Source organism: Bifidobacterium anseris, assembly GCF_002860345.1.
Classification (GTDB): domain Bacteria; phylum Actinomycetota; class Actinomycetes; order Actinomycetales; family Bifidobacteriaceae; genus Bifidobacterium; species Bifidobacterium anseris.
The window spans coordinates 173015-229321 of record NZ_NMYC01000005.1; the positions used below are offsets into that span (position 1 = coordinate 173015).

A 56307-nucleotide genomic window follows, 5' to 3' on the forward strand; every position below is an offset into this window, starting at 1 on the left:
AGCGTGCGCGAATACCCGATGTATCTGCTCACGGCGCTCACCTGCGTCACGCTCGTGCAGGTCGCGTATCTGTTCTCGATCCATTGGACGAACGCGGGCACGGCGACGGTGCTGCAGACGGTGAATCTGCTGATGGTGCTCGTCTACGTGTGCGTGCGCGGCAAACGCAAGCCGACGGTCAAGGAGATCGTCGGCGTGACGCTCGCCTTCGCTGGCGTGTGGCTGCTCGCGACCGGCGGCAAGGTCAGTTCGCTCGCGCTGCCGCTGCCGGGACTGCTGTGGGGACTCGCGGACGCGTTCTCGTGCGCGTGCCTCGCGATCATCCCGGTCATGCTCATCGCGAAGTACGGCAACTTCGTCGTCAACGGCATCACGTTCCTGCTGTCCGGACTGCTGCTCACGCCCTTCGTGCAGCCGTGGAAGGACGTGCCGCAGCTCGACGCGCGCGGGTGGGGACTGCTCGCGTTCACAATCGTCGTCGGCACCTTCGTTGCGTTCTGGCTGTACATGGCGGGCGTCGTGCGCATCGGCTCGATGCGTGCGACGATGCTCGGCACGATCGAGCCGGTCATGGCGACGATCACGGCCGTCATGTGGACCGGCGCCGTGTTCACCGGAACCGATCTGGTCGGCTTCGCGCTCATCATCGTGATGTCGTTCCTCGTGAGGTAGCGCGCGGCGAGATAACTGTTGGTGTGCGGCAGCTGTGCCCGCTGCATAATCGGCGTTCGGCGCCGTGTGCGCCGCCCTACAATCGGAATCGTTCAAGAGACGTACGGACGATGTACGGATGACGTACAGCGGCAGGAACGAGAAAGGATCGATCATGCTTTCTACGGCGCAGAATGTGGTCATGGGCGTGCTCAATGTGGTCGTACTGATCGCATTGCTCGTGTTCGGCGTGTTCGCCGTGTACAACAACAAGCCGAACTTCGAGCTGACCCCCGAGCATCTCTACGATCAGCAGCGCGGCCAGCAGTGGGGCCTGTGGGTATTCGTGTTCATCATCATCAGCTGGCTCGTGACGCTGCCCGGCGTCTTCTGGACGCTCAGCAACGGGTGGACGCAGGTGCTGTGGTGGATCGAGCTCGTGACGAATGTCGCGTCGCTCGTGTGCTGCTGTGCGGCGATCTTCTACTACCATCGCCTCAACACGCGTCCGCATGACTAAATGACTAATCAGTCGTGTGACGGCGGCTGGCGATAACGCGCGGTAACACGCGATAGCCGCAGACGACGATATACGAGAGGCGGCCGGAATCCATCGGGGTTCCGGCCGCCTCTTGGTTTGTTAATTGCGATTGTCGACTATGCTGCGCTGTCGGCTACGCGATCACTTCTGCGCTCACTCTTCGCGACGGCGCGCGCTCAGCGTGGCGACGCCGCCGACGAACGCGAGCGTGAACGCGGTGACGAGCACGGCACCGATATTGCCGCCGGTCGTGGCGAGCTTGTCGCTTGCGGCGTTCGCGACCTGCACCGACTGCGGCGTCTTGGAAACGCCGGTCGTCGTGCCGGTGGAGGTCGGCTTGGCGGAAGTGGTCGGCCTGGTCGACGTGGCCGGCGTCGTGCCGGGCTTCGACGGGGTTGTCGGATTAGTTGGCTTCGTCGGCTGCTGCTCGGCCTTGATCGCCGTTTCGAGCGCGATCTCGGCGAGGCGCAGGTCCTCCTGACGATCCTTGAGCGCCTGCTGGGCGTCGGCGAGCGCGGCTTTCGCGGCGTCGAGCTTGGCCTGGGCGTCGGCGGCCGCCTGCTTGGCGGCGTCGAGCTTGGCCTGCGCCTCCTGAACGGCCGGCGTATTGCCGACGTTCTTCTTTGCGGCGTCGAGCGCGGCCTCGGCGGCTTTGACGTCCGCGTCGGCAGCGTCCTTGGCCTTCTTGGCGTCGTCCACCGCGGCCTGCGCCACGTCGGTGTTCTTCTGGGCGTCGGCGACCGCTTCGCCGGCCTTGGCGACCGTGTCCTTGGCTGCGTTGAGCGCCTGATTACGCTTGGCGAGTTCGTCCTTGGCCGCCTGCAGATCGGCGACCGTCTGCTTGGCGTGTGTGAGTTGCGCGGCCGCCGCGTCAGCCGCCTGCTGCGCCGACGCCGCCTCGGCGGCCTTGGCGGTGGCGTCGGCCTGCGCCGCATCGCTTGCCTGCTTTGCCACATCGTAGGCTGTTTGAGCCTTGTCCAGATTCGCCTTGGCGTTCTGCATCGCGGCGTACTTGGCAGCCGCGTCGTCCTTGGCCTGCTTGGCGGCGTCGGCGTTGCGGTTCGCCTGATCGAGCGTCTGCTTGGCGGCGTCGGCCTTCTGCTGCGCGGCGGTGTAGGCGGCCTCGGCGGCATCATAGGTGGCTTGCGCCGTGTTCAGCGTCTCGGAGGCCTGCGCGTACTTGGCCGCCTGCTCGTTCGCCGTCCGTTGCGCGTCCTCCTTGGCCTGCTGCGCATTCGCATGCTTGGCGGTCGCGTCGTCGTAGGCCTGTTCGGCGTCCGACTGCGCACTCTGCGCCGCCTTGAGATTGGCGGCTGCCTGCGCGCTGGCCTTGTCCGCCGCATCGCTCGCCTTGTTCGCGGCCTCCACGGCTTCCTGTGCGCTCGCGAGCGCATCCTGCGCGTCCTTGAGCTTCTGCTGCGCGTTGCGGATCGAATCGACGTATTCCTGCAACTCCTGCTGGTAGACATCCGCGTCGGTGGGTGTCGTGTCGTCGACGCCGTCATAGCTGATGTCGTAGCTGCTGTTCTCCATGGCGGAGGTGTTGCGCCTGTACTGGCTCATGCCTAGGCCGGTGGAAGTCGCCTGAGGGTCGGAGCAGTTGAGGTAGTGACCGATAGTGGGGTAGAGATCAGGGTACGTTATGCTGACCTGATACGGGGTCATCGATTCGAGATCCGGATACTTACCGCTGGCAACGGCCTCCTTATAGACGGCCTTCTCCTGCGTCCACCAACCGGTGAAGGGATCGGGGAGTCCCATTGCCAGATTCTCGGCCAGCCAGAGGTTGGTCGTCAGCACCTGATTGTGCTCGAACTGCGCAGTCGCCACGTTCGCCTGCACCATCGCGGCAGCCATGGCGGCGTCTGAGATCTTCAGCGGTGCAAGGCCCTCGCTGGCGCGCAGCTGGTTGAGTTCCTGGATGAGCGCCACTGCGCGGAGCATGTTGTCGAGACTCGTGGCGTCCTTGGCATCCCCGATGTGCGTGTACTGCAGCCACGATCCTCCATCGGGCGGTGCGATCTCGTCTGGTTCGCTCGGATTCTTGGTGCTCAACGCCGAATCCGTCAGAACCTGCTGCGCGAGTTCCGCATTGCGATGCTCGAACCAGCCCAGCGCGCCCTTCTGCTCGAGCTCGGTCGCGCTCGTTGCGGCCTTGTCGGCCGCCGCCTGCGTGTCCTTCACCCGTTGTTCGGCGTCGGCGACCTTCTGCTCGGCGTCGCTCTTCGCGGTTGCCGCGGCCGCGAGCGCCTCCGCCGTCGTCGTCTTGTCGCGTTCGGCGGCGGCGAGCGCCGCGTTCGCCTTGTCGAGCGCCTGCTTGGCGGCGTCCGCGTCATTGCGTGCGTTCAGCAGGCCGTCGCTGGCGTTCTGATAGGTGTGGGTCGCGTCGTTGAGCGCCGCGTTGGCCTGATCGGCCTGCAAGCTCGCCTGCTGCGCCTGCTTGAACGCGTCCATGTTGGTGGCGTCCACTTGCTGCTGCAGGCCGTCCACCTTCATCTGCTGCTCGTCCACGGCGTCCTGCGCCTTCGATTCCTCGGCCTTGGCCGCAGTCTGCGCATCCTGTGCCTGCTTGAGAGCCTGCGCCTTCTGCGTCTGCGTGTCGACGGCGTTCTGCAGATGTTCGGAGGCTTCGTCAAGCTTCGTGTTGGCCTTGTTGAGCGCCTCCTGCGCCGCCGCCGTGTTCGGATCGTTGGCGATGGCGTCGTCGACGGCCTGCTGCGCGTCCTGCACGGCCGCGTTCGCCTGATCGACTTCGCCGTTCGCGTCAGTGACCGTGCCTTCGGCGTTCTTCTGCGCTTCCTGCGCCTGCGCCACGCCGTCCTTGGCGTCGTCGACGGCCGCCTGCGCCTGCTGCACGGCGTTCGTCGCCGTCTACTGCTGCGTCTGCGTGTCCGGCTGCTGCGGCTCCGCCGGCTCGTCGGCGATGGCGACCATCGGCGCGCCGAGCGTCGCGATCGCGGCCATCGTGGCGACCGCTCCGTTCACCGTCTTCATCGTCGGGAATGATTTGTTCTGCTGTTCGCGCCGCGCCTGCGCATGCTTTCCCTGTGTCATAATGACCCCCTTCAGTGGTCTGTAGTGACTGTTGCTGTTCTTCTCGGGCAGCATAATCCATCATAGACAGGAGAAAAATAACACACGCACGAATTGGAAAAATTACTTTCGTGCGACTATTATGCGCGCTTCTATCGTCAGTTCGCTGATTTGGGCGAGATCGAGCGCGTCGATATCGACGTTGAACAGCAGCGGCGTCATATGCGCGAAGGTGTGCACGTCGTCGGCTGCCATCGCAAAGGTACGCGAGACGGTGCGCATATCGAGGACGTTGAAGTGTTCACGGAACTGTTCGATTACGTGTTCGTTTGAATAATCGGCGTTGCGCAGCTGCTCGCGTGCGAGTTCGCGCAATTGTTCATCGTGATGCACGCCGGGGATCACTTTGATGACGATGGCGTCATCCTTCATGACGCGGTGGAATTCCGCGGCGTTTACCGGGGAGAAGACGTCGAGGATGCAGTCGATTGCGTCGTCGCGCACCGGAAGGTCGGCGAGGTTGCCGACGAACCATCGGACGGCCATCGTCGCGTCCTCGCGCGCCGCCTGCTGAATCGAGTCCTTTGAGATGTCGAAGGCGAGCACATCGGCGGCCGGATTCGCGCGCTGCACGGCGCGCGCGTAGAAGCCTTCGCCGCAACCGACATCCAGGATCGCGGCGCGCGGATTCAGATATCTGCCGACGGCGTCGAGCACGGCGTCGCGGATGTCGTCGTAATAGCCGGCCTCGAGGATGCGCGCACGGTTCTCGAACGACGCCTTGTTGTAGAACGGCGACTGTTTCGCGGCGGGCGCGAGATTGACGTAGCCCTGTTTCGCGATATCGAAGGTGTGACGATTCGGGCAGCGCAGGCTCGCGCCATCCAAGTGCAGCGTCTCATGGCAGATCGGGCAAGTGAAGTAGCGTTCGCTGTCACGGAAGCGCGCGATTTTCGCAGGATTCATGCCGCCATCCTAGCGGGAAGGGCGTGCATGCAGTGGCAGGGGCGCATATTGGCGGCATCCGTGGTAGATGTGATGCATATGGCGGTGGTGTTTGCACTCGCCGGCGGCGCCGTCGCGCATATCCGGGTGGTGGGTGCATAACTGGATTGTTCGGGCCAACTGTCGATATATGCGGCCGATCACTGGGATGCATGGATGTAGCGCCCCTGCATGTGGGGGATTCTGGTCGTTTTTGGTGGCCTATGCGTGGATGGGTGGTGTCGTTGTGCGTAATTGTGCGAATTGTGGAGCGTCCTGCGGCTCCCGTCCGATCAAGGCGCCGCATCACTCGTGATTTGGTGCGAAAAACCGAGTTGTGCGGGCGGGGACACCTCGGGGTATTGCAGGTTGGCGCGTTCGACGAGGCGCGCCATCTGGATGCGGCCCATGCACAGTCGGTCGCTTGCCGTCGACAGATGTGCCTTCGCCGTCGGATTCTCAAACTGCTCTCGGATTGTTGTCACAAGGCCGCTTCCGGGCAAAACGAAATGGCTGATTCCGTTGGGAATCAGCCATTTCTTGCTGGTGCGAGCGGCGGGACTTGAACCCGCACGAGCATGAGCTCACTGCCACCTGAAGACAGCGCGTCTACCATTCCGCCACGCTCGCAGACAAATAGCTAATCTACACCATGTGGAACATGCGTGCAACTCGGCGTGTTGCGTTGATTAGCCCTCGGTCAACGTGTCAAAACGGCCGTTGAGCCGGGCGAGCGTCGTCTGCCCCAGTTGCGTTTCGAGCGCGTGCTGTGCGGCATCGAGCTCGCCGTCGAGCAGCGTGTGGATGTTGCGGCCGACCGGGCACTGCGGATTGGGATTGTCGTGGAATCCGAACAGCTGGCGGTCGGGGCCCTCGATCGCCTGGTAGACGTCCAGTAACGTGATTGACATCAACGGCCGTGCGATGTGCGCGCCGCCGACGCCGGCGTCCACGGTGACGAGGCCGGCGTCCTTGAGCTTGCCGATGACCTCATGCTGAACGCCGACGGCAAGAGCGAGATCAGCTATGCCGATTACGCGATCGGCATCGTCGACGAAATCGTCACCGACCACCCGCACATCCGCGAGCGCATCTCCCTCGTGAGCAAGTAACGAACAAGTGGGCGGCGCTGCCTGGTTCTCCTCCATGCGTCCATATGCGCCGCCGCGCGCTGCTATCCGCGCGAACCGTTCGCGTAGAAGCGAGCGAGTGTCTCGTCGCGGAACTCGTCGAAGTAGCCGCCGTCGATCGACGCACGGATATCGTCGAGCAGATGCACGAAGAAGTACTCGTTGTGGATCGTCGCGAGCGTGAACCCATTCATTTCGTGCGAACGCAGCAGATGGTCGACGTAGGCGCGCGAATAATGCGTGCACGTGTAGCAGCCGCAGCCTTCCTCGAGTGGACCGAAATCATGCTTGTACTGCGCGCGTTTGATGTTGTAGCGGCCGTCGCGTGTGAAGATCGCGCCGTTTCTGCCGCAGCGCGCCGGCGCGACGCAATCGAAGGTGTCGCCGCCGTTTTCGACGCAGGCGAAGATGTCGTCCACCGCGGCGATGCCGAGCACGTGACGCGGGCGGCTTTGCGGCATCTCATCGCAGATCCACGCGCAGATGTCGCCGATGATGCGCTTCTCCATCGCGCCGCCGATGCCGACGCCGTCGAAGTCGAGCGAGGCGATCTGCTGCGCCGCATGCCTGCGCAGATCCTCGTAGTTCGCGCCCTGCACGACGCCGTAGAGCGCCTGATACGGCTTGCCGACGCGCTGCGCCGTCAGCCGTTCGTGCTCGGCGACGCATCGCTGCGCCCAGCGGTAGGTGCGTTCGACCGAGTTCTCCTGATAGCGGCGCGTGTTCATCAGCGTTGTCAGCTCGTCGAACGCGAACATGATGTCCGCGCCGATCTTGTGCTGGATGTTCATCGATATCTCCGCCGAGAAACGATGCAACGAACCGTTGAGCGGCGATTTGAAGGTGACGCCGTCCTCGTCGACGAAGGCCATGCGTTCCTTGCCGGCTGCAATCACGTCGTCCGATTTCATGCCTTTCACGTCCATCGCGAGCGTCTTCTTGAAGCCCGCGCCGAGCGAAAGCACCTGGAAACCGCCCGAATCGGTGAAGGTGGGGCCGTTCCAGTTCATGAACTTCGCCAAGCCGCCCGCTTCGTCGAGCACGTCCTCGCCGGGGCGTTCGTACAGATGGAACGCGTTCGACAGCAGGCACTGCGCGCCGAGTTCGACCATCGATTCGGGCAGCACGGCCTTCATCGCGCCCTGTGTGGCGACCGGCACGAAGGCGGGCGTCCTGATGTCGCCGTGCGGCGTGTGCAGGATGCCGGTGCGCCCGTAGCGTGCGCCCCCTTTGCCTTTGCCGTCCGCGGCGTCGGGCAGCCGTGTGATCTGTTCGAAATGGAAGGCGCTGCGATCGCCGGGTTCGCCCGGTTCGGCGCCGCGCGGATGTTCGACAAGCTGCGGTGCCGGCGCGCTCGTAATCGTACTGTCTGCTGGAATGCTCGTGCTGGTCATGTGCGCAATTCTAGGGCCTGCGGTTGTCCGTCCGGGCCGATGTACGCTTGCCGCTGTTTCGTTCTGGGCGATGCCGCTATCCGCACTCCTTACGCACTCATCCGCTCATCGTCGAGCTGGGTGAGGCGGCTCAACCAACGCTGGACGGTTCCCGCTCGCAGCAGACTATCGAGGAGGCCTGCGCAGAAACGCTCCTGCCGCACCCCATAGAAGATCATCAGGAACACGGTGCGCGCGTCGCAATCCGCCGGATCCACACAATCAAGCGGTGCACTGAGGAAGCTCGCTTCCAGAAAACCCAGATAGTCGGCCGCGCCCAGCTCGGGATGCTCGTCGGCGAATTGCGCCACGGCATCCATGAAACGGTCGACGTCATCGTTGTAGGAGAACCAGAACATGTCGACGAACGTGCCGAAATCATCCGTCCGCTCAAGCGTCGGCAGATACTGCGTGATCGCGGCATACGAGACATTGTCGATTGCGCCGGCGTCGTCCACGGTGCGTTCTGCCGGCCGCTTCGTCGGATTCGTCAGCGTAGACGCCTCCTTCTCAGCTTCGCGATGGGCGTCCCGATACCACCACGGATGTTTTGTCGCGATATCGGCGAGGCCGTCCTTCGCACAACGGAACAACGCGCGCGCCTTCGCTCTGTCGATTGCGCAGCCGATGCCGTGCTTGTAGCAGCGCGCGAGCCGCAGCGCAGCAGCCGCCTTCGCATAGCGGACCTGCCCGTCCTCGCCGCCGCGCGCATACGCCTCCTCATACAACGCGAACGCGCGCCGCACGTCGCGTTTGCACGTCTGCCCTTCCAATCGCAGATCGCCGAGGAACGCGAGCGCCTCCGCGTCGCCGAGCGCGGCCGCGCGTTCAAAGCAGATGCGTGCACGCTCGGGAATCGGCGGCTGCTCGACGATTGGCGGCCGCCCTTTGATGTGCGCCGTGTAGCAGCTGTCGAAATAGTCGCCGTGATTGGGATCGTCATGGTAGATGCGGCCGAGCGCAAGCCATGCGCGCGCGTTGCCGCGGCCGGCCGCATGACGGAACAGGATTTCGGCGAGCTTCAGGCAGTCATGATGCTGTTTGCGTTCCCAGTCGCTGAGCGATTCGGTCGTGCCGAACCTATCCGCGTGCACGCGCATCGCTTCCTCGAGATAGAACATCGCGTGTCCCCATGCCTCGACGCCGTCAGGGTCGTAACGGGACGCTCGTTTGCAGTAGTCGTCGTCGTCATAGGTGGAGGAGTAGAACGGCGTGCCGGGAAGGTCGCGGTACTCCCGCACCCACTGTTCGTACGGCATGAGTGTCGTGTCCATCACGGTCCGGTAGCAGATCGGTACGGGTTCGATGGAGACGACGTCGTCAGGCCCGTCGTTCTGCGGATAGAAACCGGTGAGCCTGCGCTCGCAGACGTAGGGTGTGCCGGAGCGGTCTTTCGCGAACGAGGGGAGCGTGAGTTGTACGGTCGGCAGCACGGGGCCGATCACGAGATCGGTGAAGCTGTAATAGAGGTCGTCATATCGCAGGATTGGCATATGCGGGCGGACACGGCCGGAACCGATGTTCGGCATGCGGTCGTGTCGTAGGTAATACGGGCAGTTGAGGTCGTCGTTGCGCTCCATGGCAGCATCCTATCAATGCGCGCCGTGGAAGGGGTGTCCCGCCGCCGTTTTCCCTCCCAAGGAACTTGCCATCAAACATGGTTTCGACTCTCAACAAACATTCAGGAAACGTTAAGTAGTCGTGTTTTAACTATGTGGATAGAGATTCCTCTACCGGTGACGAACAGTGCCGCGCGCGCCGCGCCGACGCACTACGATGACCGGTGACGAACACAGACAGACAGTGCATCGAGTGACGAACGGAGAGAACAGATGAGTGACGAGAACCGTTACCCGTGGGAGACCGACGACTCCCATCCGGCGCAGCCCCAGCCGCAGGAACCGCAGACCATGTCCGCACAGCAGACGCCGTCCGACGAATCGGACGCGAACGAGACCGCCAATGCGAACACCGCGAACGCGAACGCGCAGCAGCCGGCTGCCGACCAGACGCCGACGCAGTCGCAGCAACCGGTGGCGCAGGGATACCGTCCGGCGCCGATGTACGGCGCGTATGCGCCGGCGACGCCGAACCAGCCGCAGCAGCCCAATCATCCGCAGAGGCAGCCGACGTCACCGTTCGCGCTGCCGTATCAGGACCAGAATGCGCCCGGTGCGCAGCAGCAGCAGCCGCAGATGGGCCGTTCGCCGTACGTCCCCTTCGGCGCTGCGAACAACGGCAGCAACAACGCCGCGAACAACGGCAATCCGGGCAATCCAGGCACCCCGACGCCGCCGAGCTCGCCTTTCGGCGGCAACGATCCGCACAATCCCTACGCTGACATCGACCGTGAGGAGACGAAGTCGCACGGCGTGCTCATCGGCGTTGTCGCGGCCGTCGTCACCGCGATCCTGTGCCTTGGCGTCGGCTGGACGGCGCTCACCTACGGCTGGGTGAAGGTGCCGACGTCGTCGTCGATGTCGTCGGTCTCCTCGTCGAACCAGGGCAGCTCCGAAGGCAGCGCCGTCGTCGAAGGCGGCGAGTCGCCGAACTGGACGGCCGTTTCGTCGAAGGTCTCGAACGCCGTCGTCTCGATCTCGACGACCGTAGAAGACGGTACGGCGAAGGGCTCTGGCGCGATCATCGACAAGCAGGGCCACATCGTCACGAACAACCACGTCGTCTCCGGCGCGAAAAACATCGTCGTGACGCTGAGCAACGGCGACCTGTACGAGGCCGACATCGTCGGCACCGATTCGACGACCGATCTGGCCGTCATCCAGCTCAAGAACCCGCCGTCTGACCTGACGACGGTCGAGTTCGCCGATTCCTCGAAGGTCGCCGTCGGCGAGCCGATCATGGCGATCGGCAACCCGCTCGGCTACGACGACACGGCGACGACCGGCATCGTCTCCGCGCTCAACCGACCGGTTTCGGTGATGGATGAGGACAACCAGACGATCGTGACGAACGCGATCCAAATCGATGCGGCCGTCAACCCGGGCAACTCGGGCGGCCCGACCTTCAACGCGGCCGGCCAGGTCATCGGCATCAACTCGTCGATTGCGTCGACGGCGAGCAGCGAGGAGAACGTAGGCTCGATCGGCATCGGCTTCGCGATCCCGTCGAACCTCGTCAAACGCGTCGCGAACGAAATCATCAAGAACGGCAAGGTCGAGCACGTCGCGCTCGGCGTGACGATCAAGAACACGACGGTGACGGCGGACGGCGTGACGCGCGCCGGCACCGAAGTGCAGTCGCTCGTCGCCGGCGGCCCCGCCGAGAAGGCCGGCATCGTCAAGGGTGACGTCATCGTCGCCTACGACGGCCTCGCCGTGACGAACAACTACTCGCTGCTCGGCTTCGTGCGTGCGGCGGCGATGGGGTCAACGGCCAAGCTGACCGTCGTGCGCGACGGCAAGGTCATGGACGTCAACGTCACGCTCGACAAGGCCGAGGCGGACGTCAACGGTTCGTCGAAGAGCGAGAGCAACCAGCAGCAGGAGGAACAGCAGCGCCGCCAGCAGCAGGAGCAGCAGGAGCAGCGCAACGACCGCGGCAACGGAGGCGTTTTCGACCCCTTCGGGCTGTGGTAAATCCTTTCGGCCGCGCGCTGAGCCGACTGAAGCGGTTCAGTCAACGGTGAGCGGCCGGCATGCCTTGCACACGTCGGACAGCGTGATTCGCGCTGTCCGACGTTTTTTGTTACAGTGAACGAGTTCGCATCGCGGCGCATTTGTGTCCGCGAGCCAATAATTGAAGATGAATCTAGCAATCTTTTTACGCCGTGTGTCGTAAGCGCGCCAAGCCGGGCGCCGTGTTCGATGGGCTAACAAGGCGTGAAGCTGACATTCCCGAACCCGCCGGTGGCGTCGATGCGCGCGCCGCATTCCGCCATGCGTGGGGAAGGGAAGACGATACCGACCGTAAGGAGATGCGATGAGGAAAATCATCGATCTTTGTAAGGAAGTCCCGCTGCTTCCACTCACGATCCTCGCGGCGATTCCGCTTGCGCTCATCCCGCAGTGGCGTCCCTGGGGCCACATCCATTCCGCGTTCGACCCCGGCGTCGGTGAATGGATCATCATCCTGTTCGTCGTCTGGACGATCTACACGAGCATCCGCGAGATGATCGACAGCATCAGGCACGGCCATGTGGGCGTCGACCTGCTTGCAATCGTCGCGCTCATCTCCACCGTCTGCGTGCAGCAGTACTGGGCGTCGTGGGCCGTCGTGCTCATGGTCGCCTCGGGCGAGGCGATCGAATCGTATGCCGAGAACAAGGCGAAGGGCAATCTCACAGCCCTGATCAAGGCTGCGCCGCAGCAGGCGCACGTCGTCACGCTGCCGGGAACCGATGGTGCCGAGGCGGACATGACCGACGAAGGCTTCCGCAAGGTGCAGCAGGCCGTCGAGGCCGCGCAGCGCGAAGGCAAGCCGCTCAACGCCGGTAACGGCCACTTCGAGACGGTGCCCGTCAATGATGTCAAGCTCAACTCGGTGCTGCTCGTGCTGCCCGGCGAGATCGTGCCGGTCGATGGCTTGCTGCTCAGCGGCACCGCCTCCGTCGACCTGAGCAACATCAACGGCGAGCCGGTGCCGCGCACGATCTTCGCCGGCGCGAAGGTGCTCTCCGGCTCCATCAACGGTTCGATGACGATGATGATTCGCACGACGTCGCTCGCCGCCGACTCCCAGTATCAGCAGATCCTCAAGCTCGTCTCCGCCGCCGAGGAGTCGCGCGCCGCCGTCGTGCGCACGGCGGATATGCTCGCCGTGCCGTTCACCATCATCTCCTTCGCGATCGCGATCGTCGCATGGATCGTCTCCGGCACCGGATTGCGTTTTGCGCAGGTGCTCGTGCTCGCGACGCCATGCCCGCTGCTCATCGCCGCGCCGGTCGCCTACGTCGCCGGCACCGCACGCCTGGCCAAGCAGAAGATCCTCGTCAAATCGCAGGACGTGCTCGAAAACCTCGGTCGCGTCACGCACGTTTTCTTCGACAAGACCGGAACGCTCACCGTCAAGCAGCCGCAGGTCGTGCGTGTCGAAAAGGCGAAGGGTGTGCCGGCCGACGTGTCCGAAGACGAGATCCTGATGATGGCGGGCGTCGTCGAAGGCTTCTCCGTGCACGTACTCGCCAAAGGCATCGTCGAAGCGGGCCGCGCCGCGATGGAACGACTCGGACGACTGCCGAGCTCGAGCGGCAAGACGGCCGCTGATAGCAACGTTGACGCCTCGCACCGCGCATTGCCGAACCCGAGCGACAACTATCCGGTCGTCGGCAACGTCTCCGAAATCCCCGGCAAAGGGGTGCGCGGCACCGTCGACGGCCACAAGGTCGAAGTCGGCCGTTACGCCTTCGTGACCGAACAGGACATCGTCAGCCAGGAAGTGCACAACGCCGCCGAAGAGGAACGCAACGAGAAGGCGATGGAAGCGGCCGACCGTGAAGCTGCCAAGCTGTGGCCCGACACGCTCGAGCCGGACGAAATGGCCACCTACATCGCCATCGACGGCCATCTCGCGGCCCGCATCGTGCTGCGCGACATCCCCCGCTACAACGCGAAACAGTCGATCCAGGAACTGCGCAAACTCGGCGTCAAGGAGGAGACGATGCTCACCGGCGACAAGAAGTCGTCGGCGATGATCATCGCGAATGAAGTCGGCATCACCGACGTGCGCTACGAATTGCTGCCGCAGGACAAGGTCAATGCGGTGCGCGAAGCCTCGGAACAGGAGAAGAGCGGCGCCGAAACGTGGTGGGAGCGCGCGACCGCGAAACTGCTCGGCGAGCCGATCCACCGCGACGTGACGATGATGGTCGGCGACGGCGTCAACGATTCGCCGGTGCTCGCCGTCGCCGACATCGGCATGGCGATGACCGACGGCACGTCAACGGCCGCCTCCGAATCGGCTGAAGTCGTCATCATGAACGACGATATCGGCGCCGTGCCGAAGGGCGTGCGCATCGCGCGGCAGACGAAGCAGCGCATGCTGCAGGCGGTGCTCGTCGGCATCGCGCTCGCGATCGTCGGCATGGTGTGCGCCGCGTTCAACCTGATCCCCGTCGTCGCCGGCGCGTTCCTGCAGGAGGCGATCGACGTCGTCTCGATCGTGTGGGCGCTGACGGCGCTGTTCGACCGCAAGTAGCAGAGGCGACGCCGCACATGCGCGGAGCCGTCTCGGTGGACGTCATCGTTCACCGAGACGGCTCCTTTTGTATATATCGACGATGTATCTGCATCGACTTTGTATATCTGTTTACGATTCGCCGTGCAGATCGGCGATGACGTCGTCGACGGCGGTCGCTAATTCACTCAGCAGATCGTTGCGGCCGCACGCGTTCGACAGAATCGTGAGCACATAACCCTGCGGATGCGTCTGCAGATCGTGCGCGCCGGCCGGTAGCACGATGCCGGCGTCGTTGAGCGCGTACAGATTGCCTTCGCCGTAGATCCAGCCGGCCTTCGTATACACTTCCTCCTGCTCGGCATGCGCCATCTGAATCGACGAATTGAGCGAGCCGCACATCTGCTGCGCGAGCCATGCGCGCGCGTTCTTCGACGCCGCCGGCGTGCCGTCTGCCTTCGTCGGCGGCGTATCCGAGAACAGATACTGGTAGGCGAGCACCCACACCCTTGCCAGATCGCTCGCCGTCAGGGAATCGTAATAGCCGTTGAGCGGCGCGTCGAAGGTGTAACCGGTCGTCCACGTCGTGAACGGCTGCGCGCCGTAGCGTTGATACAACGATTCGTAGGCGTCGTTGTCGGAGACGGTGAGCGTCGCCGTGATCAGATGGTTGAGATAGGCGGCGTCCGGGTCGACACTCGTCGAGACGGCGTCGAGGTCGAGCACGCCCGTCTGCGCGAGCGACAGGATGTACGGGGCTTTGATCGCCGACGCCGAATAGCGCGGCACGTTCGCGAAGGACGTGATGACGGCGCCTGTGCGCATGTCGACGACGGCGAAGGAGACTTCGAAACCCTGTTCATGATAGGCGCTGACGGCGTGCTGCAGCTGCGCGGATTCGGCGTCGCTGAGCGTGACGCCGGCAGCTGATACGGCGGCCGCACCGTCGGTCGCGCGCAGATTCGCGAACGCGGTGGCGACGACGCTGCTGAGATTCGGCGTGACGATCGTTTTTTCGATGCCGACGGCGGGCGTCTCCTCGGAGGCGGCAGACGGCGTCGGCATCGTCTGCGTGGCCGAGGCCGTGGGATGGGCGGCGTTCGCGAGCCCGTCGCCGAAGATGCCGACGGCGCCGGCGCCGAGCATGCCGGATACAGCGACGATCGTCGACGCGATTGCGATGCCCTTCCATTTGGCGATCGATTTGCGATGAGCGGCGATGGTGACGTCAAGCTGGGCGTCGGTCAGCGGCACGTCACGCCATTTGGGAATCGTGCCGCGTTTCGTCTTCTTCTGCATCCCAGCGCACCCGTTTCTCACGTATGCCCACGCTTGTTCCAAGGAAAACTATAGGGTGACCCTTCGGCATCGGCGGCACGACGTCGAGACGACGAAGGCGGACGGTTCGTCGCCGTCCGCCTTCATCTGTGCGCGCGTTGTATTCGCGTTACATCCGTTGTCACTCGCCGTGGGCGAGACGACGGAACTCGTCGGGATCGATGACCTTCTTGTGTTCGCGGCCTTCCCTCGCGCCCTCGGCACGTTCGAACGCGTCGACGCGCTTCCAGCCGGCGAAATCGATCGGGTTGACGCCGCGTTCGGCGAGCAGACGGTCGATCGATTCGGGATCGCGGTCCGGCGCCAGACGCGCGTTCTCCTTGTTCTTCGCGAGATCTTCGAGCATCGCCGTGACGATCATCAGTGCATCCGACTTCGTCGAACCGATCAGGCCGACCGGACCGCGCTTCGCCCATCCGGTCGCGTACAGGCGCTCGCGCACTTCGCCATCGACGGCGTCGACGGTGATGCGGCCGTCTCCGTTCGCGTTCGCCAGATGCGCGCCTTTCTCGTCATAGGCGATGCCTGGCACCGACTCCGGCTTGTAGCCGATCGCATGGTAGACGGCCTGCACCGGATAATCGGTGAACTCGCCGGTGCGCGTCATCGTGCCATCCGCCGACGTCTCGGTGCGCTCGACGCGGATGCCGCACACCTTGCCGTCCTCGCCGAGAATCTCGGTCGGCGCGGAGTTGAAGTGGATGTAGTACTTACGGTCGGCCGGATTGCCTTCAAAATCGACGTCGCCGTCGTCCTCCATGTCCTCGGCCATCTCACGGATCGCGAACAGCTCCTCGACCATCTGACGGGTCAGCTTGTCCTTGCCGGCCTCCTCGATCGTGTCATCGTCGAGTTCGAAATCGTCCTCGTCGATGATCAGCTGGACGCCAGGCAGCTTCTCCATCTCACGCAGCTCCTGAACGGAGAACTTCGCCTGCGCGACGCCACGGCGGATGAACAGGTGCAGCGTCTTCGCCTGATTGCGCAGAATGCCCTCGTACACGTTGTCGGGAATGTCGGTGCGCGCGCGCAGATCGTCGGCGTTGCGCATCAGCTCGCGCGCGACGTCCATCGCCACGTTGCCGCCGCCGATGACGGCGACCTCCTCGGCCTGCAGCGGCCATTCGCGCACGCCGGTCGGATAGCCGTCATACCATTCGACGAACTTCGCCGCGCCATAGACGCCGTCATAGTCGGCGCCCGGCAGATTCAGCGGCTTGTCCTTGATCGCGCCGGTCGCGAAGAGCACGGCGTCGTAACGCTCAAGCAGATCGTCGATCGTCACATCCTTGCCGAACTCCACATCGCAGTACAGATGGATGTTCGGATTGTCGAGCGTCTTCTCAAGCGCGGACGCGATGAACTTAATCGACGGATGGTCGGGGGCGACGCCATAGCGCACGAGGCCGAACGGCACCGGCAGCTTCTCGAACAGGTCGATGCGCGCGTTCGTGCCGAGGCCCAGCTCATCGCCGAGCTTGGCAAGCTGACGCAGGAAGATATCGGAGGAATACACACCGGCCGGGCCGGCGCCGATGACGGCAATACGAAGTTCAGAATCATTAGTCACGGCATACTAGCGTAGCCGATAAGCATGAACGGGGGAAGAGGCGCATATGGGACGTGTGGGGGAAGCGCGCGCCCTCGTCGCTACACTGTTGCCTATGAACGGGAAACTGCGGATGCACAACCATTACAACGGTTTGAAGACGGCGATACTGTTCGCCATCATGTGGGCGATCATCATGATCATCTGGTGGGCGACGGGCGCATATGTGGACACGCTCGTCTACTACGTCGCGATCGGCCTGGGCATGTCCTTCGTCTCCTACTGGTTCTCCGACAAGCTCGCGATCGCGTCGATGCACGCGCAGCCGGTCAGTGAACAGGAGGCGCCGCAGCTGTACGCGATCGTACGCGAACTGTCGCAGCGCGCGGGCAAGCCGATGCCTCGCATCTACATCGCGCCAACGGAGACGCCGAACGCGTTCGCGACCGGACGCAACGAACGGCACGCGGCCGTCTGCTGCACGCAAGGCATCATGCGCATCCTCGACTATCGGGAGATGCGCGGCGTGCTCGGCCACGAGCTCATGCACGTCTACAATCGCGACATCCGCACGTCGGCAATCGCCGGCGCAATGGCCACCGTCATCACCTACCTCGGCTACTCGCTGATGTACTTCGGCAATTCCACGCGCAACGACCGCGACTCCGACAACGGCGCCGGCGCGCTCGGCGCGTTCGGCGCACTGCTCAGCATGATCCTCGCGCCGATCGCGGCGTCGCTGATCCAGATGGCGATTTCACGCACACGCGAATACGACGCCGACGAGGACGGCAGCGTGCTGACCGGAGATCCGAATGCGCTCGCGAGCGCGCTGTACAAAATCCAATACGGCATCGCGCAGAACCCGATGCCGGCGACGGCGACCGACCAGTCGACGGCAGCGATGATGATCGAGTCGCCGTTCTCGGCGAAGGGTTTCTCGCGGCTGTTTTCGACGCATCCGCCGACCGAGGATCGCATCGCCCGCCTGCAGCAGATGGCGGTCGACATGGGTGCTCCGGGCATCGCCGACGGCGACCGCCTCGCGCAGGTCGCGCGCAACGGTCGGGCGTGAGTGGCCGGCGACTGTGGTAAGGTAGCTGATGCGGCTGTGTACGACGGCTGCATGCGGATGTAGTTCATCGGTAGAACGAAAGCTTCCCAAGCTTTAAAGGCGGGTTCGACTCCCGTCATCCGCTCTCTGAAATCGTTGGAAAATAGTCGTTTCTGAGGTCGACGGGATACAAATCCACTCTATTCTGCGCTCTACTGGCGGGCGGATGTGAGCCAACAATGAGCCGGCGCCGACCGCCTCGTTTGTGAACGTCGAAGGGGAGCTGTGCACCGATTGCGTTTGCAGACGATGTCTGTTGCGAACGCTTCGGATGCAAACGCCGCCCGTTACGTTCGCAGACGGTACCCGTTGCGATTGTTACGGGTGCGGATGGCGCGCATGGCGTTCGCAAAGGGCGGCGCAGGCGATCGTCAGGGGTGAGCTATGCGGCGGAAACGTTCGCGGTGGCAATATGACTTGTGCGGTGACGCTGTCAGGGGACGACGGCTCCGGCAGGGTCGTTAGGATGTACGGTGAAGGCATGTGCGCGCATTATCTGGGATTGTCGGATGAGGAAGTCGATCGGCTGGTCGGGCAGTTGAGCGGGGAGCGACCGGAGAGACCCGAGTCGAGTCCCGCGGAAGCCACGGCGCCGCAGTACGAACAGCGCGAGCTCGACTATCCGCAGTCGGAGCGGCAGTCGTCGGGGAGCCCGCGCGAGGAGCGGGGACGCCGATGGATCGACGTGTATCCGAAGACGGTGTCGCCGGTGATTGTGCCGACCTTCGACACGGCGGTCGGCGTCGACGAACTGACTCCCGGCACGCTCGAACGCGCGGATCTGGCATGGGGATACAGCACGCAGTGGAATCCGCAGCCGATCTTCAACACGCGCATCGAAAGCGCGGACAAGCCGATCTGGCGGACATCGATGGAACACGACCGCTGCATCATCGCCTGCCGTCGTTTCTACGAATCAAGCGGCACGGAGACGCGCGTCAGCGAGCGCACCGGACGCGTCATCAAACAGCAGTATGTGTTTGCGATTCCCGATATGCCGATCATGTTCATCGGCGGCATACGACGTGGCGACGAATATTCGATGATCACGACGCGCGCGAACGCGGTGATGGCGCCGGTGCATCCGCGGATGCCGCTCATTTTGCATCCGACCGAGCTGACGACGTGGCTCGGGCCACGGTACATGCGTCTCGCCGACCGTTCCGCTGTGCCGCTCGCCGCTCATAAAGTGGGGTAGCGGACGCTCCGACGCCGGTGTTCGCCGGGTGAGCAGCGCACGGTCAGGGAGTCCGTTATGCTGTTAGGCGTTTCATGTGAAACATTCACGGTCGATAACGGCGCAGACATGGTGCACAGGCGAGGTGGGCAGATGGCGAACACAATAGTCAATTCATCGAACGGACCGGCGACGGACGGCGAAGGACAGGGCCACGGTCTCGGTCTGTTCGCACTCGCCGCCGGCGCGTTCGTGTTCGGCGCGGCCGAGTTCGTCATGATGGGCATCCTGCCGCAGGTCGCGCAGGCGCTGCGGGTGAGCATCCCCTTCGCCGGCAACTTCATCTCGGCATACGCGATCGGCGTGTGCGTCGGCACGTTGCTGCTGATCTTCGGACGCAGGATCCCGCCGCGCTCGCTCATCATCCTGTTCATGGTCATCGCATTCGCCGGCAACGCGTTGAGCGCGGTCGCCGTCAACGCGCCGATGATGATCGTCGCGCGCTTCATCGCCGGCTTCCCGCATGGCGCCTTCTTCGGCACCGCGACGCTTATCGCGAAGCTGCTTGCGCGGCGCGGGAAGGAGGCGCAGGCTGTGGCCTCGATGGTCACCGGACAGACGGTGGCGAATATGCTCGGCGTGCCGGCGGGAACATTGCTCGCCGAACATCTGTCCTGGCATCTCGCGTTCGCGGCGCTCGCCGTCTGCGCCGTCGTCACCGGCGTCCTCGTGCGCGTATGGGTGCCGTTCATCGCGCCTGCAGCCGATGCGGGTCTGGCCGGGCAGTTCGCATTCCTGCGCAAACCCGGACCTTGGATGGTGCTCGTCGCCGTCTTCGTCGGCAATGTGGGCATCTTCTGCTGGTGGAGCTACGTGAGCCCGTGGCTGCAGCGCGTGGGCGGCTGGCCGAACGCGATGGTCTCCGCGTTGATGATGCTCGCCGGTTTCGGCATGGTCGTCGGCGGCTTGATCGGCGGTCGCATCTGCGACCATTGGAATCCGGGTGCCACGTCGGCGCTTGGTCAGTTTGTCGCCTGTATGGGTCTGCTTGCCGTTTTCCTGATTCCTGGCTCGCATGTGAGCACGGCCGTGCTCACCTTTGTGATTTCCTTCGGCCTGTTCTTCGTTTCGGCGCCGCAGCAGCTCATCATGGCCGAATGCGGCGGCCTGATTGGCGGCGCCGCCGTGCAGATCGCATTCAACTTCGGCAATGCCGTCGGCTCGATGGTCGGAGGTGCCGTGCTCGACGCGTCGCATATGAACTACCACTATCCGGCGTTAAGCGGCGTCCCTTTCGCCGCGCTCGCCGTCGTGCTGCTCGTATGCTACAGCCGCATGTGCTGCAGGCTCGGGGGCGGTCTCGTGTTGGATAGGTGAACGCCCCCGACTCGGACACCACGGCCGCGATTGTCCGTGACAAGCCGAACAGCTGCGGCAAGACCGTCATGACTCCCAACGGCGCCTCGTTGATCGCCGAGACCGTGGCGCCGGTCTGACGCCCGACGCCTCAGAACAGGTCGTCGCGTGATCCCGTGCGGGTCAGCACCAACTGGAGTTCATGGCGCTCGATGCGATAGATGAGCAGCCAATCACCTTCGATGTGTAGTTCGCGGTATCCCCGCCAGTTGCCGGCCAGGGGGTGATCACGGTACTTGGTGCTCAGCAACGGCTTGTCCTGGGCCATGAGCGCCTCAACGGCGCCCTGCAGTTTCTTTGGGTCATAGTGCTTCTTCAAAAGAGATTTGAAATCCCTTTTGAACTGTGTAGTGCGAAATACAGTGCTAAGCATGCATCAAATCTTTCATCAGATCTTCGGAACTGGTGAAAGACCTTCCTTCGTGCGCGTCCGCCTGTCGGCGCGCTGCGATGCTCTCCGCGGGTTCTCGGGTGATTTTGAATGGCATGCCGTTGTCGCGGATGGACTGGCGGAGGAACACATTAATCGCCGTGGAAAGATCCATGCCCATTGATTCGTACAGTGCTTTGGCTTCCTCCTTGACCTTCCGGTCGGTGCGGAAACTCACGGTTGTCGTATCGCTCATCGTCAATCCCCTTGCGTTGTTGATTCGTTATGTGGTAGCAAGCACTGCTATTGTATAACTATCGTTAATACGTTGTCTATGCGATAGCGGGTGTTGGTTACAGTTTACCGGCGAGCGTGCACATCTCGCGTTCGTTGGGCGCCATGCCCATAGGTATGCGCTACCGGTAGCGACTCCCTATGGGCGGACTACCATATGCCGCACGGATGAGGAACATCGAGACAGGTGGTCGATGATGCGCAGACTGTGGTGTCGGAGTGCAGCGGCGTTGGCTGCGATCGGATAGGACGTTCCTCGTATGGACGATGTGCGGCGGCGGCCGCGTTTCATCTGTTACGATGCCGGTACGGGTCCGGGCGCATGCGCCTTGATGGCCCATGCAATCGACATGACGAACACAAGGAAGTGATGTGCGATGCCGGATCAATCTTGGTTGGACCGATATGAGACCATTCGTCGTCAACTGGATGCTACCGTCGATTTCGCGCGGTATTTCACCGAATCCGCCATCGGTGAGGTGACGGTGGATGTGCTGCCGCTGGGGGATCTGCATCTGCCCACGGGGCAGATCGTCGCCTGCGATCCGATGACGGAATTGGAGGATGCGAAGCCGTATATCCAGACCGTGCCGCCCGGCGTCTATCCGGTGCAGACGTGCATCATCCCCAGTGAGGAGCATGGTGATCGCTACGCCTGCGTGCATGTGCGCATCAGTGATGCCAAGCCGCTTCGTTACGAATGCGGCATGACAGGCACCGAGAAGATCGATGAGCCGATCGAATCCGGCGATTTCTATGGATTCGGCGTCGACGCCGGCGTCGGTTGCGTGACCGATGCCCGTACTCGCGACGAGGCGGTTGCGTACACCCGGCAACTCGTGGACGCCGGCGATCTGGAGGAGTGGGAGACGCCGTTCGAGGAGGCGCTCGCCGAGAACGCGAAGACGCACCCGAAGTACCAGACCGAATACGGCGACTGGGTGAACTGGACGGTTCCTGACACCGACGACAACGTCATCGTGACGACGAGCGGTTGGGGCGATGGCTACTATGCGACCTATTTCGCCTATGCCGAGGATGGAACCATCTGCGGCCTCTATGTGCCGTACATCCTCATCGAAGAGGAAGAGCAGCTCGGAGAGGATGAGGCGTAAGGCCCGCGCGCTGTGCCGCCGCGAGATGGCATGACCTGATGCCGTCTCGCGGCGGCGGTCGTCACTCGGCCTCGATTGCGCGCATCTCCATCAGCAGCAGCGAACGTTTCATCTCCACACCGTAGGCGTAGCCGACGAGGTTGCCGTTGGCGCCGATGACGCGGTGGCACGGCACGATGAACGGAATCGGGTTGCGGTTGTTCGCTGATCCCACCGCGCGTACCGCCTTCGGGCGTCCCACGGCTTGTGCGATCTGCGCGTAGGTGCGCGTCTGTCCGTACGGGATCTGCTGCAGCGCGTGCCACACGGCGTGCTGGAACGGTGTGCCGAAAGTGAATGCGACCGGCACGGTGAACTCACGCAGTGCGCCGGCGAAGTATCGTTCGAGTTCGTCGAAGGTCCTGTCGGTGAGTTCGGTGCGCGCACCGTCGCCGTCGAGTTCGTGGTCGTCCCGGGTGACGATGTGCAGTCCGGTGACCGCGTCGTCCTGCCAATCGATCCTCACGGGGCCATAGGTGCCCATATACGTCGCGAATCCCTGCATGGCGTCCTCCTCCTTGATGATGCGTATGTTGCCCTGATTATAGGAGGCGGCCGGCTGGTGTGCGTCGGCACGACGTGAATGCTCACCGATTCTGCGTAATCAACGACCGCCGGTTCACGCGGAATGGAGCGCCTTGTCGGCTTCATCGACGATGCGCAGCGTGTTAAGGGTACGCGGATAGCCGATATACGGCAGGCACTGGAGCGTGACCTTGCGCAGGAAACCGGCATCGTTGCCCAGACCGATGTTCGCCTTCGCGTGCGCGGTGAGCTGCGGCTCGACGCCGCCCTGCGCGGACAGGTAGCAGAACGTGATCATCTCGCGCTGGGCGTTCGTCAGGCCGGTGCGCGTGTAATAGTCGCCGAAGCAGTTGTCGGCGAGCCAATAGTTGATCTTGCTGCGTTCGTAGCTTTTGTCCATGCCGGCGCCGAAGAGCTCCACCTGCTTCGCGTTGCCAGTTTCGAGACGATCGTCCATCGTCGTCGTGGTCTGGTCTGGCAGCGGCAGCTGCACGCCGCGCGCCTCGAGCACATCGTTCGTGATGCCGAGGAACGGTCGCACGCGTCCGAGACCGAGATAATCGACGGCCTGATAGACGACCTCCTTCACCTCAACCGGGGAAAGGCCGGCGTCGAGCGCGCGCGTCAGCTGGATGTGGAACTCATCGGTCCCCTGACAGCCGAGCAGCGTCGCGAGAATCGCGAGATAGCGGGTTTCGGCATTGAGCTTCGTATCCGGATCCTGCGCCACCTCCTCATCGGCGAAGTGCAGCAGACGGTCGACGAAATGCGGATCGGTGCGGATGAGCTCGTCGTTCGGATTAGTATCGGAATTGATGGTGGTATGCGTCATGATGACCTGATTTCTTGGAAATCAAAGGGGAATGTGGAATTAAGTAGGGAAAGGCTGCTCACGTTGGAGGTCGCGAGCCGCCTGATGGGGGCAGGGGTATGTCTGTGGAAGGCCGGCGATCAGGCGAGCTTGTTGTATTCGGCTTCGTCGACCGGCTCGAGCCATTCGTTGCTCTTGCCTTCGCCGGGCACGGCGATGGCGATGTGCGAGAACCAGCTGCCCGGTGCCGCGCCGTGCCAGTGCTTCATGTTCGCCGGGATGTGCACGACGGTGCCCGGAGTCATTGCGATCGGCTCCTGTCCCTCGATCTGCGCGTAGCCGCGACCGCCGACGCAGATGAGCATCTGACCGCCGCCCTGCGTGGCGTGGTGGATGTGCCAATGGTTGATGCAGCCGGGTTCGAAGGTGACATTGGCCATGCTGACCTGTTCGCCGGAGATCGGCGCAAGCCAGCTCTTGCCGGTGAAGTACTGCGCGTAGGCGTCGTTCGGCGCGCCCACCAGGAACATCAGTGACTGCGCATATGCGGTCGGCACGCCGACCGGAATCGGATAGTTGTTCATGATGATGCCTCCATGATCGGTCGTCGTTGTGCGCGGTCGGCGGTTTTCGCTGTGCCGTGCCCGCGCGCCGCCAGTTCATAGTATGGAACCGATTTTTATATGCAGCAGATAGTGAAACTGCATATCATGCATGTTCGTTGTGCATACGTTCGGCCATGCATGATGCCGTGTGCGATATGCGTGCCGCAGTCCTCACAGATTGCGGTCGAAGAACGCCTCGATCGCGTCGAAGGGGATGTACTTGAAGTTGTCGTACAGGTCGGTGTGGCTGGCGCCCGGAATGATCATCAATTCCTTGTTCGCCGGGTTCACGCCGTGCTCGAGCTTGTCGTACGCGGCCTTCGAGAAGTACAGCGAATGCGCCTTCTCGCCGTGGATGAGTAGCACCGGGTTTTCGATTTCGTCGATGTAGCTCAGCAGCGGCATGTTCATGAAGGGCAGCGCCGACGTCGCGTTCCAACCGTCGTTCGAGTTGACCGAGCGCGCATGGTAGCCGCGTGGCGTCTTGTAGTAGGCGGCGTAGTCCTTGAGGAACTGCGGTGCGTCCTCGGGCAGTGCCTCGGGTGCTGGCACGCCGCCGGCGCGCGCGTAGTCGTCCTTCGCATAGTCCTCAGTGCGCTGCTTGGCGAGCTGCGCGCGCTTGGCGTTGCGTTGGGTCGGCGAATCCTCGGCGTCGAAGTAGCCGTTCGCGGTGACGCGGCTCATGTTGTACATCGTCGATGCGACGGTGGCCTTGATGCGTGGATCGTTCGCGGCGGCGTTGAGTGCGAGGCCGCCCCAGCCGCAGATGCCGACGATGCCGATGCCGTCGGGGTCGACGTCGTGGCGCGTCGACAGATAATCGACGGCCGCCGAGAAATCCTCGGTGTTGATATCGGGGGAGGCGACGGCGCGCGGCGAGCCGCCCGATTCGCCGATGAACGACGGGTCGAACGCGATCGTCAGGAAGCCGCGTTCGGCAAGCGTTTGCGCGTACAGGCCGCTTGCCTGTTCCTTGACGGCGCCGAAAGGTCCGGCGACGGCGAGCGCCTTGAAGCGTCCGTTCTTCGGTGCATGCTTCGGCATGTACAGATCGGCGGCCAGTTCGATGCCGTAGCGATTGTGGAACGTGATCTTGCTGTGTTCGACCTTGTCGCTGTGCGGGAACACCTTGTCCCACGCCGGCGTCAGCTCAAGTGCTGTCATCGGCGATCTCCTTCACTGATTCTTTTCGATGTTTCGATTACGTGGGTGCCGTGTGGCGCGTCCTGTGCCGTCTCATCGGCTTGTGCTGTCTAGTGTCGGTCGCGCGATGTCATAACGCAAATAGTGATTTGCTATAATCATTATTCGTTGAACGAATAACTTTTGCGAAAGGACGCCGATGGAGATCCGGGCATTGCGCGCGTTCCTCGAAGTTTCGCGTGAAGAGAACATGACGCGCGCCGCGGCCAATCTGCACATGTCGCAGCCGTCGTTGTCGAAGCTCATCAAATCGCTCGAACATGAGCTTGGCACGCAACTGTTCGTGCGGCGCAGCTTCGGGCTGACGTTGACGAAGGAGGGGCGCGTGCTGCGCGAACGCGCGCGTGATCTCGTCGGCATGGCCGACCGCATCGAGGACGAGTTCGCGTCGCTCGGCAACGTCACCGGCGGCACGTTGTATTTCGGTCTCGCGGAGTCGTATCAGATCCAATATCTCGCGCGGCAGATCAAACAGCTGCGCGAACAGTGCGCCGACCTGCGCTATCACGTCGAAAGCGGCGTTTCCTCGCAGGTGCTCGAGCATCTCGACCAGGGCACGCTTGATTTCGCCGTTCTCGCGCACGATCCCGACCTGACGAAATACGAGGCGCTCGAATTTCCGAACGTCGACCGTTGGGGCGTCATCGTCCCCGCCGATCATCGACTCGCGTCGCGCACGTCCGTCTCAATCGATGATCTCGTCGGCGAACCGTTGTTCTGCTCACAGCAGGCGTGGAAACATGAGATCGCGCGCTGGGCGGGATCGCGCATGCCTGATCTGCGTCTCGAGGCGACCTTCGGCCTCGCCTACAACGCGGCCGTCTTTGCCCGCGAAGGGCTCGGTGTGCTGCTCGCCTTCGACCGCATCGTCGATACGAGTGCCGATTCGGGGCTCGTGTTCCGTCCGCTGCGTCCAGCGCTTGTCACAAAGCTGCACCTCGTCTGGAGGCGCAACCGTCCGCTCAGCCCGATCGCCGAGCGGTTCCTGCGGCAGCTACGCGGAGCGTAGCCCGCGCAGCCGGCCGCGGCGGATCAGCCGCGCGCGTTGTAGTCCGCGCACATCATGTTCGTCGCCTTGAGCAGCTTGTACAGATAGATGAACGGGCCGACGATGATTAGCGAGCCGAGGATGCACCACAGCCAGAAATCGGACATGCTCACTTCGCGCGGCATGCCGCGGCGCTGCAGTTCGTTGCCGATGCGATCCGAAAGGTTGCTGTACCACACGAGCCATGCGATGCCGAGCGACAGCCAGCCGAACAGGAAGTACATGAGCAGATAGTTCGTCGATTTGCGTCCGTCGTGCGACGTGGCGACCATGTTCGTCGATTCGGTCACGTCATACATGACGACGATGTCGTAGATGCCAAGTGTGATGAGGCCGAGCAGGATGTATTTGAGCAGGCTGCGGTTCGTCTTGAGTTTGTACGCGGGGGCCTGCTGCACGACGGTCACCGGGATCGGCTGCTGCGGCTGGTATTCGTTCGATGGGCCTGCGCCGCCCGCCGGAATCGACGGCGGGATGTTCGCCCCGCCGGCGTAGGGCTGTGCCGCCGGCGCGTATGCCGTATTCGATGGCTCCGCATAAGGCTGCGATGGTTGCTCAGGATAGCCCGGATATTGCTGTTGGGGTTGTGCCGGGGATGCGGTTCCCGCTGCGTCCGGATATGCCGGTTGTGGTGTCATGTTCGATGTATCCGGATAAGTCGGCGTCGACTGCGGCATCGGAGTCGCGCTGGCTTCGCCCGGGCGCGGTGGCAGCGCCGGCATCGGAATCTGTGGTTGCATGTTGTTGTCGGTCATGATGGGTCCTCTCCTCATGCTGCCCATGCGGCATTGCACGGGTCCGATTCGAGTGTAGACGTCCACGCCATCCGCGCACAAACGGAACGCGAAAGTGTGGACGGCCGTCAGCCCAGATGCAGCAGACACAGCATCGGCAGCGAGAAGCAGACGCAGAAGCCGCACAGCCCGGTCACAATCGTCACGGCCGGTCGGATGAGCGATCGCCATCCGCCCATTCGACCCTGCGGGCGCGAGCGTTTTTCGACGACGGCGGCGCCGATCCAGCAGCCGAGTCCGGCGATCGTGGCCGCGACAAGCAGCCACACGTTCGTCGTCGACCGGTCGAGCCATGCGCCGATCGCGTCATTCGGCGCGCCGTCGAAGGAGGACAGCAGCACCGGGGTGATGAGTGCATATCCGATGACGATGAGCGCGGCGACGGCGGCGAGTGCCGCGCGTGGCCGTATGTTCATCGAGCGTCCGTCGCCGTCATCATGCCGATTCGTTGTCGTCATCGCTCGTCTCCGTTTCCGTGCCGTGATCGTTCGTCATGCGTGTCCCATCCTACGCGGCGCGGAACGTGCGGGCGGCTACGATGCGTGATTCCGCACGCCGCTCACATGCCGAGCGACTCGGCCCAGTCGCGCAGCTCGGCCTCATTCGCGTCGACGTCGAAACGGCGTCCGTCGATCCACTGCGCGTCCGGCGCGGAATCATGCAGCTGTTCGCCGAGGGCTCCGCGCGTGCTCGACGACGACGTCGCGAAGGTCGTCATCGTCTTGCCGGCGAAATCATGCGATTCGAGCCATGTGCGCACCTCGCGCGGCGCCGTGTTGCCGGTTCCGGCGATGTATACGACCAGTTTGTTTGTCGTGTCAATTTCTTTTTCTGAAGCACAGCTGCATGCGATCGTGCTGTGACGGAGGCCCCCGCCTGATTGAGCCGCCGATTTAGTCCTTCTTTAGTCCTTCCCCTGCGCCGGTTTCGGCACGCCGCCCATCTCGCACAGTTCATCGATCGTGACGAAGGAGTACCCCTGCTTTTTCAGATCGTCGATGATGCCGGGCAGCGCCTCGATGTCCTGCGTGCGGTCGCCGCCGCCGTCGTGCATCAGCGCGATCGCGCCGTTGTACGCGTTCTTGAGCACCTCGTCGTGGATCGCCTTCTTGCCGGGGCGTTTCCAGTCGAGCGTGTCGATGCTCCACAGCACGTTCATGTCGACGATGTCGGCCGTGTCCTTCCACTGCTGCACGCCGAAGGCGCCGTAGGGCGCGCGCAGCACGCGCGTCTTCGTGTCGCTCGCCTCCTTGAGGTCGGCGAAGCCTGTGAGGATCTCCTTGCGCAGGTCGTCGCGCGACATGTCCGGCATGTACGGATGGCTGACGCTGTGCGACGCGACCTGATGACCCTCCTTGACCATACGCTGTTCGAGCTTCGGGTAGGCGAGCGCCTCCTCGCCGAGGTCGAAGAACGTGGCCTTCACTTTCTTCTGCCTGAGGATGTCGAGGATCGGCTCGGTGTACTGGCTCGGCCCGTCGTCGAAGGTGAGCGCAATGACCTTCTTCCCGGCCGGCTGCGGCGCGAAGGACTGCACGGTGAGTTTCTTCGCCGGCTTGATCTCCTTGTGGACGATCTCCTCCTTCGACCGTTTGCCGATCCAGACCTCCTGCTCGCCGTCCTCGCCCTGCTGCGTGACGACCTGGATCGGGCCGTTGTTGAGATTGATGTCGGTGCCGTATTTCGTCGTGCGCTGCTCGCTCGTATGCGCCTCGGTGACGTCCTTGCCGGGCGTGACCGTCATCGTCTCGGCGTCGGCGATCGTCGTCGTGCCGTAGTCGGCCGCCGGCACCGTTGTACCGTTGACGCTGACAGCGACCGGATCGCCGCCGTCCTTGTCGAGCACCTTCCCCTTGAGCGACAGCAGCCGTCCGCGCGTGCGTCCGAAGTCGTCATGGTCGTCGAGGAACCGCGCGATTGTCGTGTCCGCGCGCGCCGACACCGTCTCGCCGTCGACGTTCACGTCGACGGAGCGCCAATGGAATCGCCACATCCACCATGCGCCCGCACCGAGCGCGACGACGATGAGCGCGACGAGCACGGTGACGACGGCGGCCGCCACCGGACCCATCGTTCTGTGCGGCCGTTTCGGCGGCTTCGCGCTGCCCTGGAAATCGATCTCCTCGACGGCGGCGACGTCCTCCTCTTCGTCGCCGCCGTCGATGTCCAACGATTGCAGATCCTCGACGACCTCGTTCTCGGCGACGTCGTTCTCGTCGATGTACTTGTCCCTGTTGCGTTTGTTCTGCGACACCGTGATCGCCCTCCCGCCATCGGCCGCCTTATGCGCTGCCATTCAGCTTAGCATCGGGCGTTTCGCGGTCGGCTGTGGGCGTCGCGCGCGCCCGCACGCCATAAGATAGGAGACATGACTATCGCAACTCCCGAACGTTACGCGCAGATGCTTGACGCCGCGCGGCAGGGTGGCTACGCGTACCCTGCGATCAATGTCACCAGCTCGCAGACGCTCAATGCGGCGCTGCAGGGGCTCGCCGAGGCGGAATCGGACGGCATCATCCAGGTGTCGGTGGGCGGCGCCGCCTACTTCTCCGGTCAGCGTGTGCTCGACCGCGTCACCGGTTCGCTCGCCTTCGCCGCCTTCGCGCACGAGGTCGCGAAGAAGTATCCGAACATCACCGTCGCTCTGCACACCGACCACTGCGCCAAGCAATATCTCGACGAATGGGTGCGCCCGCTGCTCGACATCGAGATCGACGAGGTCGCGCACGGCCGCGAGCCGATATTCCAGTCGCACATGTGGGACGGCTCGACGGTGCCGCTCGCCGAGAACCTCGAGATCGCGCGCGAACTGCTCGACAAGTCGGTGCGCGCGCACACGGTGCTCGAGATCGAGATCGGCGCCGTCGGCGGCGAAGAGGACGGCCACAGCGCCGAAATCAACGAGAAGCTGTATTCGAGCGTCGAGGACGGCGTCGCCGTCGCGCGGGCGCTCGGGCTCGGTGAGCGCGGCCGCTACATGGCCGCCTTCACCTTCGGCAACGTGCACGGCGCGTACAAGCCGGGCATCGTCAAGCTGCGTCCGCAGCTGCTCGAGCAGATCCAGCACGGCGTGTGGGATCGTGCGAAGAGCGGTGAGCTCGACGTGACGCTCGACGCGAATATGCCCGAAGGCAAGCCCTTCGCGCTCGTGTTCCACGGCGGCTCCGGCTCGACGCCGCAGGAGATCGCCGAAGCCGTCTCGTACGGCATCGTCAAGATGAACATCGACACCGATACGCAGTACGCGTTCACGCGCGCGGTCGCCGACCACATGTTCCGCCACTACGACGAGGTGCTCAAAGTGGACGGCGAGGTCGGCAACAAGAAGATGTACGATCCGCGTTCGTGGGGCAAGGAAGCCGAGGATTCGATGGCTGTGCGCGTCGTCGAGGCGTGTCAGGAACTTGGCTCGGCCGGCCGCGCGCTCAAATAACGCGCACAGGTGGCGCACCGTCTCCGTAGGCCCTCTACGCGAGCTGAAGGGCTCGCGTAGAGGGCCTACGGTAATCTGTCCTCGGCGGATCCGGAGAACCAGCGGAGGTGGAGCATGCCAGGAATCGTCTTGATCGGCGCCCAGTGGGGCGACGAAGGAAAAGGCAAGGCGACTGATCTGATCGGAACGAGGGTCGATTATGTCGCGCGTTTCAACGGCGGCAACAACGCGGGCCACACCGTCGTCGTCGGCGACGAATCGTACGCGCTGCACCTGCTGCCGTCCGGCATCATCAGCCCGACGGCCACGCCGGTCATCGGCAACGGCGTCGTCGTCGATCCGGAAGTGCTGCTCGAGGAGATTGACGGATTGGAAAGCCGCGGCATCGACTGCTCGCGGCTGCTCGTCAGCGAATCGGCGAACGTCATCGCCCCGTATCATCGCATGATCGACAAGGTCACCGAACGCTTCGCCGGCAAGAAGAAGATTGGCACGACCGGCCGCGGCATCGGCCCGGCGTATGCGGACAAGATCAACCGCATCGGCATCCGCGTGGCCGATCTGTTCAACGAGGAGCATCTGCGCGACAAGGTCGAGAACGCGCTGCGTCAGAAGAACCAGATGCTTGTCAAACTGTACAACCGCCGTCCGGTGGACGTCGACGCGACCGTCGAGGAGTTGCTCAGGCTCGGCGAACGACTCAAGCCGTATGTGGCGAACACGTCGCTCGTACTCAACCAGGCGCTCGATGACGGCAAGACCGTGCTGTTTGAGGGTGGTCAGGCGACGATGCTCGACATCGACCACGGCACCTACCCCTTCGTCACGTCGTCGAATCCGACGGCGGGCGGTGCGTGCACCGGCACCGGCGTCGGCCCGACGAAGATTGACCGCGTCATCGGCGTCTCGAAGGCGTATGTGACGCGCGTCGGTGAAGGTCCGTTCCCGACCGAGCTGTTCGACGAATGGGGCGATTGGCTGCGCGCGCAGGGCCACGAATACGGCGTGACAACCGGCCGTCCGCGCCGCTGCGGTTGGTTCGACGCCGTCGTCAACCGCTATGCGACGCAGGTGAACGGCCTGACCGACATCGTGCTGACGAAGCTCGACGTGCTCACCGGCCTTGAGGAGATCCCGATCTGTGTCGCCTACGACGTGGACGGTGTGCGCTACGACGACATGCCGACCGATCAGGTCGCGTTCGCCGCCGCGAAGCCGATCTACGAGACGATGCCGGGCTGGACTGAGGACATCTCGCAGGTGCATCGCTTCGAGGATCTGCCGGCGAACTGCCAGGCCTATGTGAAGCGGCTCGAGGAACTGTCCAACTGCCGCATCTCGGTCATCGGCACCGGTCCGCAGCGCGACCACATCATCCAGATCCATTCGCTCATCGACTGAAGCGGCCGGTGACGCGGGGCCATCGGGCGCCGGGCCGTCCATAACGAGGACCGCCCGGCGCCCTTCCATGTTCCACGGGTTATCATGTCAGCACACGCCGAAACCCAGAGCTGTATTGAGGCGGTGATTTTCATATGAACACGCAACAGAGCACGCGACACAACCAATACGACCAGAACCAATACAACCAGACAGGGCAGCAGCCAACACAGCAACCGGCGACGGAAACCGCCGGAACGGAGGCCGACGACACCGGCGACCTTCGCAAGGAGCTCATGCAGCCCCATCCGACCGGAGCGGCCGCCGCGCGCAAGCCGCCGAGCGTCCCATTGGCGCCGATGAAACGCATGCAGGCGCGCTTCAATCCGCTTGCCGATGGCATGATCTATCTCGTCGTATTCCTCGGCGGCTGCGTCGGCACCGCGTTGCGGTACGGCCTGTGGCTCGTGCTGCCGTATCCGGGTTCCGATTCTCCGCTGTGGATGGCCTTCCATCCGGCCACCTTCATCGCGAACATGATCGCCTGCTTCGTCTTCGCGCTGCTCACCTCCTACATGTCGCAGGCGATCTGGATCCGCAAACGTGTGCGCCAGTTGGCGAGCCGCGGTATTGGCATGGGCATGTGCGGCGGTTTCTCGACGCTGTCCGCGATGATGGTCGAGGACATCACGGCCTTGCACAACAGCGGCTATCTGAGCTTCATCGTCTACACGGTCATCACGTTCCTCGTCGGCATCGTCGTCGCCTGGTTCGGCTCGTGGCTCGGCCTCAAGCTCACGTCGGTGCGTGCGGCGAGTCTCGCCGTGGCCGACGCGCTGCGGCATCGCGAACAGCCGAAGCCGGCGATCGGCGTGCGTGTGCCGGTCGAGGACGCGCCGCTCGACGCGATGCCGGTCGGCGACCCCAATCCGAAGACCGACGAGATCCCGATCGTCCATGCCGATCCGCTGACCGGGGAGGTGAAGTGATGGGGGAGTTCCTGCTCGTGTGCATCTGCGGCGGCCTCGGTGCCGTCTCCCGCTTCGTTCTCAACACGTCGATCCAGCGTTGGTGGGACCGCGTCTTCCCGCTGTCCACCTTCGTCATCAACATCACGGCGGCCTTCTTCGCCGGCATCGCCGCGGCGGCCTACTACTACCAGACCGTCAACTATTTCACTTATCTGCTGTTCGTCGCCGGCTTCCTCGGCGGATTCTCGACGTTCTCGACGGCGATCAACGAAATGGTCTCGCTTGCGAAAGGCAAGCGCATCGGCATGGCGCTCGGCTACTTCGCCGTCACCGTCCTCATCCCGTTCCTGATGGTCGTCCTCGGCTGGTGGGTCGGCGCGATGGGACATTGACGCGATGGGACATTGACGCGATGGGACACTGCCGCGATGAGACACTGCCGCGACGGCTCGCTGCATTGTTGTTGCATTGCATGCGCTGACACCAACGTTTGCATAGACACTCGCGTACGATTTGTACAGTCTTGACCCACGTATCGCGCGCCCGCGTCGCGCGCGTGATACCACGTTTTGTTTTCTTCATGTGAATCACCCCCTCTCATGGTTACCGCTGGGAAATACCTCGGTAATGTGCCTGCACCGGCTTCGGCGCTAAGTTCATGGGCATCACGAGAGAGAGGGGGTGCTCATGGCATCCACATATCGATCCGTTGCCCGATGCGGGCGTCGAGGGGCACGATGGCGGCATCTGCTGTGCGTCGTGGCGGTCATCGCTGCTGTCTTCCTGTGGTGCGGCCTGAACGCGCCGCAGGCCGTGGCGGCCGAGGTCGAAGCGACCGACCGCTGCGTGCCGACCGCCGAATACGGCTGCGTCAACGGCATCCTGCAGGGCTCCGACCAGAAGCCGATCGCCGGCGTCACGGTGACGCTCGGCGGTGCCGCGACCGGCGAGACGACGACGGCGGACGACGGCACGTGGGCGTTCAAGGTCGCCGACGACGGCAAGTACACGGTCACGATTCCGCAGGACGTCGCCAAGCAGTATGGATTCGCGGCCGACAGCGCGACCGTCGAAATCGTCAAATCATCATTCTCGAAACAGCGTGGCGTCGTCCGCTTCGACAAGGCTGCGGCGGCGAAACAGCCGTCCAAGTCGAGCGGCGCGGCGGCGGACGCGAAACAGCCGACGACGCAGACGCACGCCAAGACGGACGAATCCGCGGCGTCGTCGGTCACATGGGCGCGTTTCTGCCAGCAGTTGTACTCGGGCATCATCTTCGGCCTGCTGCTCGGCCTCATGGCCGTCGGCATGAACCTCGTCTACGGCACAACCGGCCTGAGCTCCTTCTCGCACGGCGAGCAGGTGACGCTCGGCGGATTGATGGCGTACGTCGGCACGCAGATGTTGCATATGCCGGTCGTGCTCTCCGCGATATTCGCCATCGTCATCGGCGGCCTCACCGGCCTGCTGCAGGACCAGTTCATCTGGGGGCCGCTGCGGCACAAGCGCGTCGGCACGATGCAGCAGATGATCGTCACGATCGGCCTGTCGATGGCGCTGCAGTACCTGTACCAGTTCTTCTTCGGCGGCGACATCAAGGGCATCGTCAAATCGGTGCCGGAAGGCATCCAGCTCGGTCCGATCACGACGAACGCGCCGGCGCTCATCTGCGCGGGCATCGCATTGGCGACGATCGTCGGCGTGACCGTCTTCCTCTACTGCACACGGCTCGGCCGCGCGACGCGCGCCGTCTCCGACAACGCGGCGCTCGCGGCCGCGTCCGGCATCAACGTCGACTCGGTCGTGCGCATCGTCTGGACGCTCTCCTGCGCGCTCGCTGCACTCTCCGGCGTGCTGCTCGGCATCTACCTCAACGGCATCGCGTGGAACACCGGCGTCACGTTGCTGATGCTGATGTTCGCCGCGGTCACGCTTGGCGGTCTCGGCACGGCGAACGGCGCGCTCGTCGGCGCGCTCGTCATCGGCGTCGTCGCCGACCTGAGCACGCTCGTCATCCCGAGTGACATGCGCTACGCGAGCGCACTCGCGATCCTCATCCTCGTCCTGCTCGTGCGACCGCAGGGCATCTTCGGCAAGCGCAATAGGATTGGGTGATTATTCATGGACACGATGACCATTATCGCGAACATCCTCGGTGAATTGTTCGCTCCCACGACGGCGGCCTATGCGCTTGCCGCGATCGGCCTGAACATCCATTTCGGCATGACGGGCCTGATGAACATGGGCCAGGCGGGCTTCATGCTGCTCGGCGCCTACGGCTTCGCGATCACGCAGATGCACGGCGCGAACCTGTTCACGTCGGTGCTGTTCGCGCTGCTGCTCGCGGCGATCTATGCGCTGCTGCTCGGCATCCCGACGCTCAAGCTCGGCCCTGATTATCTGGCGATGGTCACGCTCGCGGCCGCCGAGATCGTGCGCATCGTCGGCAGGTCCACGTCGATGACGAACGTCACCGGCGGCTCCGCCGGCATCGCCCCGCAGGACTTCACGACGCAGTTCGAGGATCTCTCGCCACTGCCGGACGGCACGTCGACCTTCCTCATCTGGACGTACAACAACAACATCGCGAACTCGTGGTGGCTGCGCATCGTCGCCTGGGTGCTCGTCGCGCTGTGCGCGTTCCTGTGCTGGCGGTGGTTCCGCTCGCCGTGGGGACGTGTGCTCAAAGGCATCCGCGAGGATGAGAACGCGATCCGCTCGCTGGGCAAGTCGGTCACGAAGTACAAGATGCAGGCGCTCATCGTCGGTGGTTTCTTCGGCGCGCTCGCCGGCATCGTCTTCATCCTGCCGCGTTCGCTCAACCCCGATTCGCTGGGCCGTACCGTCACGTTCTATACATGGACGATCCTGCTGCTCGGCGGCGCCGCGACCGTCATGGGCCCGATTCTCGGCTCGTGCGTGCTGTGGGTGCTGCTGACGGCCGTCAAGGAGACGATGCGCGTGTCGATTCCGCCGACCGTCGTCTCGTCGAACCAGATCGAGGCGCTCGGCTGGGTCATCGTCGGCATCGCGCTCATGCTGCTCGTGATCTTCCGGCCGCAAGGCATCCTCGGCAACAAGAAGGAGTTGGCGTTCCATGGCTGACAACAACAGGCCGCCGCTCGACGCGGTGCACAGGAAGGACGCGGACGCGACGTCGGCCGCGAGCGTCAAGGAACCGTTCTACGACATCGCCCGGTGGGGCACAAAGCCGCCCGAGGGCGAGGAGCTCATCTCAACCGCCTACGGCGACAAGGTCACGCGTGATCTGGCCTTCGTCGAGGCCAAGCCGGGCGTGCACAAGCCCGATCCGATCCTCGTCGCCGATAACGTCGTGCGCCGCTTCGGCGGCATGACGGCGGTGGACGTCGACCATTTCGAGATCGAACGGCACGGCATCACGGCGCTCATCGGCCCCAACGGCGCCGGCAAGACGACGTTCTTCAACCTGATGACCGGCTTCGATACGCCGAACACCGGCAGCTGGCGCTTCGACGGCCGGGACATGCAGCACGTCAATCCCGAGCAGGTGGCCCGCGGCGGCATGGTACGCACATTCCAGCTGACGAAGGTCATGAACCGTCTGTCGGTGCTCGACAACATGCTGCTCGGTGCGCCCGACCAGCCGGGGGAGGGTATGCTGCGCTCGCTGTTCCCGGGCATGTGGCGACGCAAGGAGCGCGAGAACCGGCAGAAGGCCGAGGCGCTGCTCGAACGCTTCCTGCTCATCAAGAAGAAGGATGATTTCGCCGGCTCGCTTTCCGGAGGCCAGCGCAAGCTCCTCGAGATGGCGCGCGCGTTGATGTGCGACCCGAAGCTTGTCATGCTCGACGAGCCGATGGCCGGCGTCAACCCGGCGCTCAAGCAGTCGCTGCTCGACCACATCATCAGTCTGCGCGAGGACGGCACGACGGTGCTGTTCGTCGAGCACGACATCAACATGGTGCGCCACATCGCCGATTGGGTGACCGTCATGGCGGAGGGCAGGATCGTCGCCGAGGGGCCGCCGAAGACCGTCATGGACGATCCGGCGGTCGTCGACGCCTATCTCGGCGCGCACGCCGACGTCGATCTCGGCGACGACTCGGTGCTCGAAGGTCTGGAGGAACGCTCATGAACATTGCGACATCGAAGGCCGCGTCGAAGAACGCCAAGCGTCGCGGCGGGAAGGTTGCACGTGAAACATCGGGCGGCGTCGACATCTACGGACTCGACGGCACGGCGGACGCCCCGCGCCCGATGAGCCGCGCCGAGATCCACGTCGGCGAACCCGAGGGCGAGCCGCTGCTCGACGCGGACAACCTCGTCGCCGGCTACCTGCCGGGCGTCAACATCCTCAACGGCGCCTCGCTCACATTGCACGACGGAGAGATCGTCGGCATCATCGGCCCCAACGGCGCCGGCAAATCGACGCTGCTCAAATCGTTGTTCGGGCTCGTACGCATCCACGAGGGCACGCTCTCGCTGCGTGGGCAGGACATCACGAATCTGCGCGCCGACAAACTCGTGTCGCGCGGCGTCGGCTTCGTGCCGCAGACCGAGAACGTGTTCCCGAGCCTGACGATCGCCGAGAACATGCATATGGGCGCGTATCAGGCGCCGAAGAAGTTCGACGAACGCTTCGAGTACGTCTGCTCGATCTTCCCCAAGCTCGGCGAGCGGCGCAACCAGCTCGCCGGACAGCTTTCCGGCGGCGAGCGGCAGATGGTTGCGATGGGACGCGCGCTGATGATGCAGCCGTCGGTGCTGCTGCTCGATGAGCCGAGCGCCGGCCTGTCGCCGATGATGCAGGACGAGACCTTCATCCGCGTGCGTCAGGTCAACAAGGCCGGCGTCTCCGTCGTCATCGTCGAGCAGAACGCGCGACGCTGCCTGCAGATCTGCGACCGCGGCTACGTGCTCGACCAGGGGCGCAACGCCTATTCTGGGCGCGGGCGCGACCTGATGAACGATCCGAAGGTCATCAGTCTGTATCTGGGCAACCTTGAAGAGGAGGTCGAGAAGGCCGGACAATGACCGCCGTTCGACGTGACCGCCGAGAGAATAATACTTGACACTCTGTCAATCAATATATTTCATAGATCACGAAATATGCAAGTAACACAATCGTCAACGAATACTAATAATTTAAGATAATATAAGAGAAAAACAATTAAACACTGATGATAAGAACAATGATGAGACAAGCACAACAGTGATGACGTCCGACGGCCTTGCTTAGGCGGCGGCCGTTCGTCCAATACGGTCGTTTGTCTGAGACAAGGAAGAGAAGTGATGCATATGCGACTGCACAATATGCGAAAGCCTGCGATGGTGATGACGGCGTTCGTCGCGGCGGCGACGCTCGCGCTGAGCGGCTGCGGCGGCTCGTCGGGCGCGACCGACTCGAGCGCGGCGGCCGACGAGGACGGCATGGTCGTCGGCGCGCTGCTGCCGCTCACTGGCACGCTCGCCTATCTGGCGCCGCCGGAAGTCGCCGCAATCAAGCTCGCCGTGAGCGACATCAACGCGGCCGGCGGCGTCCTCGGCAAGGACGTGACCGAAGTCGAGGCGGACACATCGGACGGCGAGCACGCCGACCAGAACACGTCGGCCGCGCAATCGGTGCTCGCGAAGCATCCGTCGGTCGTCATCGGACCGGCCGCATCGGGCGTCGTCAAGAACGTCTACAAAAGCATCGTCGCCGAGAAGATCCCGGTCATCTCGATGGCGTCCACGTCGATGACGCTCTCCGGCATGGACCCGTACTTCTTCCGCACCGTCGCGCCCGACGCGGTGCAGGGCGCCGTCATGGGCGACCTCATCGCCGGCGACGGCGTCAAGAAGCTCGCCATCGCATGCTTCAACGACGAATACGGCACCGGCATGCGCGACATCATCCTCGAGAAGCTCAAATCCGCCGGCGTCGACGTCGTCTACGGCGAAAAGGACGCGTTCGACCCCGCGGAGACGAACTACTCATCCATCGCATCGGCAATCAAGGACTCCGGCGCCGACGCGACGCTCATCATCTCGTACGACCAGGCGACGCCGCTCATCAAATCGCTCGCCTCGGCCGGCGTGGACACCCACAAGCTCTATCTCGTGGACGGCAACACCGTCGACTACTCGAAGACCTACGACGCCGGGCTGCTCAAGGGGTCGAAGGGCACAATCCCCGGCGCCCACGTCGACGACGCGTTCCTCGCGGCGCTCAAGGGCGCCGGCACCGAGGTCTCCGACACGACGTACGCGGCGGAGACGTACGACGCGGTGATCCTCTCGGCGCTCGCCGCGGAACAGGGCGGCAGTACAAGCGGGGAGACGATCCAGAAGAACCTCGCCTCGGTCTCCGGCGCGGACGGCGGCGAGAAGTGCGACAGCTTCAAGGCCTGCAAGGCGCTCATCAAGGACAAGAAGAAGATCCAGTACTCGGGCAAGACCGGCATCGGCGCGTTCAACAAGAATAACGATCCGAGCTCCGCGAACATCGGCATCTACGAATATGACGACAAGAACGTCAACGTGTTCCAGGCGATGCAGAGCGGCGACGTCCCGAGCGAGTGACGCGATCTGCGAATCCGGCTGATTGGCTGATCGGCCGGGCGACTCTCGGCAGTGGGCCATCCTCCATGGGTGGCCCACTGTTTGTTTGGTGCGTATTGCGTTGCGCGGCTGCTGCATGACGCGCGCGTCAGCGCGTCGTCGAACGTCGTTCGAGCGTCACCGGAACGATCGTCATGCGCGCCGTCTGCGTCGATTCAGTCTGTGTCGATTCAGTCTGTGTCGATTCAGTCTGCGGCGGCTGCGCGGCGTCATCGATCTGCTGCTCGACGTCGTCGGCGATCGCTTGCGCAATCGCCTCGAAATCCTGACGGACGGCGGTCAGCGGCAGCCCCGCGCAGTCGGCGACCGTCGTCCCGTCATAGGCGACGATCTGCAGATCCTCGGGCACGGCGATGCCGCGCAGCGTCGCCTCCTGCATCGCGAAGGCGGCGGCGAGGTCGGCGCCGACGAAGGCGTCCATCTGCGGGTGCGCGTCGAAGGCCTCGCGCACGGCGCTGCGCATGCCGTCGATGTCGAACACTTCGCCCGATTCGATGTACGTGTGCGCGATGTCGGCGTCGTCAAGCCGCTCCTCGAGCGTCTGCACATAGCGCACCGTCGGGAACGTCGTGCCGGTGTCGCCGAGATCGGTGAACTGCCGGCGCGGGCCGCCGATGATGACGACGTCGTGCGCGCCGCCGTCCGTCAGCACGTCGGCGACGAGCGCGCCGCCATGACGATGGTCGGAATCGACCTGCGCGATGCGCGCGCCGAGATTGCGGTCGAAGGCGACGATCGGTCGGTCGATCGACGACCAATAGTCGGCGTCGTGCGTCGTGTGCGCGGCGACGACGAGCGCGTCGAGGCTACGCTGGCGCAGCATGTCGACGTACTGCGCCTCGCCGTTCGCCGCGTCGACGGTCGAGCACAGCATCGTGCGCAGTCCGCGTGCGGACAGCTCGCGCTGCAGCTGCGACGTGAGCGTCGCGAAGAACGGATGGCGGATCGTCGGGACGATGACGCCAACGATGCCGGTGCGGCCATGGTAGAAGTGGCGGGCGAGCTCGTTGGGGACGTAGTTGAGTTCGCGCATCGCCTGCTCGACCTTCGCGCGCATGTCCTGCGACACGTATCCGGTGCCGTTGATGACGAGTGAGACGCTGCTCGCCGAAACCCCCGCGCGTTTCGCGACGTCGCGCATGCCGACCATCCGTGCCTCCTGTCTGTGCTGTGTGTGCTTGTGTGCCGTGTCGTCGTTGATGTCTGTGTTGTTTGATCGATGTTGCTGTTCGATTGTCGATGTCGTCGTTCGATCGATGGTGTCGAACCGGTTTGACGTTATCCATTGTAGATACGACGTGCCGATGGCGCGGCGACGTCGCGGCGTCGATCGTCGTCGCGACGTCGCCGCCGCGACTCTCGAACCGGTTCGACACGCCGATGGGAGCTCGTGTTGCGCGACCGCCTCGTCGGTGCCATAATCAACGGTATCGAACCGGTTCGATACGACACCATCGATCCGGCCCCGGGCTTCGGCCCGACCGATTGATCCCAACGGTGTGATTGACCGACCGTATGACTCGACGAGGAGGAACCCGTGAAGAACAAAGTACAGCTCATCACTTATGCGAATCGTCTCGGCGATGGCAACCTCGCCTCGCTGACTGACATCCTGCGCACGCGCTTCGACGGCGTCTACGAAGGCGTGCACATCCTGCCGTTCTTCACGCCCTTCGACGGCGCGGACGCTGGCTTCGACCCGATCGACCACACGACGGTGGACCCGCGCCTCGGTGACTGGGATGACGTCGCCGAACTCGCGAAGACGCACGACATCATGGTCGACGCGATCGTCAACCACATGAGTTGGCAGTCGCGCCAGTTTCAGGACGTGCTCAAGCGCGGTGAGGAATCCGAGTACTACCCGATGTTCCTGACGATGAGCTCGGTGTTCCCGGACGGCGCGACTGAGGAGGAACTCGCCGGCATCTACCGCCCGCGCCCGGGCCTGCCGTTCACCCACTACAACTTCGCCGGCAAGGCGCGCCTCGTCTGGGTCACGTTCACGCCGCAGCAGGTGGACATTGACACCGACTCCGACAAGGGCTGGGAATACCTGATGTCGATCTTCGACCAGATGGGCAAGTCGCACGTCAAGTACATCCGCCTCGACGCCGTCGGCTACGGCGCGAAGGAAGCCGGCACGAGCTGCTTCATGACGCCGAAGACCTTCGAGCTCATCTCGCGCCTGCGTGAGGAGGGCGCCAAGCGCGGCCTCGAGATCCTCATTGAGGTGCACTCCTATTACAAGAAGCAGGTGGAGATCGCCTCGAAGGTGGATCGCGTCTACGATTTCGCGCTGCCCCCGCTGCTGCTCCACTCGCTGTTCACCGGCAAGGTCGACGCGCTCGCGCACTGGACCGAGATCCGCCCTAACAACGCCGTCACCGTCCTCGACACGCATGACGGCATCGGCGTCATCGACATCGGCTCCGACCAGCTCGACCGTTCGCTCAAGGGACTCGTCCCCGACGAGGACGTCGACGCGATGGTCGAGACGATCACCGCGAACACGCACGGCGAATCGAAGGAGGCGACCGGCGCCGCCGCATCGAACCTCGACCTCTATCAGGTGAACTCCACGTACTACTCCGCGCTCGGCTGCAACGACCAGCACTACATCGCCGCGCGCGCCGTGCAGTTCTTCCTGCCGGGAGTGCCGCAGGTGTACTACGTCGGCGCGCTCGCCGGCGAGAACGACATGGCGCTGCTCAAGCGCACGAACGTCGGCCGCGACATCAACCGCCACTATTACACGACCGCCGAAATCGATGAGAATCTCGAACGTCCGGTCGTCAAGGCGCTTAACGCGCTTGCGCGCTTCCGCAACGAGCTGCCCGCATTCGACGGCGACTTCGATTACGCGACGGGCGATGATGGCACGACGGTGAGTTTTGCGTGGAACGATGGCGAGACGTCGGCGACGCTGACCTTCACGCCGTCGAAGGGCATCGGCGTCGACAACGCGCAGCCGGTGGCGACGCTCGCATGGAAGGACGCCACAGGCGACCACGTCAGCGATGACCTCATCGCGAACCCGCCGGTCGCGCATACAAACTGAACGCGGCGCGCGGACGAACAACGAAACGGAAAAAAGGCAGATCATGGTTGACGAACAAGGCACCGGCGGCAAGCCGACAGGCGGCTACATCCGACCGGGCATCGACGACCGGCCCGACTTGGACAAGGCGCTGAGCGCCGAAGACAAGGAGAACATCGCGCGCCTGACCGCGCCGATGCCGAAGAAACGTGCCGCCGAACCCAGCATCGACGACGAACAGACGCAGGGCGTCAAACTTGCCACCGATTCGCAGGTTCCCGGCTCCGGCATGGCCGCGCTCGCCGCGATCGACACGGCCGTGCCCGACGAGGACTCCGCATTCATGGACATGCGCGACCCGATGGTCTCGGCCGACGGCCACCGCCCGACGAAGACGGAAATCGTACGGCTCGGCGTCGGTTTCACCGTCTCCGCGATCGCATGTGCGATCCCGTGGGTCGCACTGAGCACTGTCATCCTGCCGCGCGTGTTCGAGCAGATCGACTCCGGCAGCAAGGTGTTCATGCTCGGCCTCGTCAACTCGATCGGCGCATTCGTCGCCCTCGTCGCGAACATCGTCTTCGGCACGCTCTCCGACCAGACGCGCTCACGCTTCGGCAAGCGCACGCCGTGGATCGTGCTCGGCGGCCTGATCACCGGCCTGAGCATCGGCGCGATCGCGTTCACCCGCTCGGAAGCGCTCATCGTGACGCTGTGGTGCCTCGCGCAGATGGGCTACAACATGATGCTCGCGCCGTACGTCGCCGTCATGTCCGACCGCGTTCCCGACAAGGTGCGCGGCACGATCTCCGGCTTCTACGGTGCCGGCATCGCCGTCGGCCAGACGCTCGGCTCGGTCGTCGGCGCCGCGTTCCTCACGCACGGCGCATCGGGCATCTTCCAAGCGTGGATGATGGGCCTCGCCATCTTCTCGCTCATCGGCATCTTCGTCGTCGTCGTATGGCCGCGCGAAAAGTCGAGCAAATACGAAGCCGACGGGGAAAAGATGAGCGCCAAGGTGATCCTGCGCAACTTCCGGCCGCCGCGCAACGCCCCCGACTTCTATTATGCGCTCGTCGGCCGCACATTGATGATGGGCGGCTACTGGATGATCACGACCTACCAGCTGTACATCGCGCAGGACTACATCTACGCCGGCGACCCGCACGCCACCGACAAGGCGGCCGCGATCATCGCGACGATGGGCGTCATCACGCTCGTCGTCTCGCTCATCGCCGCCGTCACAGCCGGACCGATCACCGATCGCATCGGTCGCCGTAAGCTGCCGGTCGCGCTCGCGAGCTGCCTGTTCGCCGTCGGCGCCGCAATGCCGCTCCTGTTCCGTTCGCCGATGGGCATGTATCTGTTCGCCGCGATCGCCGGTCTCGGCTACGGCGTCTACAACGCGATCGATCAGGCGCTCAACGTGGCCGTGCTGCCGAATCCGAAGGAGGCGGGCAAGGATTTGGGCATCCTCAACCTCGCGAACACGCTTTCGACGGTCATCGGCACGATGATGACATCGATCGTCGTCTCGATCGCGAAATCGGCGATGCACGCGTCGGGAACGCCGGCGGCCGCCTATGCGTGGGTGTTCGTCGTCGCGATCGTCATCGTGCTCATCGCGGCCGCGCTCATCATGCGCATCCGCAACGTCAAGTGACGCGTTCCTTTCATCATCACATTGCCAAGGCCGGCGACGTCCACGTCGCCGGCCTTTTTCCATATGCGTCGTGCTCATTGCGAGAAAAGGCGCACGTATTCGTCGGAGCTCATCGAGCGCACGGTGAACCGTTGGAATGCGGCGTGGTCGCGGGTGATGATGAAGTCGATGTGATGGACTTCGGCGGCCGCCCGGACGAGTCCGTCCTCGAAATCGGGCTCATCGGAACGGACCGCCAGCGCGCAGAGCTCCTGATTCACCGTCAGCACGACGAACAGGTCGAGGAAGGCCTCGATGTACTGGCGGGTGAGTGATTCGCCGATGGATTTACAGGCAATGTAATACAGATCCTTCAATGAACCCGGCGTCACGCAGATCGTGGCATGCCCGTGTGCGGCCATCTGCACGATCGTCGCCGCGGCCTCCGAATGGGGGCGCTCCGGCACCACATAATCGAGCAGGATGTTGGTGTCGAGCAGCAGGCGCGGCGCATTAGGCATGGCGGTTCCCCAACGTTTCGCGCACCTCGTCGTCGGACATCGCCACCAATGCGGTGCCGGAGGGCGTCTGCGCGCGCAGCGACTCCAGTTTCTTCAGCACGATCAGCTTGCGGGAGCGCCGCGACTCCGACGCATCGTACGCAGGAATCTCGCCGGTGTCGGCGATATGCGCCCACAGGTCGCGGATGACCTGATTCGGCGTCGTCCCGGCCTCGCAGATCCGCGCATTCGCGATCGCCTTCGTCGTGGCGTCCATGCTTGCGCTGACGGTCGACGTGGCCATCGTCGTTCCTTTCGGTCGTTCCTTGGGTATATGCACCAATCTATCTACTGTAGATAATTCTACTATCTATAGTGATGTGGCTCAGCGGTATCTGCATTCCCGCTCATGGCTGATCAAAGAAAAGAAAAGATAGGAGAGGGGAGCTGACGGGGCGGTCACTGCTGTGTGAGTGCATGTTATCCCATAGTAACCTTGTACCGTACTGACAGCAGCTATACAATAGATGCGTTCATTTAGTTATTGGTTATATGGAGGCTGTAATGAGTATGACTACGGTGAGTGTGCGCATGGAGGATTCGACAAAGGAGGAATTCTCTGCGATCTGTGATCAGATAGGCATGAACATGACGACGGCGTTCAATATTTTCGCCAAGGCGGTGGTGCGTGAGCATGGCATTCCGTTCCCGGTGAGTGCTGATCCGTTCTATGCTCCCGAGAACATGCGTCATCTGGAACGGTCGATTCGCCAGCTGGAGCAAGGCGACGTGTCCGAGCATGAACTTCGGGAGCCGTGACATGCTTAAGGTGTGGACTGATGAAGCTTGGGAAGATTATCTGTATTGGTAGCATGTCGACAAGAGAATGCTGAAGAAGGTCAATGCCCTCATCAAGGACATCGACCGCAACGGGATGGCGGATGGACTGGGTATGCCGGAACCGCTGCGGGGAAATCTGTCAGGATACTGGTCACGCCGTATCGACCCGAAAAATCGTCTGGTGTATCGCGTTGCGGGAAGCGGTCGGTCGTTGCGTCTTGAAATCGTGCAGTGCCGTACTCATTACGGCGATCGATGATGGACGTGGCGGATAAGATGACAGCTCGTGCCATCCTCATGATTCGTCTGCGCGCACGGCGGTAACGTGGCGTCCACCGCGTGGTCGCGGTTATCGTTGTGCGTATGAACGATCAGTCTCCACAGCAGAATGCGAACGACGCTGGGCGCCTCGCGCCGCGTCCGTTCCCGAACTCCAACTACATTCGTCCGGGCATCGACGATCGCCCGGACCTCGACAAAGCGCTCACCGACGAGGACAAGGCGGCCGTCGCGCGTCTCGCCGTGCGCCAGAAGCCGAAGACGCCGCCGGCGGCCGCCGATCAGCCGGAAGTGCAGGCCGCCGCGATGGGTGCGAGCTCGCCGGTCGGCGGCGCCGATGAGCCGGTGCCCGACCTCGAATCCGCATTCCTCGATATGCGCGATCCGATGGTGGATGCAAACGGCTACCGCCCGACGAAGACGCAGGTGCTGCGCATGAAGATCGGCTTCGCATGCACGGCGTTCTTCCTCGCGTTCGCGCTCGCCGCGCTCAACATCACGCTCGTGCCGCAGGAACTCGACGCCTTGGGCGGTCCGGTCGGCGGCGCAGTCGCGCTGTCGTGGGTGCTCGGCGTCGGCATTCTGTGCTCCTTCGTCGCGACGATCTTCTTCCTGCCGCTGTCCGACCACACGCGCACGCCCGTCGGCCGCCGCACGCCGTGGTTCGCCGGCGGCGCGCTCATCTGTGGCCTGTTCGCGTTCGCACTGGGCGCGTGCCATACGCCGGTCGCCGTCGGCATCATCTGGGCGCTGATGCAGATCGGCTTGGCGGCGATGCTGTGCGCGCTGCACGCGTCGATCGGCGAACGTGTGCCGGACAAGTTCCGTGATGCAGTCGGCACATGGCGCATGGTGGGACTTCTCATCGGCCTCGTGTTCGGCATCTGGTTCGGCGTGTTGATGGCCGACGAGCCGAGCGCCGGCATGGATCTGTGCGCCGTCGCGCTGCTCGCCGCCGGTGTGCTGGGTCTGCTCGTCGTCCCGCGCGAATCCTCGACCGTCTATTCGCGCGCGAAGCCGATGAAGACCTCCGATCTGCTCGTCACGCTACGCGTCGGCCATCCGACGGCCGCATGGCGCACGATCTGCCTGACGCGGCTGTTCGCGTCCGCCGGCGTCATGCTTGCGGTCGCCTACGTTTGGTTCGTCGTGCGGTATCGCGGTGGCGTCAACGCCGGCCTTGATCTGCGCTTGACGATGACGATGGTTGCGCTTATGGGTCTGCTCGCCTGCGCGATGGCACTGCTCGGCGAAGGCGTCACCGATCTGCTGCGCGCGTCCTTTGACAACGACCGGCTCGTGCTGATGATCGGCATCGCGCTGGCAATCGTCGCCGCCGTCGTGCCGCTCGTCAGCTACACGACCGCCGGCCTGTACGTGTTCGCCGGCATCGGTGGTTTCGCCATCCACATGATCGATGACGCACTGCAGTCGCTCGCCGTCGCTTCGGTGCCGCAGGTCGACCGCGCCGCCGAATATCTCGCCGTATTCAACACGAGTGCGACGCTCGGCCGTCTGCTCGGCGTCGTCGTCGGCGGATTCGTCTTCGCCTACGCGGGCGTCTTCTCGAGCGTCTTCCTGTGGGTGGCGCTCATGTTCGCGTTTGCCGGCGCGTGCGGCGCCGCCTCGATTGTGACGGCCGCGAAGCGCTGAGATAGGTTGAGATAGGTAAGGCGTTGGCGGGTAAGACGGTGTTCGCTGTGTTCATTGTGCTGGCATGGCGAACACCGCCGATCATTTTGCGGCATGGTGCTGATGCCCCTGCGAACAGAGCGGCGTCGAAACGTGGGTCGACTTGGCGCTTGCTGCGGCTGAAGTCACCGGGGAGGGCGCGTCGGCAGGGTGTAGGTGGCGGAAAATAGATTGCGATCATAGCTGATGGTGACTGTGCCGCCAATGCGTTCAATCTGCTGTTGATGCCGCGCAAGCCCGGAGGAACGCCCGTATTGGTGTGATGGTTCGGGCGTCGTGTTTTTGGGCGTATCGGTGATGCGGAATGCGGCGTTGCCGTTAGCGCTGTACAGCGAGATTATGTAGGGGTACTCGGGGTTCGGGTGCTTGAGCATGTTCGTCGTGGTTTCCTTGAGGATGTTACGTAGGAGCTCTTCGGCGGCGCAACTTAGACGGAGGGATGCCGTATTGGCGAGAAGTTCCCCATCGAACCCGGCTTGCGCAAGCTGATGTTCCATGTGTTCCACGGACGTGGCGATATCGTCGCTTGCAGGCGCCGATATACGATCCTCGCCATCCTCCAATGTGCTGATGATGCTATGGGTGTCCGTCAACGCTTGCGTCAGTTCGCCGTGCAGTTGTGCATCGTCGGTTACGTCACTGTCGATGAGCAGTAGTGCACGCGTGATGCCATTCGCCACACTGTCGTGCAGCAGCCGCGCGACGCGTAAACGTTCCATGTCTTCGACATGCTGCTTGTCGGCTTGTCGCCGCAGTTGGATTTGCCTGAGCAACATGCCGACGGCGGCTGCGCCCAGCACGAGCATGGCCGCGCCGGCCAGCTGCCAGCCATCTAATGGGCGCACATAGTCTGCGCGATAGGGATTGCAGATGATGGCGATCAACGCCAACGGTGCGGCAATCAGCACGTCATAGGTGCCAATCGCGCCCAAGGTTGCGATGAGCAACACCATGAGCGCACTGCTTGCCGAGGGTGTGGGAAATGGCAGATACGCGGAAGCCATGAGGAGGCATAGGGCTGCTCCAATGCCCTGCCGTGGATATTTGGGCATGATGAGGAAAGAAATTAACACGGCTATCATCAGCACATCCGCGTACCAGGAAAAGAACATCGGGCAGGCTTGGATGAGATACAGCGTGAAGCTGATGCATGCGATGAGCAGGATCCATGGGTGGCGGGTACGAAGTGCGGCTGTCAGATGAGATGCATGGTTTGGCATGCCAGTATGGCCTCGTTCCGGGTGGTGACGCCGAGTTTTGGCAACGCATGGTGGATATGCGAAAACACGGTGCCTGCTGAGATGCCGAGTTGTCGGGCAATGTCTTCAGTCGATTTATGTTTGGCGTACAGGCTGATGATTTCCAATTCGCGAGAGGTCAGCGAACGGCGATCATTGGTTGGGGAGAGACGAAGATACGCATCGTGGGCGTTGATAAAAGACGGATCGCAGCCCTCGCCTTGTGCCGCTCGCTCGATGGCTTGCATCAGCATACCGGTATCTGAGAGCGTGCATTTCTCGAGGAGTCCCTGCAAGCCGGCATCGATGCAGTCGTCTCGATAATGGCTGGCGGGGTAGGCCGTGATTCCGATAATGCCGGTTCTGCCGTCATGCTTGCGTATCCGGCGGCTCAGATTGGCTCCTGACTCCTCGTTGAGTGCCATGTCCATGAGAATGACGTTTGCGCGAAGATCGGGTTGGTCATACAGGCAATGTTCCAGTACATGCTGCGCGCAATCAGCGGTCCAGATTACTTGGAATGTGGGTGAGGCGTGTCCGACCATCAGCGCCAGCATCCTCAGCGAGCATGGGTCGTTGTCCACGATGCCGATGTGGATAACGTTGCCGTTCTCGGTTGTCCTTCTCATGGGTTCATCGTATACCAGTGCGCTGTGCACATGGCTCCGTATCCAGATTATCTGTATAGCAGCTTTGTATCAGAGAGTTGGTCTTCTTATGTTGAGAACTGCAGCGAGCGCTGCTTTTGGCACGGATGCTGAGAGGATGAGTGGGGGAAAATGGAAAACACGAGAGACCATAGGAAAGCATTGGCTTCATGTGTTGTTTTGTTGATATTGCTAGGTGTAGGCGCATGCGGTCATTCCAACGCCATTGACGTGCCGGATTCGGTGGCATCGGCCACAGTGGAATTGGCATCCGTGGATTTGGAAATCATGCAAGCGCAGGAAATTCTAAAACGCCAATGTATGCGCACAAAAAGTTTTGATGTACCAATCGATTACACGGTGGTTACTGTGCCGCAGAGTTATGTGGACGTCGGAGGGGTATTCCGCAGCAAGGAGGAGGCTAAGACTGTTGGTTACAATACGCAAACGGCGGATTTGACAGGGCGCAATATTGCGCTGGATGCATATGTGAATACCTTGAGCAACTCGGAGAGAAATCGGTATGAGCAGGAGATGGGGGATTTGGATACGGGTGGCTGCGCTGCTCAGGCTTATATAGCGTTGTTTGAATCCGCTGAAAACACGCGGGCCGTGCTCGATACATTCGATGACGTCATTCGTGAGCAATCCTCGTCAGCCATAGAGGCTCCGGATGTGCAGGCGGCGATCAAAGACGAATACATGCCCTGCATGAAGAAAGCTGGCTATGATGTACGCGGCCTGCGTGGCGGTGAGCTCGCCGGAAAGAAGTTCGGGCGCCATCGCAAATGGAACGAGCCTCCGAATGACGAAGAGAAGGCGATGGCGGTGCGGGATTACCAGTGCCAAGCCGATGCCAATCTGATGCAACGCATCAACAATGCGCTGGAACGGAACGTCGGCACTTGGATGGTGGCGAACGAGGCCATGCTGCTGGAACGTCATGAGAAACTGCAGCAGGCGCGCGAAATCGCCAATGAGGTGATTGCCGGCAAGCGCTCCTACGAAGCGCGTGATTGACATGCACCGCCAACGTTCATGGCCTCGCGCGTTCGGCATGACGCTGCTGGCCATGCTGCTCGTAGGGCTGCTGGTGGTGGGCGTCGTCGCCACGACCGTGGGTATTCAAGCATCGCGTGGGCAGCCGGAGGAACCCGCCACGCTCACCGCCACCATTCGTACCCGCACGCTTGCCGACGAAATGACAGGCAAGCTCGTGGCGTTCCCGAAGGCGACGGCCCATGTTCCCGCTGAGGGCACTGTGACGCGCGAAGGCCTCACCGCCGGTGCGAATCTTGACGAGGGTGGCGTGATCGGTGTGGTCGACGAGCGCCCCATCCTGCTCGTGCAAGGTGCCGTTCCGATGTGGCGAACCCTCGCGCCGGGTTCCAACGGTGAGGATGTGCGCCAGCTGCAGGCCGCATTGGCGCGGCTCGGTTATGCCATCTACGATGATGCGGGCGCCTTCGGGGATTCCGCCGCGCTCGCTGTGAACCAGTATCTGGCGGTCTTGGGGTATGGGTCAGTGGACGCGCGAACGCGCCGTTGAAGAGCGAGGATTGGAAGCGGACAGCGATCCCGCAACAGCAGCTCGTGTTCGCTCCTGCGACTCCGGTGATGGCGACCTCTCGATGTGGGATCGCCGGGCAGAAGGTCGCCGGTGAACTGTGCGTTCTCGAGACCGCCGAACGGGAGTACGCCATCGCCTTTTCTACGGTTGACGTTTCTGACGCGGATCTCGACGCGCTCGAAGGAGCGTCCGTCACCATTCCAACTGCTAACGGCCCAATCACAGGTACCGTCGGCAAACAGTATGTTGCGACGAAACAAGCGAATACGCCCACGGTCGGAGAAGGGCAAACTTCCCAAGAAAACACCGGCGCCAATGACAGTGCGGGAATCGGCGACGACAATCGCAGCTATCTGCGGTTGGAGAACGCCGATACGGAAAAACTGCAGGCGGAGTCTGCAAAGATAAACTCGGCAGAGACGCCGGTGACGGTGACGCGTATGCAGGGGAAAGCAGACGCATTGACAGTCGAATCGAGCGCGCTGCGGCAGGATGGCTCGCAAATCTGGGTGATGACGGAGGGCGGCGGCCGTGTGAACGTCGACACGGGATTATGTGTGCAGGGACTCTGCGAAATTGACGGCGACGGACTTGTCGACGGCATGGTGATCGTGTTGCCAGAGGTCTCAACCAATGACACCGCGGAACGGAAACGGCAATGAACGGGACGCCAAACGGCAACATGGAGCGGTCGGATGTGTTGGCCAGTCTACGAGGAATCGAGCGCACGTTCGGCATCACGCAGGCATTGCAGGAAGCTACGTTTGACGTGCGCGCGGGTGATTCAATAGCAATCACCGGGCCGTCGGGCTCTGGCAAGTCGACACTGCTGTCGATTATGGGTCTGCTCGATGTCCCTACAGCGGGGACGTACACATTGTGTGGTCACGACGTCTCGCATAGTTCAACCAGTCGTCGCAGCAGATTGCGCCGCGAGCACATTGGATTCGTGTTCCAGTCTTTTCATCTCATCGAACACTCCACTGTCGAGGAGAATGTGCTGTACGGCCTCTCAATTCGCAGACAAGTCGGCGCCCGTGCGCGGCAACTTGCAAGCGCGGCGCTCGAGCGAGTGGGTCTGCGGAACAAAGCTGCGAATTACCCGACAGACCTTTCCGGTGGTGAACGGCAACGTGTCGCCATTGCTCGTGCAGTTGCGTGGACGCCCACGTTGCTGCTGTGTGATGAGCCGACAGGCAACCTCGATTCGCATAATTCCGAGCTCGTCGTTGACTTGCTTTGCCGAGTCGTGGATGAGCGGTCTGCGCTCGTTATCGTGACACACGACGATGATGTGGCATGCGTATGCCGACGACAGCTGCACGTGATCGACGGCGTGGTGAGGGAGGTGCGCGATGAGAGGACCCGCGAGTAGGGCGGCGGTGGCGTTGATGCGGCGGTGGAGGAGGAACCTGTTCTCGCTATGCGCCGTGCTGTTCTGCGCAGCCACATTCGTCACGCTGCAAGGGATCACGCTGGGCACAAGCGAACGCACTGCGCAGCGCTTCGTCGCCATGGAGACCGGTGTGATTGTGGCCACATTGCCTGCGGCAAGCTGGGAACGGGCGGAGCGGGAAGTGATCGGCCAAGTCGTCGGCATTCCGCACGTCGAGAACGCAGGCACACTTGTCATGGGAGACCAGGTTCCGAAATCCGTGACTGCGGGCAGCTGGGGGGATGCAGTTGAGCACGAATGTGGCAATCGGCACGATGAATGGATTGCGCGCACGCGGTGCCCAGCTCCGTTCCGGGTTGCCGCTGGCCGACGACGATATCAATGCAGCGTTGCTCGGTGAGCGCGTGGCGCGCGAACTCGGCATAGGCGATGGGCAGAGCGGCCATGGGATTGCCGTGGACAGTGTGCCAATGCGTGTGGCCGGCATCATCGAAGACGCGCCGCATCAATCAGCGCTCGCGACAAGCATCGTGATGACACCGGCGACTGCGCGGCGCATGGATTTGCTGCCCTCGTCTCGCATCGTGCAGATTGGTGTCGAACAAGGAACTGCCAATCAGGTGGCGCAGTATCTGCCGATGGCGCTGCTTGCGGAGCAACCACAGGCGGTGTCGCTGAAACTGCCAGCGGATCCGCGATCGCTGCGCGAGAATCTCATGGCCGATGCAGAGCAGACGACACTAATCATCACCGTTGTCATGGTCGTCGTCAGTATCTTCACCGTGGTCAACACCATGCAAATCGTCATCACTGAGCGGCGGCGCGAGATAGGCATCAGTTTGGGGCTCGGCATGCCGGCATGGCATATCGCCCTGCAGTTCCTACTCGAGGCGATGCTACTCGGTTTATGTGGAGGCCTAGCGGGTATGACTCTGGGATCGCTGATTGCCGCCACGATCGCAATGTGCATGGGCTGGCAGTTCATGCTGCCGTGGAGCGTGGCGCTCGTGCCATTCGCGGGTGCCGTGGGCGCATTGGTGCCGGCGGTGCAGGCGACGCGCATCAATCCGGCGGAGCTGCTGCGCTCCAATTGAAACGAGTTGATGCAGTTGTCCTTCCTGCCGGTGGTTTCGAGGTGCCCTGCGATGCGTATGGCAAAGCACGAATGGCGAAGAACCCGCGATTCGGCGGAAGGAGAGGACGCGCGCATGCGTGCGTGACGCCGAGTGCTGAGGGAAATATGAGTAATGAGGGCAAGAACGGCGATGATCCTCGTCTGGGTGTTCATGAAGCTCGTCCAAGCGTGATGGCGGATTAGCTTGCGAGTAATACGGTGACATAGGGAGCCATGGTGCGTGTGTCGCCCCGACTGTGAGCGTCGGTGATGCCGTTGGGTGATGCGGCTGGTTATATTTGTACACTGAAAGCGGGAGAGTCGCATATTGTCTTGCTGTCCAAAATCATGAATCTCACTATATGGACACTGTGCGCGCTCGGTCGCGGGCCGGGGAGTAGGTTCTAACCCAACACGGCGCCGCGGCAAGCGCACGCCGCACACAGCAACGCAAACGGATACGTGGAAAGGAGGCTCGCGATGAGTGAGACCATGGTCGCACGACTGCAGATTGTACGAATTATTATCTCGCCATCGGCGAGCTGATTCGTATATCTGGAATCCAGCCCCGCCGATGGTGGCGGGGACGGATCGTGAAACTACCTCGGGCCCCGCCATATGTGCGGGGTTTTTGCGTTCGTACCCCAAGCCATGAACGCAGGCAAACTATCAGGAGGTTTTCATGACCGCAGCCGAAACAGAGGCGGAATCCGCCGCAGTCACTCTCGCCCGACCGGCGTCGCGCACAGCGCGCTCGTCGGTGGGCACGATCATCGCCGCATCCATGGTGGGCACGACGATTGAATTCTACGATTTCTACGCGTACGGCACGGCCGCCGCGAACTACTTCCCGCGCGTGTTCTTCTCTGACAAGACGAACCCGACCGTCGCGCTGCTGCTCTCGCTGGTCACCTTCGCCGTCGCGTTCCTCGCACGCCCGGTTGGTTCGTTGATCTTCGGGCATTTCGGCGACTCGATCGGGCGTAAGGCGACGCTCGTCGTCTCGCTGATGACGATGGGCGTCGCGACCTTCCTCATCGGCTGCCTGCCCGGTTACGACATGTGGGGCGTGTGGGCTGTGCTCGCGTTGTGTGTCTGCCGTTTTGTGCAGGGCATCGGTCTCGGCGGCGAATGGTCCGGCGCCGCGCTCGTGGCCACCGAGAACGCGCCTGCCGACAAGCGCGCACTCTATGGTTCGTTCCCCGAACTCGGCGCGCCGATCGGCTTCTTCCTGTGCAACGGCACCTACGTGGTGCTTGAGATGTTCAATGACGACGCGGCGATGCTCGCGTGGGGATGGCGCGTGCCGTTCCTGCTGTCGTCGCTGTTGGTGGTCGTGGGGCTGCTCGTGCGCGTCCATATGGAGGAGACGCCGGCGTTCCGCGCCGCACAGCGGAGCCAGCGCGTTGTCAAGGCCCCGGCGGTCGAGGTGTTCCGTACGAGCTGGAGGCAGGTGCTGCAGGCGACGTTCCTCGTCGCCGTCACCTATACGCTGTTCTATACGCTCGCCACATGGTCGCTTGCATGGGCCACGAAAACGGATGCGCAGGGCGGTGGCGGCCTTGGTTTCTCCACGCAGGAGTACATGACGATGCTGATGGCCTCGGTATGTGTGTTCGCCGTGTTCATCGTGCTCTCATGCGTGTTTGCGGATCGTCTGGGGCGTCGCCGTGTGATCATCGGGTCGTCGATTGCGCTGGTCGTGTTCGCGGCGGTGTTCCCGCTGCTGATGAACAAAGCCGTCGTCGGCGTGCACAACACGGCTGCTGCGATGCTGTTCCTGTGCCTTGGATTTGCGTTGATGGGCATTGCGTTCGGACCGATCGGCGCGCTGCTGCCTGAGCTGTTCAGCGTTAATGTGCGCTACACCGGATCCGGCATCGGCTACAATCTTGCGGCGATTGTCGGCGCGGCATTCGTGCCGTCGGTGGCCACATGGCTTTCGTCACATTGGGGCGTGGGCTCGGTTGGTCTGTATCTGGGCGTCATGGCGCTGGGTTGCCTTGTGGCGATACTGACCTGCCATGAGACCAAGGATGTGGATTACATGCGGTGACCCGCGGGTGATCCGTCAATGAACGATGCGTCAGGTAAGGAGAGGCTTGGCGGCGCCGCAGGCCGCACAGAAGAACAAGACGTCCATTATATGGACGAAACATATTGCTGATTTCCGGCAAGCGATGGTGGATTGGCGCTATTTTCCAGAAGAAACCGCGCGTATTCCAAAACGAGACGCCAACGGTATCCAAAAGATGGACTTGGCAAGGAGACGCTTGCGGATTTCGGTAATATGAGGACTCAGTTTTGGAGACAAAATCTCCGACACGGCGGGAAGCCTGCCTACGTGGATCGGCCGTTCCGGACCATGGAACGCGCGATCCATGAATCAGGCACAAGAACAACATAGGCGTCGCGGACCACTACAATGCCCGCGGTGCGCAGCAAAAGACAACAAAGGAGTGTGCCAATATGGCAGCACAGATCTGGTACGAAGACGACGGCGATCTCTCGGTTCTCGACGGCAAGAAGGTCGCGATCATCGGTTACGGCTCGCAGGGCCACGCTCACGCGCTCAACCTGCGTGATTCCGGTGTGGACGTCGTCGTCGGCCTGCGCCCGAACTCGAAGTCCGTCCAGTTCGCGAAGGATCAGGGCCTTGAGGTCAAGAGCGTTCCGGA

Annotated in this window: 55 protein-coding genes, 2 tRNA genes and 1 pseudogene (2 of these 58 only partly in view); 33 read left to right on the top strand and 25 right to left on the bottom strand. The window is 62.9% G+C overall.

The genetic code is table 11. The features are described from left to right. Together CGZ88_RS05860 and CGZ88_RS05865 are read left to right on the top strand one after the other, a co-directional pair. Nucleotides 1-672, top strand: the 3' portion of a protein-coding gene (locus CGZ88_RS05860) for a DMT family transporter (RefSeq protein ID WP_243390111.1). 195 nt of this gene lie to the left of the window's left edge; 672 of the gene's 867 nt are visible here — the last part of the coding sequence; its start codon lies off the left edge, out of view; its stop codon occupies nt 670-672. A 118-nt stretch (nt 673-790) separates the two neighbouring features. Beyond that, complete coding sequence (locus CGZ88_RS05865) at nt 791-1171, top strand: hypothetical protein (RefSeq protein ID WP_231371403.1); 381 nt, start codon at nt 791-793, stop codon at nt 1169-1171. 174 nt (nt 1172-1345) lie between these two features. Here the strand turns inward: CGZ88_RS05865 and CGZ88_RS05870 are convergent, their stop codons facing one another. The 8 genes and pseudogenes from CGZ88_RS05870 to CGZ88_RS05905 form a co-directional block, all read right to left on the bottom strand. Next, nucleotides 1346-4048, bottom strand: a complete 2703-nt coding sequence (locus CGZ88_RS05870; protein WP_101671350.1) for a CAP domain-containing protein — start codon at nt 4046-4048, stop codon at nt 1346-1348. 15 nt (nt 4049-4063) lie between these two features. After that, on the bottom strand, nt 4064-4246 hold the full coding sequence (locus CGZ88_RS05875) for a hypothetical protein (protein ID WP_026644859.1): 183 nt from the start codon (nt 4244-4246) through the stop codon (nt 4064-4066). A 102-nt stretch (nt 4247-4348) separates the two neighbouring features. Continuing rightward, a complete protein-coding gene (locus CGZ88_RS05880) occupies nt 4349-5191 on the bottom strand; it encodes a putative RNA methyltransferase (protein WP_101671351.1) in 843 nt (280 codons plus the stop codon). A 383-nt stretch (nt 5192-5574) separates the two neighbouring features. Next, nucleotides 5575-5661: pseudogene (locus CGZ88_RS09145) on the bottom strand (response regulator transcription factor); the annotation flags it as partial. Between the two features lie 92 nt (nt 5662-5753). After that, nucleotides 5754-5839: transfer RNA gene (locus tag CGZ88_RS05890), tRNA-Leu, on the bottom strand. Nucleotides 5840-5898: 59 nt separating this feature from the next. Then, nucleotides 5899-6282, bottom strand: coding sequence for an Rrf2 family transcriptional regulator (locus tag CGZ88_RS05895; protein ID WP_207761157.1), 384 nt, complete (start codon nt 6280-6282; stop codon nt 5899-5901). A 101-nt stretch (nt 6283-6383) separates the two neighbouring features. Further along, on the bottom strand, nt 6384-7733 hold the full coding sequence (gene tgt / locus CGZ88_RS05900; RefSeq protein ID WP_101671353.1) for a tRNA guanosine(34) transglycosylase Tgt: 1350 nt from the start codon (nt 7731-7733) through the stop codon (nt 6384-6386). Between the two features lie 89 nt (nt 7734-7822). After that, nucleotides 7823-9352, bottom strand: coding sequence for a DUF6508 domain-containing protein (locus CGZ88_RS05905; RefSeq protein ID WP_101671354.1), 1530 nt, complete (start codon nt 9350-9352; stop codon nt 7823-7825). 330 nt (nt 9353-9682) lie between these two features. Here CGZ88_RS05905 and CGZ88_RS05910 point away from each other — a divergent pair, with 330 nt between their 5' ends. Together CGZ88_RS05910 and CGZ88_RS05915 are read left to right on the top strand one after the other, a co-directional pair. Continuing rightward, nucleotides 9683-11368: a S1C family serine protease gene (locus CGZ88_RS05910; RefSeq protein ID WP_423734419.1), complete on the top strand. Its 1686-nt coding sequence runs from the start codon at nt 9683-9685 to the stop codon at nt 11366-11368. 343 nt (nt 11369-11711) lie between these two features. Then, entirely contained in the window at nt 11712-13925 is a 2214-nt protein-coding gene (locus tag CGZ88_RS05915; protein WP_101671356.1) for a heavy metal translocating P-type ATPase, read from the top strand. A 111-nt stretch (nt 13926-14036) separates the two neighbouring features. On the opposite strand, the gene CGZ88_RS05920 is transcribed toward CGZ88_RS05915, so the two are convergent. Then, nucleotides 14037-15203 carry a serine hydrolase gene (locus CGZ88_RS05920; RefSeq protein ID WP_101671357.1) on the bottom strand — a complete coding sequence of 389 codons (1167 nt, stop codon included), beginning with the start codon at nt 15201-15203 and terminating at the stop codon, nt 14037-14039. A gap of 160 nt (nt 15204-15363) precedes the next feature. Further along, nucleotides 15364-16812: an FAD-dependent oxidoreductase gene (locus tag CGZ88_RS05925; RefSeq protein WP_026644854.1), complete on the bottom strand. Its 1449-nt coding sequence runs from the start codon at nt 16810-16812 to the stop codon at nt 15364-15366. Between the two features lie 94 nt (nt 16813-16906). Here CGZ88_RS05925 and htpX point away from each other — a divergent pair, with 94 nt between their 5' ends. The 5 genes from htpX (at nt 16907) to CGZ88_RS09190 (ending at nt 20578) form a co-directional block, all read left to right on the top strand. Then, nucleotides 16907-17866, top strand: a complete 960-nt coding sequence (gene htpX / locus CGZ88_RS05930; RefSeq protein WP_101671358.1) for a zinc metalloprotease HtpX — start codon at nt 16907-16909, stop codon at nt 17864-17866. 53 nt (nt 17867-17919) lie between these two features. After that, a tRNA-Gly gene (locus CGZ88_RS05935) sits at nt 17920-17990 on the top strand. A gap of 381 nt (nt 17991-18371) precedes the next feature. After that, nucleotides 18372-19103: an SOS response-associated peptidase family protein gene (locus tag CGZ88_RS05940; protein WP_243390091.1), complete on the top strand. Its 732-nt coding sequence runs from the start codon at nt 18372-18374 to the stop codon at nt 19101-19103. Between the two features lie 132 nt (nt 19104-19235). After that, nucleotides 19236-20459, top strand: a complete 1224-nt coding sequence (locus CGZ88_RS05945) for an MFS transporter (protein WP_101671359.1) — start codon at nt 19236-19238, stop codon at nt 20457-20459. Continuing rightward, nucleotides 20456-20578 (top strand): hypothetical protein, encoded by a 123-nt coding sequence (locus tag CGZ88_RS09190; RefSeq protein ID WP_279324754.1) that lies wholly within the window; start codon nt 20456-20458, stop codon nt 20576-20578. Before CGZ88_RS05945 ends, CGZ88_RS09190 begins: the two co-directional genes overlap by 4 nt. Before the next feature lie 11 nt (nt 20579-20589). On the opposite strand, the gene CGZ88_RS05950 is transcribed toward CGZ88_RS09190, so the two are convergent. Next, nucleotides 20590-20871: a type II toxin-antitoxin system YafQ family toxin gene (locus tag CGZ88_RS05950; RefSeq protein ID WP_101671360.1), complete on the bottom strand. Its 282-nt coding sequence runs from the start codon at nt 20869-20871 to the stop codon at nt 20590-20592. Next, a complete protein-coding gene (locus CGZ88_RS05955) occupies nt 20864-21124 on the bottom strand; it encodes a type II toxin-antitoxin system RelB/DinJ family antitoxin (RefSeq protein ID WP_034523582.1) in 261 nt (86 codons plus the stop codon). The genes CGZ88_RS05950 and CGZ88_RS05955 overlap by 8 nt, the downstream gene beginning before the upstream one ends. 415 nt (nt 21125-21539) lie before the next feature. Here CGZ88_RS05955 and CGZ88_RS05960 point away from each other — a divergent pair, with 415 nt between their 5' ends. Further along, the gene (locus CGZ88_RS05960) at nt 21540-22277 is read left to right on the top strand and encodes a DUF4241 domain-containing protein (RefSeq protein ID WP_101671361.1); all 738 of its coding nucleotides are present in this window, start codon (nt 21540-21542) and stop codon (nt 22275-22277) included. Between the two features lie 61 nt (nt 22278-22338). Here the strand turns inward: CGZ88_RS05960 and CGZ88_RS05965 are convergent, their stop codons facing one another. The 4 genes from CGZ88_RS05965 to CGZ88_RS05980 all read right to left on the bottom strand — a co-directional run bounded on the left by CGZ88_RS05965 (nt 22339) and on the right by CGZ88_RS05980 (nt 25421). Beyond that, the gene (locus tag CGZ88_RS05965; protein WP_101671362.1) at nt 22339-22821 is read right to left on the bottom strand and encodes a methylated-DNA--[protein]-cysteine S-methyltransferase; all 483 of its coding nucleotides are present in this window, start codon (nt 22819-22821) and stop codon (nt 22339-22341) included. 114 nt (nt 22822-22935) lie between these two features. Beyond that, nucleotides 22936-23673: a carboxymuconolactone decarboxylase family protein gene (locus tag CGZ88_RS05970; protein ID WP_101671363.1), complete on the bottom strand. Its 738-nt coding sequence runs from the start codon at nt 23671-23673 to the stop codon at nt 22936-22938. Between the two features lie 119 nt (nt 23674-23792). Then, nucleotides 23793-24236 carry a cupin domain-containing protein gene (locus CGZ88_RS05975; RefSeq protein WP_026644847.1) on the bottom strand — a complete coding sequence of 148 codons (444 nt, stop codon included), beginning with the start codon at nt 24234-24236 and terminating at the stop codon, nt 23793-23795. Nucleotides 24237-24428: 192 nt separating this feature from the next. Continuing rightward, complete coding sequence (locus CGZ88_RS05980) at nt 24429-25421, bottom strand: alpha/beta hydrolase (protein ID WP_101671364.1); 993 nt, start codon at nt 25419-25421, stop codon at nt 24429-24431. Nucleotides 25422-25599: 178 nt separating this feature from the next. Between CGZ88_RS05980 and CGZ88_RS05985 the strand changes: the two genes are divergently transcribed. Continuing rightward, nucleotides 25600-26469, top strand: coding sequence for a LysR family transcriptional regulator (locus CGZ88_RS05985; RefSeq protein ID WP_026644846.1), 870 nt, complete (start codon nt 25600-25602; stop codon nt 26467-26469). Nucleotides 26470-26492: 23 nt separating this feature from the next. Here the strand turns inward: CGZ88_RS05985 and CGZ88_RS05990 are convergent, their stop codons facing one another. From CGZ88_RS05990 to CGZ88_RS06005, 4 genes are all read right to left on the bottom strand, one after another. Next, nucleotides 26493-27263, bottom strand: a complete 771-nt coding sequence (locus CGZ88_RS05990; RefSeq protein WP_243390092.1) for a DUF4234 domain-containing protein — start codon at nt 27261-27263, stop codon at nt 26493-26495. 107 nt (nt 27264-27370) lie between these two features. After that, on the bottom strand, nt 27371-27760 hold the full coding sequence (locus tag CGZ88_RS05995; RefSeq protein ID WP_101671365.1) for a hypothetical protein: 390 nt from the start codon (nt 27758-27760) through the stop codon (nt 27371-27373). A gap of 101 nt (nt 27761-27861) precedes the next feature. Continuing rightward, nucleotides 27862-28062: a flavodoxin gene (locus CGZ88_RS06000; protein WP_051198489.1), complete on the bottom strand. Its 201-nt coding sequence runs from the start codon at nt 28060-28062 to the stop codon at nt 27862-27864. Between the two features lie 144 nt (nt 28063-28206). Then, entirely contained in the window at nt 28207-29523 is a 1317-nt protein-coding gene (locus tag CGZ88_RS06005; protein ID WP_423734420.1) for a polysaccharide deacetylase family protein, read from the bottom strand. A gap of 147 nt (nt 29524-29670) precedes the next feature. Between CGZ88_RS06005 and fbaA the strand changes: the two genes are divergently transcribed. From fbaA to CGZ88_RS06050, 9 genes are all read left to right on the top strand, one after another. Beyond that, nucleotides 29671-30735, top strand: a complete 1065-nt coding sequence (gene fbaA / locus CGZ88_RS06010; RefSeq protein ID WP_101671367.1) for a class II fructose-bisphosphate aldolase — start codon at nt 29671-29673, stop codon at nt 30733-30735. Between the two features lie 114 nt (nt 30736-30849). Continuing rightward, nucleotides 30850-32136, top strand: coding sequence for an adenylosuccinate synthase (locus tag CGZ88_RS06015; RefSeq protein WP_101671368.1), 1287 nt, complete (start codon nt 30850-30852; stop codon nt 32134-32136). A 134-nt stretch (nt 32137-32270) separates the two neighbouring features. After that, entirely contained in the window at nt 32271-33104 is an 834-nt protein-coding gene (locus tag CGZ88_RS06020) for a fluoride efflux transporter FluC (RefSeq protein ID WP_051198487.1), read from the top strand. Beyond that, a complete protein-coding gene (locus CGZ88_RS06025; protein WP_101671369.1) occupies nt 33104-33478 on the top strand; it encodes a fluoride efflux transporter FluC in 375 nt (124 codons plus the stop codon). The genes CGZ88_RS06020 and CGZ88_RS06025 overlap by 1 nt, the downstream gene beginning before the upstream one ends. A gap of 295 nt (nt 33479-33773) precedes the next feature. Continuing rightward, nucleotides 33774-35201: an ABC transporter permease subunit gene (locus CGZ88_RS06030; RefSeq protein ID WP_101671370.1), complete on the top strand. Its 1428-nt coding sequence runs from the start codon at nt 33774-33776 to the stop codon at nt 35199-35201. Between the two features lie 6 nt (nt 35202-35207). Then, nucleotides 35208-36191 (top strand): branched-chain amino acid ABC transporter permease, encoded by a 984-nt coding sequence (locus CGZ88_RS06035; protein ID WP_101671371.1) that lies wholly within the window; start codon nt 35208-35210, stop codon nt 36189-36191. Then, a complete protein-coding gene (locus CGZ88_RS06040) occupies nt 36184-37203 on the top strand; it encodes an ABC transporter ATP-binding protein (RefSeq protein ID WP_081663989.1) in 1020 nt (339 codons plus the stop codon). The genes CGZ88_RS06035 and CGZ88_RS06040 overlap by 8 nt, the downstream gene beginning before the upstream one ends. Nucleotides 37204-37325: 122 nt before the next feature. Beyond that, entirely contained in the window at nt 37326-38102 is a 777-nt protein-coding gene (locus tag CGZ88_RS06045; protein ID WP_051198550.1) for an ABC transporter ATP-binding protein, read from the top strand. A gap of 294 nt (nt 38103-38396) precedes the next feature. After that, complete coding sequence (locus tag CGZ88_RS06050) at nt 38397-39632, top strand: ABC transporter substrate-binding protein (protein ID WP_423734414.1); 1236 nt, start codon at nt 38397-38399, stop codon at nt 39630-39632. A 127-nt stretch (nt 39633-39759) separates the two neighbouring features. On the opposite strand, the gene CGZ88_RS06055 is transcribed toward CGZ88_RS06050, so the two are convergent. Next, nucleotides 39760-40821 (bottom strand): LacI family DNA-binding transcriptional regulator, encoded by a 1062-nt coding sequence (locus tag CGZ88_RS06055; RefSeq protein WP_026644834.1) that lies wholly within the window; start codon nt 40819-40821, stop codon nt 39760-39762. Nucleotides 40822-41208: 387 nt separating this feature from the next. Between CGZ88_RS06055 and gtfA the strand changes: the two genes are divergently transcribed. Together gtfA and CGZ88_RS06065 are read left to right on the top strand one after the other, a co-directional pair. After that, complete coding sequence (gtfA, locus tag CGZ88_RS06060; protein WP_026644833.1) at nt 41209-42732, top strand: sucrose phosphorylase; 1524 nt, start codon at nt 41209-41211, stop codon at nt 42730-42732. Nucleotides 42733-42775: 43 nt separating this feature from the next. Continuing rightward, nucleotides 42776-44374 (top strand): MFS transporter, encoded by a 1599-nt coding sequence (locus CGZ88_RS06065; RefSeq protein ID WP_101671372.1) that lies wholly within the window; start codon nt 42776-42778, stop codon nt 44372-44374. Between the two features lie 74 nt (nt 44375-44448). On the opposite strand, the gene CGZ88_RS06070 is transcribed toward CGZ88_RS06065, so the two are convergent. Together CGZ88_RS06070 and CGZ88_RS06075 are read right to left on the bottom strand one after the other, a co-directional pair. Continuing rightward, nucleotides 44449-44874, bottom strand: coding sequence for a PIN domain-containing protein (locus CGZ88_RS06070; protein ID WP_051198485.1), 426 nt, complete (start codon nt 44872-44874; stop codon nt 44449-44451). Next, nucleotides 44867-45157: a hypothetical protein gene (locus tag CGZ88_RS06075; RefSeq protein ID WP_026644830.1), complete on the bottom strand. Its 291-nt coding sequence runs from the start codon at nt 45155-45157 to the stop codon at nt 44867-44869. Before CGZ88_RS06075 ends, CGZ88_RS06070 begins: the two co-directional genes overlap by 8 nt. A 260-nt stretch (nt 45158-45417) precedes the next feature. On the opposite strand from CGZ88_RS06075, the gene CGZ88_RS06080 reads away from it, so the two are divergent. The 3 genes from CGZ88_RS06080 to CGZ88_RS06090 all read left to right on the top strand — a co-directional run bounded on the left by CGZ88_RS06080 (nt 45418) and on the right by CGZ88_RS06090 (nt 47625). Next, the gene (locus tag CGZ88_RS06080; RefSeq protein ID WP_026644829.1) at nt 45418-45672 is read left to right on the top strand and encodes a type II toxin-antitoxin system RelB/DinJ family antitoxin; all 255 of its coding nucleotides are present in this window, start codon (nt 45418-45420) and stop codon (nt 45670-45672) included. A gap of 67 nt (nt 45673-45739) precedes the next feature. Beyond that, on the top strand, nt 45740-45952 hold the full coding sequence (locus CGZ88_RS06085) for a Txe/YoeB family addiction module toxin (RefSeq protein WP_442852239.1): 213 nt from the start codon (nt 45740-45742) through the stop codon (nt 45950-45952). Between the two features lie 104 nt (nt 45953-46056). After that, nucleotides 46057-47625 carry an MFS transporter gene (locus CGZ88_RS06090; RefSeq protein ID WP_051198482.1) on the top strand — a complete coding sequence of 523 codons (1569 nt, stop codon included), beginning with the start codon at nt 46057-46059 and terminating at the stop codon, nt 47623-47625. Between the two features lie 164 nt (nt 47626-47789). Here CGZ88_RS06090 and CGZ88_RS06095 read toward each other — a convergent pair whose 3' ends face one another. Further along, nucleotides 47790-48884, bottom strand: coding sequence for a sensor histidine kinase (locus tag CGZ88_RS06095; RefSeq protein WP_101671373.1), 1095 nt, complete (start codon nt 48882-48884; stop codon nt 47790-47792). Beyond that, nucleotides 48860-49531, bottom strand: a complete 672-nt coding sequence (locus CGZ88_RS06100; RefSeq protein ID WP_133120910.1) for a response regulator transcription factor — start codon at nt 49529-49531, stop codon at nt 48860-48862. The genes CGZ88_RS06095 and CGZ88_RS06100 overlap by 25 nt, the downstream gene beginning before the upstream one ends. Before the next feature lie 150 nt (nt 49532-49681). On the opposite strand from CGZ88_RS06100, the gene CGZ88_RS06105 reads away from it, so the two are divergent. The 8 genes from CGZ88_RS06105 to ilvC form a co-directional block, all read left to right on the top strand. Further along, nucleotides 49682-50569, top strand: coding sequence for a hypothetical protein (locus tag CGZ88_RS06105; protein ID WP_133120911.1), 888 nt, complete (start codon nt 49682-49684; stop codon nt 50567-50569). Then, nucleotides 50562-51098 (top strand): peptidoglycan-binding domain-containing protein, encoded by a 537-nt coding sequence (locus CGZ88_RS06110; protein WP_101671376.1) that lies wholly within the window; start codon nt 50562-50564, stop codon nt 51096-51098. The genes CGZ88_RS06105 and CGZ88_RS06110 overlap by 8 nt, the downstream gene beginning before the upstream one ends. Further along, nucleotides 51095-51781: a hypothetical protein gene (locus CGZ88_RS06115; RefSeq protein ID WP_026644824.1), complete on the top strand. Its 687-nt coding sequence runs from the start codon at nt 51095-51097 to the stop codon at nt 51779-51781. Before CGZ88_RS06110 ends, CGZ88_RS06115 begins: the two co-directional genes overlap by 4 nt. Continuing rightward, on the top strand, nt 51778-52494 hold the full coding sequence (locus tag CGZ88_RS06120; RefSeq protein ID WP_101671377.1) for an ABC transporter ATP-binding protein: 717 nt from the start codon (nt 51778-51780) through the stop codon (nt 52492-52494). The genes CGZ88_RS06115 and CGZ88_RS06120 overlap by 4 nt, the downstream gene beginning before the upstream one ends. A 302-nt stretch (nt 52495-52796) precedes the next feature. After that, nucleotides 52797-53609 carry an ABC transporter permease gene (locus tag CGZ88_RS06125; protein WP_026644822.1) on the top strand — a complete coding sequence of 271 codons (813 nt, stop codon included), beginning with the start codon at nt 52797-52799 and terminating at the stop codon, nt 53607-53609. A 702-nt stretch (nt 53610-54311) separates the two neighbouring features. Next, nucleotides 54312-55685, top strand: a complete 1374-nt coding sequence (locus tag CGZ88_RS06130; RefSeq protein WP_026644821.1) for an MFS transporter — start codon at nt 54312-54314, stop codon at nt 55683-55685. A gap of 46 nt (nt 55686-55731) precedes the next feature. Then, nucleotides 55732-55923, top strand: coding sequence for a hypothetical protein (locus tag CGZ88_RS06135; protein ID WP_101671378.1), 192 nt, complete (start codon nt 55732-55734; stop codon nt 55921-55923). A 175-nt stretch (nt 55924-56098) separates the two neighbouring features. Beyond that, nucleotides 56099-56307, top strand: the 5' portion of a protein-coding gene (gene ilvC / locus CGZ88_RS06140) for a ketol-acid reductoisomerase (RefSeq protein ID WP_026644820.1). It continues 853 nt past the right edge of the window; the window shows 209 of its 1062 coding nt (coding positions 1-209); its start codon is at nt 56099-56101; its stop codon lies beyond the right edge, outside the window.

What these genes read in the sequence shown, in the direction of transcription:
- CGZ88_RS05910 (WP_423734419.1), top strand. Translation starts at nt 9,683, where the DNA reads ATGTCCGCACAGCAGACGCCGTCCGACGAATCGGACGCGAACGAGACC.
- CGZ88_RS05950 (WP_101671360.1), bottom strand. Translation starts at nt 20,871, where the DNA reads ATGCTTAGCACTGTATTTCGCACTACACAGTTCAAAAGGGATTTCAAA.
- CGZ88_RS05970 (WP_101671363.1), bottom strand. Translation starts at nt 23,673, where the DNA reads ATGACGCATACCACCATCAATTCCGATACTAATCCGAACGACGAGCTC.
- CGZ88_RS05990 (WP_243390092.1), bottom strand. Translation starts at nt 27,263, where the DNA reads ATGACCGACAACAACATGCAACCACAGATTCCGATGCCGGCGCTGCCA.
- htpX (WP_101671358.1), top strand. Translation starts at nt 16,907, where the DNA reads ATGAACGGGAAACTGCGGATGCACAACCATTACAACGGTTTGAAGACG.
- CGZ88_RS05940 (WP_243390091.1), top strand. Translation starts at nt 18,372, where the DNA reads ATGTACGGTGAAGGCATGTGCGCGCATTATCTGGGATTGTCGGATGAG.
- CGZ88_RS06070 (WP_051198485.1), bottom strand. Translation starts at nt 44,874, where the DNA reads ATGCCTAATGCGCCGCGCCTGCTGCTCGACACCAACATCCTGCTCGAT.
- CGZ88_RS05980 (WP_101671364.1), bottom strand. Translation starts at nt 25,421, where the DNA reads ATGACAGCACTTGAGCTGACGCCGGCGTGGGACAAGGTGTTCCCGCAC.
- CGZ88_RS05865 (WP_231371403.1), top strand. Translation starts at nt 791, where the DNA reads ATGACGTACAGCGGCAGGAACGAGAAAGGATCGATCATGCTTTCTACG.
- CGZ88_RS06125 (WP_026644822.1), top strand. Translation starts at nt 52,797, where the DNA reads ATGCAGTTGAGCACGAATGTGGCAATCGGCACGATGAATGGATTGCGC.
- CGZ88_RS06095 (WP_101671373.1), bottom strand. Translation starts at nt 48,884, where the DNA reads ATGCCAAACCATGCATCTCATCTGACAGCCGCACTTCGTACCCGCCAC.
- CGZ88_RS05985 (WP_026644846.1), top strand. Translation starts at nt 25,600, where the DNA reads ATGGAGATCCGGGCATTGCGCGCGTTCCTCGAAGTTTCGCGTGAAGAG.
- fbaA (WP_101671367.1), top strand. Translation starts at nt 29,671, where the DNA reads ATGACTATCGCAACTCCCGAACGTTACGCGCAGATGCTTGACGCCGCG.
- CGZ88_RS05965 (WP_101671362.1), bottom strand. Translation starts at nt 22,821, where the DNA reads ATGCAGGGATTCGCGACGTATATGGGCACCTATGGCCCCGTGAGGATC.
- CGZ88_RS06025 (WP_101671369.1), top strand. Translation starts at nt 33,104, where the DNA reads ATGGGGGAGTTCCTGCTCGTGTGCATCTGCGGCGGCCTCGGTGCCGTC.
- CGZ88_RS06120 (WP_101671377.1), top strand. Translation starts at nt 51,778, where the DNA reads ATGAACGGGACGCCAAACGGCAACATGGAGCGGTCGGATGTGTTGGCC.
- CGZ88_RS05960 (WP_101671361.1), top strand. Translation starts at nt 21,540, where the DNA reads ATGCCGGATCAATCTTGGTTGGACCGATATGAGACCATTCGTCGTCAA.
- CGZ88_RS06130 (WP_026644821.1), top strand. Translation starts at nt 54,312, where the DNA reads ATGACCGCAGCCGAAACAGAGGCGGAATCCGCCGCAGTCACTCTCGCC.
- CGZ88_RS06085 (WP_442852239.1), top strand. Translation starts at nt 45,740, where the DNA reads ATGCTGAAGAAGGTCAATGCCCTCATCAAGGACATCGACCGCAACGGG.
- CGZ88_RS06050 (WP_423734414.1), top strand. Translation starts at nt 38,397, where the DNA reads ATGGTGATGACGGCGTTCGTCGCGGCGGCGACGCTCGCGCTGAGCGGC.
- CGZ88_RS06065 (WP_101671372.1), top strand. Translation starts at nt 42,776, where the DNA reads ATGGTTGACGAACAAGGCACCGGCGGCAAGCCGACAGGCGGCTACATC.
- CGZ88_RS06045 (WP_051198550.1), top strand. Translation starts at nt 37,326, where the DNA reads ATGAGCCGCGCCGAGATCCACGTCGGCGAACCCGAGGGCGAGCCGCTG.
- CGZ88_RS05905 (WP_101671354.1), bottom strand. Translation starts at nt 9,352, where the DNA reads ATGGAGCGCAACGACGACCTCAACTGCCCGTATTACCTACGACACGAC.
- CGZ88_RS06035 (WP_101671371.1), top strand. Translation starts at nt 35,208, where the DNA reads ATGGACACGATGACCATTATCGCGAACATCCTCGGTGAATTGTTCGCT.
- tgt (WP_101671353.1), bottom strand. Translation starts at nt 7,733, where the DNA reads ATGACCAGCACGAGCATTCCAGCAGACAGTACGATTACGAGCGCGCCG.
- CGZ88_RS06090 (WP_051198482.1), top strand. Translation starts at nt 46,057, where the DNA reads ATGAACGATCAGTCTCCACAGCAGAATGCGAACGACGCTGGGCGCCTC.
- CGZ88_RS06030 (WP_101671370.1), top strand. Translation starts at nt 33,774, where the DNA reads ATGGCATCCACATATCGATCCGTTGCCCGATGCGGGCGTCGAGGGGCA.
- CGZ88_RS05975 (WP_026644847.1), bottom strand. Translation starts at nt 24,236, where the DNA reads ATGAACAACTATCCGATTCCGGTCGGCGTGCCGACCGCATATGCGCAG.
- CGZ88_RS06080 (WP_026644829.1), top strand. Translation starts at nt 45,418, where the DNA reads ATGAGTATGACTACGGTGAGTGTGCGCATGGAGGATTCGACAAAGGAG.
- CGZ88_RS06015 (WP_101671368.1), top strand. Translation starts at nt 30,850, where the DNA reads ATGCCAGGAATCGTCTTGATCGGCGCCCAGTGGGGCGACGAAGGAAAA.
- CGZ88_RS06020 (WP_051198487.1), top strand. Translation starts at nt 32,271, where the DNA reads ATGAACACGCAACAGAGCACGCGACACAACCAATACGACCAGAACCAA.
- CGZ88_RS06040 (WP_081663989.1), top strand. Translation starts at nt 36,184, where the DNA reads ATGGCTGACAACAACAGGCCGCCGCTCGACGCGGTGCACAGGAAGGAC.
- CGZ88_RS06100 (WP_133120910.1), bottom strand. Translation starts at nt 49,531, where the DNA reads ATGAGAAGGACAACCGAGAACGGCAACGTTATCCACATCGGCATCGTG.
- CGZ88_RS05920 (WP_101671357.1), bottom strand. Translation starts at nt 15,203, where the DNA reads ATGCAGAAGAAGACGAAACGCGGCACGATTCCCAAATGGCGTGACGTG.
- CGZ88_RS05955 (WP_034523582.1), bottom strand. Translation starts at nt 21,124, where the DNA reads ATGAGCGATACGACAACCGTGAGTTTCCGCACCGACCGGAAGGTCAAG.
- CGZ88_RS05875 (WP_026644859.1), bottom strand. Translation starts at nt 4,246, where the DNA reads ATGACACAGGGAAAGCATGCGCAGGCGCGGCGCGAACAGCAGAACAAA.
- CGZ88_RS05880 (WP_101671351.1), bottom strand. Translation starts at nt 5,191, where the DNA reads ATGAATCCTGCGAAAATCGCGCGCTTCCGTGACAGCGAACGCTACTTC.
- CGZ88_RS05995 (WP_101671365.1), bottom strand. Translation starts at nt 27,760, where the DNA reads ATGACGACAACGAATCGGCATGATGACGGCGACGGACGCTCGATGAAC.
- CGZ88_RS05945 (WP_101671359.1), top strand. Translation starts at nt 19,236, where the DNA reads ATGGCGAACACAATAGTCAATTCATCGAACGGACCGGCGACGGACGGC.
- CGZ88_RS05915 (WP_101671356.1), top strand. Translation starts at nt 11,712, where the DNA reads ATGAGGAAAATCATCGATCTTTGTAAGGAAGTCCCGCTGCTTCCACTC.
- CGZ88_RS06075 (WP_026644830.1), bottom strand. Translation starts at nt 45,157, where the DNA reads ATGGCCACGTCGACCGTCAGCGCAAGCATGGACGCCACGACGAAGGCG.
- CGZ88_RS06055 (WP_026644834.1), bottom strand. Translation starts at nt 40,821, where the DNA reads ATGGTCGGCATGCGCGACGTCGCGAAACGCGCGGGGGTTTCGGCGAGC.
- CGZ88_RS06105 (WP_133120911.1), top strand. Translation starts at nt 49,682, where the DNA reads ATGGAAAACACGAGAGACCATAGGAAAGCATTGGCTTCATGTGTTGTT.